Source organism: Nitratireductor aestuarii, assembly GCF_014641695.1.
Taxonomy (GTDB): Bacteria; Pseudomonadota; Alphaproteobacteria; order Rhizobiales; family Rhizobiaceae; genus Chelativorans; species Chelativorans aestuarii.
Genome location: NZ_BMIF01000004.1, coordinates 1 through 57447 on the forward strand (window position 1 = coordinate 1; position 57447 = coordinate 57447).

The 57447-nt window shown below is 60.6% G+C and carries 52 protein-coding genes (1 of these 52 only partly in view); 27 read left to right on the forward strand and 25 right to left on the reverse strand.

What is annotated here, in order from left to right:
- From IEX27_RS07845 to IEX27_RS07875, 7 genes are all read right to left on the reverse strand, one after another.
- Positions 1-1057: GumC family protein (locus tag IEX27_RS07845; RefSeq protein WP_244630281.1), on the reverse strand; the 1057-nt coding region annotated here is incomplete at its 3' end.
- A 23-nt stretch (positions 1058-1080) separates the two neighbouring features.
- Positions 1081-1848 carry a polysaccharide biosynthesis/export family protein gene (locus IEX27_RS07850; RefSeq protein ID WP_188720422.1) on the reverse strand — a complete coding sequence of 256 codons (768 nt, stop codon included), beginning with the start codon at positions 1846-1848 and terminating at the stop codon, positions 1081-1083.
- Positions 1841-2659, reverse strand: a complete 819-nt coding sequence (locus tag IEX27_RS07855; protein ID WP_188720424.1) for a tyrosine-protein phosphatase — start codon at positions 2657-2659, stop codon at positions 1841-1843. The genes IEX27_RS07850 and IEX27_RS07855 overlap by 8 nt, the downstream gene beginning before the upstream one ends.
- Before the next feature lie 172 nt (positions 2660-2831).
- Positions 2832-3362 (reverse strand): FecR family protein, encoded by a 531-nt coding sequence (locus IEX27_RS07860; protein WP_188720426.1) that lies wholly within the window; start codon positions 3360-3362, stop codon positions 2832-2834.
- 161 nt (positions 3363-3523) lie between these two features.
- Positions 3524-4879, reverse strand: coding sequence for a nucleotide sugar dehydrogenase (locus IEX27_RS07865; protein ID WP_244630282.1), 1356 nt, complete (start codon positions 4877-4879; stop codon positions 3524-3526).
- Positions 4880-5092: 213 nt separating this feature from the next.
- The gene (wecB, locus tag IEX27_RS07870; protein ID WP_188720428.1) at positions 5093-6205 is read right to left on the reverse strand and encodes a non-hydrolyzing UDP-N-acetylglucosamine 2-epimerase; all 1113 of its coding nucleotides are present in this window, start codon (positions 6203-6205) and stop codon (positions 5093-5095) included.
- A gap of 144 nt (positions 6206-6349) precedes the next feature.
- Positions 6350-6622, reverse strand: coding sequence for a hypothetical protein (locus tag IEX27_RS07875; protein ID WP_188720430.1), 273 nt, complete (start codon positions 6620-6622; stop codon positions 6350-6352).
- A 344-nt stretch (positions 6623-6966) separates the two neighbouring features.
- Here IEX27_RS07875 and IEX27_RS07880 point away from each other — a divergent pair, with 344 nt between their 5' ends.
- The gene (locus IEX27_RS07880) at positions 6967-7128 is read left to right on the forward strand and encodes a hypothetical protein (protein WP_188720431.1); all 162 of its coding nucleotides are present in this window, start codon (positions 6967-6969) and stop codon (positions 7126-7128) included.
- Positions 7129-7309: 181 nt separating this feature from the next.
- Here IEX27_RS07880 and IEX27_RS07885 read toward each other — a convergent pair whose 3' ends face one another.
- Together IEX27_RS07885 and IEX27_RS07890 are read right to left on the reverse strand one after the other, a co-directional pair.
- Entirely contained in the window at positions 7310-7780 is a 471-nt protein-coding gene (locus tag IEX27_RS07885) for a Ros/MucR family transcriptional regulator (RefSeq protein ID WP_188720433.1), read from the reverse strand.
- A gap of 158 nt (positions 7781-7938) precedes the next feature.
- Complete coding sequence (locus IEX27_RS07890) at positions 7939-8430, reverse strand: YaiI/YqxD family protein (RefSeq protein ID WP_188720435.1); 492 nt, start codon at positions 8428-8430, stop codon at positions 7939-7941.
- 192 nt (positions 8431-8622) lie between these two features.
- On the opposite strand from IEX27_RS07890, the gene msrP reads away from it, so the two are divergent.
- Positions 8623-9567, forward strand: coding sequence for a protein-methionine-sulfoxide reductase catalytic subunit MsrP (gene msrP / locus IEX27_RS07895; RefSeq protein ID WP_188720437.1), 945 nt, complete (start codon positions 8623-8625; stop codon positions 9565-9567).
- Complete coding sequence (gene msrQ, locus IEX27_RS07900; RefSeq protein ID WP_188720439.1) at positions 9567-10232, forward strand: protein-methionine-sulfoxide reductase heme-binding subunit MsrQ; 666 nt, start codon at positions 9567-9569, stop codon at positions 10230-10232. The genes msrP and msrQ overlap by 1 nt, the downstream gene beginning before the upstream one ends.
- 119 nt (positions 10233-10351) lie before the next feature.
- On the opposite strand, the gene IEX27_RS07905 is transcribed toward msrQ, so the two are convergent.
- Positions 10352-10957 carry an NADPH-dependent FMN reductase gene (locus tag IEX27_RS07905; protein ID WP_188720440.1) on the reverse strand — a complete coding sequence of 202 codons (606 nt, stop codon included), beginning with the start codon at positions 10955-10957 and terminating at the stop codon, positions 10352-10354.
- 103 nt (positions 10958-11060) lie between these two features.
- Between IEX27_RS07905 and IEX27_RS07910 the strand changes: the two genes are divergently transcribed.
- Both IEX27_RS07910 and IEX27_RS07915 read left to right on the forward strand, forming a co-directional pair.
- On the forward strand, positions 11061-11465 hold the full coding sequence (locus tag IEX27_RS07910; protein WP_188720443.1) for a winged helix-turn-helix transcriptional regulator: 405 nt from the start codon (positions 11061-11063) through the stop codon (positions 11463-11465).
- Positions 11466-11556: 91 nt separating this feature from the next.
- The gene (locus tag IEX27_RS07915; RefSeq protein ID WP_188720445.1) at positions 11557-13500 is read left to right on the forward strand and encodes a DUF4139 domain-containing protein; all 1944 of its coding nucleotides are present in this window, start codon (positions 11557-11559) and stop codon (positions 13498-13500) included.
- 141 nt (positions 13501-13641) lie between these two features.
- On the opposite strand, the gene IEX27_RS07920 is transcribed toward IEX27_RS07915, so the two are convergent.
- Positions 13642-14652: a LacI family DNA-binding transcriptional regulator gene (locus IEX27_RS07920; RefSeq protein ID WP_188720447.1), complete on the reverse strand. Its 1011-nt coding sequence runs from the start codon at positions 14650-14652 to the stop codon at positions 13642-13644.
- Between the two features lie 189 nt (positions 14653-14841).
- On the opposite strand from IEX27_RS07920, the gene IEX27_RS07925 reads away from it, so the two are divergent.
- From IEX27_RS07925 to IEX27_RS07945, 5 genes are read left to right on the forward strand one after another with little or no spacing between them, the layout of a single operon-like run.
- On the forward strand, positions 14842-15897 hold the full coding sequence (locus IEX27_RS07925; protein WP_188720449.1) for a sugar phosphate isomerase/epimerase family protein: 1056 nt from the start codon (positions 14842-14844) through the stop codon (positions 15895-15897).
- A 4-nt stretch (positions 15898-15901) separates the two neighbouring features.
- Complete coding sequence (locus IEX27_RS07930) at positions 15902-17071, forward strand: Gfo/Idh/MocA family protein (RefSeq protein ID WP_188720451.1); 1170 nt, start codon at positions 15902-15904, stop codon at positions 17069-17071.
- Positions 17068-18582: a sugar ABC transporter ATP-binding protein gene (locus IEX27_RS07935; RefSeq protein ID WP_188720452.1), complete on the forward strand. Its 1515-nt coding sequence runs from the start codon at positions 17068-17070 to the stop codon at positions 18580-18582. The genes IEX27_RS07930 and IEX27_RS07935 overlap by 4 nt, the downstream gene beginning before the upstream one ends.
- Positions 18579-19583, forward strand: a complete 1005-nt coding sequence (locus tag IEX27_RS07940) for an ABC transporter permease (RefSeq protein WP_188720454.1) — start codon at positions 18579-18581, stop codon at positions 19581-19583. The genes IEX27_RS07935 and IEX27_RS07940 overlap by 4 nt, the downstream gene beginning before the upstream one ends.
- A 38-nt stretch (positions 19584-19621) precedes the next feature.
- Complete coding sequence (locus tag IEX27_RS07945; RefSeq protein WP_188720456.1) at positions 19622-20569, forward strand: ABC transporter substrate-binding protein; 948 nt, start codon at positions 19622-19624, stop codon at positions 20567-20569.
- A 124-nt stretch (positions 20570-20693) separates the two neighbouring features.
- On the opposite strand, the gene IEX27_RS07950 is transcribed toward IEX27_RS07945, so the two are convergent.
- Positions 20694-21095: a PaaI family thioesterase gene (locus IEX27_RS07950; RefSeq protein ID WP_188720458.1), complete on the reverse strand. Its 402-nt coding sequence runs from the start codon at positions 21093-21095 to the stop codon at positions 20694-20696.
- Positions 21096-21241: 146 nt separating this feature from the next.
- Complete coding sequence (locus tag IEX27_RS07955; RefSeq protein WP_373869871.1) at positions 21242-23137, reverse strand: acetoacetate--CoA ligase; 1896 nt, start codon at positions 23135-23137, stop codon at positions 21242-21244.
- 279 nt (positions 23138-23416) lie between these two features.
- Between IEX27_RS07955 and IEX27_RS07960 the strand changes: the two genes are divergently transcribed.
- A complete protein-coding gene (locus tag IEX27_RS07960) occupies positions 23417-24256 on the forward strand; it encodes a glycosyltransferase family 2 protein (protein ID WP_188720462.1) in 840 nt (279 codons plus the stop codon).
- Positions 24257-24291: 35 nt separating this feature from the next.
- Here the strand turns inward: IEX27_RS07960 and IEX27_RS07965 are convergent, their stop codons facing one another.
- The 3 genes from IEX27_RS07965 to IEX27_RS07975 all read right to left on the reverse strand — a co-directional run bounded on the left by IEX27_RS07965 (position 24292) and on the right by IEX27_RS07975 (position 26723).
- Positions 24292-25038, reverse strand: coding sequence for an ABC transporter ATP-binding protein (locus IEX27_RS07965; protein WP_188720464.1), 747 nt, complete (start codon positions 25036-25038; stop codon positions 24292-24294).
- Positions 25039-25042: 4 nt separating this feature from the next.
- Complete coding sequence (locus tag IEX27_RS07970; RefSeq protein ID WP_244630283.1) at positions 25043-25897, reverse strand: ABC transporter permease; 855 nt, start codon at positions 25895-25897, stop codon at positions 25043-25045.
- Positions 25898-26276: 379 nt separating this feature from the next.
- On the reverse strand, positions 26277-26723 hold the full coding sequence (locus IEX27_RS07975; protein ID WP_188720466.1) for a universal stress protein: 447 nt from the start codon (positions 26721-26723) through the stop codon (positions 26277-26279).
- 237 nt (positions 26724-26960) lie between these two features.
- Here IEX27_RS07975 and IEX27_RS07980 point away from each other — a divergent pair, with 237 nt between their 5' ends.
- Both IEX27_RS07980 and IEX27_RS07985 read left to right on the forward strand, forming a co-directional pair.
- Positions 26961-28400, forward strand: coding sequence for an NAD-dependent succinate-semialdehyde dehydrogenase (locus IEX27_RS07980; RefSeq protein ID WP_188720467.1), 1440 nt, complete (start codon positions 26961-26963; stop codon positions 28398-28400).
- Between the two features lie 145 nt (positions 28401-28545).
- Positions 28546-28893: a RidA family protein gene (locus IEX27_RS07985; protein ID WP_188720469.1), complete on the forward strand. Its 348-nt coding sequence runs from the start codon at positions 28546-28548 to the stop codon at positions 28891-28893.
- A 75-nt stretch (positions 28894-28968) separates the two neighbouring features.
- Here the strand turns inward: IEX27_RS07985 and IEX27_RS07990 are convergent, their stop codons facing one another.
- Positions 28969-30234, reverse strand: coding sequence for a Glu/Leu/Phe/Val family dehydrogenase (locus tag IEX27_RS07990; RefSeq protein ID WP_188720470.1), 1266 nt, complete (start codon positions 30232-30234; stop codon positions 28969-28971).
- 976 nt (positions 30235-31210) lie between these two features.
- Between IEX27_RS07990 and IEX27_RS07995 the strand changes: the two genes are divergently transcribed.
- From IEX27_RS07995 to IEX27_RS08030, 8 genes are all read left to right on the forward strand, one after another.
- Complete coding sequence (locus IEX27_RS07995; RefSeq protein WP_210315511.1) at positions 31211-31951, forward strand: FadR/GntR family transcriptional regulator; 741 nt, start codon at positions 31211-31213, stop codon at positions 31949-31951.
- On the forward strand, positions 31951-32988 hold the full coding sequence (locus tag IEX27_RS08000) for an ABC transporter ATP-binding protein (RefSeq protein WP_188720472.1): 1038 nt from the start codon (positions 31951-31953) through the stop codon (positions 32986-32988). Before IEX27_RS07995 ends, IEX27_RS08000 begins: the two co-directional genes overlap by 1 nt.
- Positions 32985-34088 carry an ABC transporter ATP-binding protein gene (locus IEX27_RS08005; protein WP_188720474.1) on the forward strand — a complete coding sequence of 368 codons (1104 nt, stop codon included), beginning with the start codon at positions 32985-32987 and terminating at the stop codon, positions 34086-34088. The genes IEX27_RS08000 and IEX27_RS08005 overlap by 4 nt, the downstream gene beginning before the upstream one ends.
- 23 nt (positions 34089-34111) lie before the next feature.
- Positions 34112-35608, forward strand: coding sequence for an ABC transporter substrate-binding protein (locus IEX27_RS08010; protein ID WP_188720475.1), 1497 nt, complete (start codon positions 34112-34114; stop codon positions 35606-35608).
- A 63-nt stretch (positions 35609-35671) separates the two neighbouring features.
- The gene (locus IEX27_RS08015) at positions 35672-37165 is read left to right on the forward strand and encodes an ABC transporter substrate-binding protein (RefSeq protein WP_188720477.1); all 1494 of its coding nucleotides are present in this window, start codon (positions 35672-35674) and stop codon (positions 37163-37165) included.
- Between the two features lie 50 nt (positions 37166-37215).
- Complete coding sequence (locus tag IEX27_RS08020) at positions 37216-38163, forward strand: ABC transporter permease (protein ID WP_188720479.1); 948 nt, start codon at positions 37216-37218, stop codon at positions 38161-38163.
- The gene (locus IEX27_RS08025; protein ID WP_188720481.1) at positions 38160-39041 is read left to right on the forward strand and encodes an ABC transporter permease; all 882 of its coding nucleotides are present in this window, start codon (positions 38160-38162) and stop codon (positions 39039-39041) included. Before IEX27_RS08020 ends, IEX27_RS08025 begins: the two co-directional genes overlap by 4 nt.
- Before the next feature lie 104 nt (positions 39042-39145).
- Positions 39146-40945: a gamma-glutamyltransferase family protein gene (locus IEX27_RS08030; protein WP_188720483.1), complete on the forward strand. Its 1800-nt coding sequence runs from the start codon at positions 39146-39148 to the stop codon at positions 40943-40945.
- Between the two features lie 166 nt (positions 40946-41111).
- Here IEX27_RS08030 and IEX27_RS08035 read toward each other — a convergent pair whose 3' ends face one another.
- Both IEX27_RS08035 and IEX27_RS08040 read right to left on the reverse strand, forming a co-directional pair.
- The gene (locus tag IEX27_RS08035) at positions 41112-41615 is read right to left on the reverse strand and encodes a DUF2380 domain-containing protein (protein ID WP_188720485.1); all 504 of its coding nucleotides are present in this window, start codon (positions 41613-41615) and stop codon (positions 41112-41114) included.
- 70 nt (positions 41616-41685) lie between these two features.
- Complete coding sequence (locus IEX27_RS08040) at positions 41686-43146, reverse strand: patatin-like phospholipase family protein (protein WP_244630284.1); 1461 nt, start codon at positions 43144-43146, stop codon at positions 41686-41688.
- A 239-nt stretch (positions 43147-43385) separates the two neighbouring features.
- Between IEX27_RS08040 and IEX27_RS08045 the strand changes: the two genes are divergently transcribed.
- The 5 genes from IEX27_RS08045 to ehuA all read left to right on the forward strand — a co-directional run bounded on the left by IEX27_RS08045 (position 43386) and on the right by ehuA (position 48052).
- A complete protein-coding gene (locus IEX27_RS08045; protein WP_210315512.1) occupies positions 43386-44621 on the forward strand; it encodes an MFS transporter in 1236 nt (411 codons plus the stop codon).
- A 278-nt stretch (positions 44622-44899) separates the two neighbouring features.
- Positions 44900-45781: an ectoine/hydroxyectoine ABC transporter substrate-binding protein EhuB gene (ehuB, locus tag IEX27_RS08050; protein WP_244630285.1), complete on the forward strand. Its 882-nt coding sequence runs from the start codon at positions 44900-44902 to the stop codon at positions 45779-45781.
- Between the two features lie 59 nt (positions 45782-45840).
- Positions 45841-46569 carry an ectoine/hydroxyectoine ABC transporter permease subunit EhuC gene (gene ehuC, locus IEX27_RS08055; RefSeq protein ID WP_188720487.1) on the forward strand — a complete coding sequence of 243 codons (729 nt, stop codon included), beginning with the start codon at positions 45841-45843 and terminating at the stop codon, positions 46567-46569.
- Positions 46569-47231, forward strand: coding sequence for an ectoine/hydroxyectoine ABC transporter permease subunit EhuD (gene ehuD, locus IEX27_RS08060; RefSeq protein ID WP_188720489.1), 663 nt, complete (start codon positions 46569-46571; stop codon positions 47229-47231). The genes ehuC and ehuD overlap by 1 nt, the downstream gene beginning before the upstream one ends.
- Positions 47231-48052 (forward strand): ectoine/hydroxyectoine ABC transporter ATP-binding protein EhuA, encoded by an 822-nt coding sequence (ehuA, locus tag IEX27_RS08065; RefSeq protein WP_280516475.1) that lies wholly within the window; start codon positions 47231-47233, stop codon positions 48050-48052. The genes ehuD and ehuA overlap by 1 nt, the downstream gene beginning before the upstream one ends.
- A gap of 147 nt (positions 48053-48199) precedes the next feature.
- On the opposite strand, the gene IEX27_RS08070 is transcribed toward ehuA, so the two are convergent.
- The 5 genes from IEX27_RS08070 to IEX27_RS08090 all read right to left on the reverse strand — a co-directional run bounded on the left by IEX27_RS08070 (position 48200) and on the right by IEX27_RS08090 (position 53363).
- The gene (locus tag IEX27_RS08070) at positions 48200-48955 is read right to left on the reverse strand and encodes an ABC transporter ATP-binding protein (RefSeq protein ID WP_244630303.1); all 756 of its coding nucleotides are present in this window, start codon (positions 48953-48955) and stop codon (positions 48200-48202) included.
- Between the two features lie 5 nt (positions 48956-48960).
- On the reverse strand, positions 48961-49731 hold the full coding sequence (locus IEX27_RS08075) for an ABC transporter ATP-binding protein (protein WP_188720771.1): 771 nt from the start codon (positions 49729-49731) through the stop codon (positions 48961-48963).
- Positions 49732-49748: 17 nt separating this feature from the next.
- Positions 49749-50894: a branched-chain amino acid ABC transporter permease gene (locus IEX27_RS08080; RefSeq protein WP_188720494.1), complete on the reverse strand. Its 1146-nt coding sequence runs from the start codon at positions 50892-50894 to the stop codon at positions 49749-49751.
- Positions 50895-51926, reverse strand: a complete 1032-nt coding sequence (locus tag IEX27_RS08085; RefSeq protein ID WP_188720496.1) for a branched-chain amino acid ABC transporter permease — start codon at positions 51924-51926, stop codon at positions 50895-50897.
- Between the two features lie 87 nt (positions 51927-52013).
- On the reverse strand, positions 52014-53363 hold the full coding sequence (locus IEX27_RS08090) for a substrate-binding protein (RefSeq protein WP_188720498.1): 1350 nt from the start codon (positions 53361-53363) through the stop codon (positions 52014-52016).
- A 149-nt stretch (positions 53364-53512) separates the two neighbouring features.
- Here IEX27_RS08090 and IEX27_RS08095 point away from each other — a divergent pair, with 149 nt between their 5' ends.
- Complete coding sequence (locus IEX27_RS08095) at positions 53513-55066, forward strand: helix-turn-helix domain-containing protein (RefSeq protein WP_188720500.1); 1554 nt, start codon at positions 53513-53515, stop codon at positions 55064-55066.
- Here the strand turns inward: IEX27_RS08095 and IEX27_RS08100 are convergent.
- A protein-coding gene (locus tag IEX27_RS08100) for a sensor histidine kinase (protein WP_188720501.1) crosses the window boundary here: on the reverse strand, positions 55030-57447 show its 3' portion. 318 nt of this gene lie beyond the right edge of the window; only the last 2418 of its 2736 coding nucleotides appear in the window; the start codon falls outside the window, past its right edge; its stop codon occupies positions 55030-55032. The genes IEX27_RS08095 and IEX27_RS08100 overlap by 37 nt on opposite strands.

The following is a 57447-nucleotide window of genomic DNA, read 5'->3' on the forward strand; positions in this document are numbered from 1 at the left end:
GCAGCTGCTGCATCTCGGGGAAGCCCGGCTTGAAGGTGGAAAGCTTCTGCTGATACTCCGCCTGCAGCTCGACGATGCTGGCGCGGATCTTCTGCAGCGGCTCGCTGCCGATCACCTGCTCGATGCTGTCGCCGCGTCCGGCCTCGATCTGGCTGACAAGCACGTCGCTGTCGAGGCGGGCCTCGATCGCCTTGGAAAGTGCCGCGTTGAGGGATTCGATGTTGGAGGCAATGAGCGACTTTTCATCGCCGGAGACCGAGATGCCGGATTGGCGGGCGTAGTCCACCAGCGCCTTCTCGGATTCCTGCAGGCGTTCCTTGACCTGGATCACCTGCTCCTGGATGAACTGGCGGGCAAGTTCCGAGGTCTGGCCGGTCTGGTCGACACGCTGGTCGATATAGCTCTTTGCAATCTGGTTGCTGACGTCGCGGGCATATTCCGGCTTCTGGTCGCGGAACGAGATTGCGAGCAGGCTGGTGTTGGGCACCAGATTAACGGACATGCCACCCAGCACGCGCCGGATGGCGAGATTCTCGCGAGCTTCGGGGCTCGGATCGGTCAGTTCCTGGCCGAGGTTCAGGCCGAAGGCGCGGTTCAGGATGTTGACCGGCGAGAAGTTCGGCGCCGGATAGAGGAAGTCAGGCTTGTCGGCAAGGCCCAGTTCATAGACCACGCGCTGCGCCAGCGCCCGGCTCATGATCTTCTCACGCGCCGTCTGGAAGGCGCGGACGTCGGAGGATTCGCTTACCACCTCCAGGTCCTGGAAGACGCGGGCCGATGGCGTCATGATCTCCAGCCGGACCTGCGACTGGTAGACCGGCGTCATCATGAAGGTGACGATCGTGCCGACCACCACCGCACAGGCGAGCAGGAAGGCAATCAGCCAGCGGTACTGGATGAGCAGGAACAGCAGCTTCAGCGGATCAAACAGGCTCTCGCGCTCAGCCTCCGCATAGCCGTAAGGCTGGTAGTTGACCGGATCCACAAGTTGCCGGCTGCCCTCATACTGGGCGAGATATCTGTCGTTTGGCAGCGCGTCGCCGGGTCGATCCAACATTCAAACAGCCTTAAAGCATTCAATCACGGAACAGTGGCAAGCCGGGCGCCGGTCGAAGCGACGCCCAAGACTTCCTTCAGATTCTGCAGTGCGACGCGCGAACTCGACGCGAAGACAACGACCACGTCACCGCCATAGACCGAGGGGCTCGGCCGTGCGCCCCGACGAATGTCGTCCACGTTGTAGTTGGCGACATATTTGGTGTCGCCCACCTGGCGGAAGACATAGACCTTGGCAGGATCCGCAACGGGGCTGAAGCCGCCGGCCAGCGCAATGGCGTCCAGCAGCGACGAGGACGTCGGCAGCGGGAAGACGCCGGCGCGCTTCACCTCGCCGTCAACCGTCACGCGACGGGCAGCCGATTCCTTGACCAGCACCGAAACGCTCGGCGACTGGAGATAATTGCGGCCGTAGGCGGCCTGGATGTCGAGCTGCAGCGCCTGCACCGACTTTCCGGCTGCCGGAACCTGGCCGATCAGCGGCAGATTGATGTTGCCCGCATCATCGACCTGCACGGTGCGCGACAGGTCCGGCACCTGGAAGACCGAAACCTCGATGATGTCCGAGATGGAGACGGGCTGTGCCACGCCATTTGCCGCTGCAGGCGGAGGCGGAAGATCGGCCACGACGCGCAGCGTTGCATCCCCCGCACCCGGCGCAAGGTTCGCCATGCCGGACGACGTGCCGCCTTCCGGCGTCATGACGCTGCTTGTCGAGCAACCCGCCAGAACAGCAAGGACGCACGCCAGGACACCGGCAAACAGAACGTGGGATCTCAATAACTCACGCATTTTTTATCCACCCGACAAAGCGGCCAAGTCGTACCGATTTCGTGCGCGGCTTTCCAGCAACAGAAGCAGCACCCCCACCGTCACGAACAGCGACTTCCACAACCTCGTTCTTCAGAATTTGCGCGGGCTTGCGGATGACCAGCGTGTCGGCAAGCTGCGACCCATAACGTTCGGAGAGAAACTGGCGGGCCTTCGAGAGACCCGGCACGCGTCCATGATCGCCATGCGCATCGCTGGCGAGGATGTCAACCCGGCCCTCATCCAGCATGCGGAGCGCCAGTGTCTGCGCACGCGGACCAAACCCTCCCAGGACGGAGGAAGCGGTGATCTGCATCAGACAGCCAGCGCGGTTGACCCGGTCAATGATAGCGTAGTGCGAAGCTGCCCAGCTAAGGCGCTCCGGATGCGTCAGCACCGGCACGTAGCCTGCCTCGAGCAGGCGATGGACAAGCTTCTCGAAATTGGGGGGAACAACCTCATGCGGTGGTTCCAGCAGGAAGTATCTCGACCCATGCAAGGTCGGCACGACGCCGGCCTTGAGCTTCTCGACAAGATCCGGCGCGACGTGGACGTCAGCCCCCATGACGAGCTTCAGCCCGATTCCTTCTTCCGCCAGAGCCTTTTGGAAATCGTCAATCCGCTTCCTGATTCCCGACGCCTCATTGTTGTAGAGACCCGGCATGATGTGCGGCGTGCAGGCCATGATCCTCACCCCGTCGCGCACCGCAATACGGGCCATGGAGATGGCAGTACGAAGATCCTTGGCACCGTCATCACATCCAGGGAGGATGTGGGAATGTAGATCGATCATGCCTCTGGGACACACAGGTTGCGAAGCGCGCTCAACCTTCCACCCTCTCCCGCTCCGCCTCCTGGAGACAGGCTTACACTTCCGAAATTCCCGTCCAGATACTGGACCAGGCTGGCCTCGAATTGTCGATGCCAGCCTGTGTTATCTGACAAGTTCAGACGTCTTGAAAACCTCACGGACTGGCCGGAGCATCTTCCTTCTGCGTCGCGACCGAGATCACCGCTGAGGTGAGGCCTGTTCCCGCTGCAATACCCATGACAACGGGATTGTTCGGGCTGGCACCAGCAAGAGCCTCATTGCCGGGAGCCCCCGTCGGCGCGGTCTCATTTACCGCCACGCACAGGGACTGGTTCGCAGCCACCAGGTTTGCAGCAGCCTGAGCGCCCAGGCTAACGGAACAACCACCAACGGACAGGGAAGCAGAGCCACCTGCACCCGTTTCAATCTGCGACCCGAGGGAAAGAGGCGTACCAGCAGAAGCCGGGACCCAGCCGTTTGGACCGAGTACGTTTACCGAACCTGAAACAGCTGTGAGCTGCCCGATCACCTGACCCGCAGGCAGACTCGCCAGCGACACGGAGCAACCGCATTCCTGTGCGTAAGCCGCACCTGCGCCGCTGCCAGCAACAAGAAGGAAACCAATGGCCACACGCGCGCCAAGCGCACCTGCGATTTTCGGTACAGACCTGGAATAGATAGTCATCGAGCCCTTGTCCTGATCAGAGATTATCATGTTTCATATACAATCGAGACAGATGGTGCAACCGGTGTTTACTCGCAGCACAACTTGCGAATACAGCGGTTGCAAAAACGTCTCGTTTTAGAACATATAACCAGATTTCAAGGCTTAGCACGAAATATAGTTTACGCCTTAACTATCTTCTCCGAACGATATCCGCGCTTGCCGAATGCATTGCGCGTATCGACGATCAGACGGGCATTCTCATGGAGCGTTCCATAGTCGATATTGTCATGATCGGTCGCCAGAAGAATGGCGTCGTAGGAGCGGATCACCTCCGGCGTCAGCTCAACGGAACGACGTCCCGCCAGCTCAGCGTGCTCACGGGTACGCGGCACTTCTGCAACATAGGGATCATGGTAGTCCGTGTGCGTGCCACGCTTCTCAAGCAGTTCAAGCAGGACGAGCGACGGGCTTTCGCGGATGTCGGATACGTTCTTCTTGTAGGCGAGGCCGACGAGCAGGACCTTCGCGGAACCGAGCGACTTCGACAGCTGCTGGTCGAGCGCACGCTCGAGACCGGAGATCACATAGCGCGGCATGGCCACGTTGATCTCGCCTGCAAGTTCGATGAAGCGGGTCGTCAGGCCATACTCACGCGACTTCCAGGTCAGATAGAACGGGTCAATCGGGATGCAGTGGCCACCGAGGCCCGGACCGGGATAGAATGGCATGTAGCCGAAAGGCTTTGATGCCGCCGCATCGACCACTTCCCAGACGTCGATGCCCATCGCGTCGTAGATGACCTTCAACTCGTTCACCAGCGCGATGTTGACGGCGCGGAAGATGTTTTCCGTGATCTTCACCGCCTCTGCCGTTGCCGGAGATGAGACGACAACCACGCGCTCGATGACCGCGCTATAGAAGGCTTCCGCCAGCGCCGATGCGGCAGGTCCCTCGCCTGCCACGACCTTCGGGATCGTCGTCGTGACAAAACTGGCATTGCCCGGATCTTCGCGCTCCGGCGAGAATGCGAGGAAGAAATCGCGTCCGCTGCGCAGGCCAGTCGCTTCGAGGATCGGCTTCACGACTTCCTCGGTCGTGCCCGGGTAGGTCGTCGATTCAAGAACGATCAGCTGACCTTCGCGCAGGTGCTCGGCGATCATACGCGCAGTCGCCTCAACGTAGCTCAGGTCAGGCTCGCGCTGCTTCGACAGAGGCGTGGGAACGCAGATGATGATCACGTCGCACTTTGCCAGTTCCGAAGCATCGCAGGTGGCGCGGAATTTCTCCTGCGCGACCAATTCGGAAAGACGTTCAGACGGGACGGCTTCGATGTAGGAGGAACCTGCGTTCAACCGCTCGACCTTGGCCGGGTCGATGTCAAAACCGATGGTCTTGAAGCCGGCGCGACCGATCGCGGCTGCGAGTGGCAGGCCCACATAGCCAAGGCCGATGATGCCTCCAATGGCCTGCTGGGTCTCGATTTTCTGGGCCACCATTCCTTGAAGACTGGTCGTTCCCGAATCGATCTGGTTCATATGAGCCCCATTGTTTGAATGTGTGGTTTCAGATGTTTCAATGATCTGAAGCATCCGGTTGGGCAGATGCGTTCAGTCATATTTGATGGAAGCCCCGAGGCTGTTCTGGCCCAGGTCTGCGGCCATTTTGCGATCATGCTTCAATAAGGAGAGGTCATCCTTTAGGACGAACCTCAGCCGCGTCTGAGCCGATGCTTGAAGCCGTTCAGGGGGTTACTTGACGAGCAGGCCTTCCAGAGCTTCGACGATGCGCTCGCCGGTCCGGCCATCCCATTTCTCCGGGATGCTGCCTTTTTTCCAGCTGCCGGCAAAGAGCCGCTCCAGAGCTGGCGCAAGAGCTGCGGGATCCGTCCCCAGAAGCTCGTTGGTGCCAACTGTCACAGTCTCAGGACGCTCGGTGTTGTCGCGGAGCGTCATGCAGGGCACGCCCATCACGGTCGTCTCTTCGGTGATGCCGCCAGAATCCGTGATCACAGCCTTGGCATGGCGTACCAGGTAGTTGAACTCGAGATAGGGCTGCGGATCAACGAAATGGAAGCTGTCGGGCAAGCCGGGCAGTTCCTTCAGCGTCTTGGCCGTGCGCGGATGCACAGGGAACACGATCGGCAGGCCGCGTGCGCCCTCTCCGATGGAATGCAACAGGCCCTCGAACGATGCCACCGCATCCACGTTCGACGGCCGGTGCAGCGTAACCACGAAATAGCCGCCTGCGGTGAGACCCAGTTCATCCCAGAAGGACGGTGCGCGCAGCCGCTCCATGTTGGCGAGCAGCGTGTCGATCATCGTGTTGCCGACGAAGAAGATGCGTTCTTGCTCGACGCCGCTGCGCCGCAGGTTTTCGTTGGCCGTATCGCTGGTCGTGAAGAACCAGTTGGTGATGGAGTCCGTCACCATGCGGTTGATCTCTTCCGGCATGCCCCAGTCGCCTGAGCGAATACCGGCCTCCACATGCGCCACCGGGATTTTCAGCTTCTGGGCGGCAATCGAGCAGGCCATGGTGGACGTGACATCGCCAACCACGAGGCAGAGCTGGCCTGGTGCTTCCAGCAGAAGCTTTTCGTAGCGCACCATGATCGCCGCCGTCTGCTCGGCCTGGGTACCGGAGCCCGCTTCGAGATTGACGTCGGGTGCCGGAATGCCAAGCTGGTCGAAAAACTCGCCCGACATGCGCGCATCGTAGTGCTGGCCCGTGTGCACCAGCCGGTAGCGCAGACGCCCGCCCTCTGCCTTGCGCTTTTCCAGCGCGTGGATGATCGGCGCGATCTTCATGAAGTTCGGCCGCGCACCGGCGATGATGTCGATCAATGGCTCCGGCGTGGTCTTCATACGCTTGTACTCTCCGCGAACTTGCGTTGTTCGCCTCACTTCCAAAGGCTCATCCAATGGAATCGGCGCAGCCCCACCCTTCAGGACGACCTGCACGAAAGTTTCGGCACAATTATGCCGCTGGCGTTGTTTGCCACAGTAAGATCAGGGGCAATTGTTTCGCGTTGCAAGCTCTAAGGGTGGCTGAGCAGGGCGTAGTCGCCCGCGGCTGCTCAGCCAGATCATCGCCAAAGGCAGGAAGACCGTCACCGCGGTATCGAGAAGCGAAGACGGCAATATATCAAGAAAGGCCCTGCCCTTCACCAGATAGTCGTTCACTTCATTCACGAGCTGGATAGCAAGGACCGCTCCAAACGCTATCCAGGGCGAGCGTAGGATGAGCAGCCCCAGCACGTAGATCAGGAATCCGATGATCACGTGCAGCAGCGGTTCCCATACACCAGTGTGAGAGACGATGGCTGCCTTGATATCGTAGATTTCCTGAATGGGTCTATCTCGCCCGCAAAGGACGTCCTCTTGTTCGAAACGCTGCTGTGATTCGATACACGGTAGCAGAAGAATGCCACGCCCTTCCCTAGCGACGTGCGTATATTAAACGGAAGCGCGCGGCAACAAAGAGGCATACGTCAGGAGCATCGGCTCTGCTGGGGCGGCGCGCAATTCAGCAGCCTGGAGCGCTTCCTGGGCCGATCGGAGTTAAGGACGGAACCCTCTTCCGCAACAGGCATTCCCCACGGGAAGACCTTGCGTGGAGAGCAAAGATGATTGCGGATTACCTGTGGCTACTCACCCTGGTAGGTGGAGCTGTTCTTCTGGGGCTCTTGATGGTGCTTGGCATATCCCGCCAGCGCAGACTGAGCCGATCAGAAAAGGCTGCACAGGATGCCAAGGTGCGGCAGATGTACGACAGACAGGAGCCCTGAGGCGCCTGAGTATCTTCAGAATCGCATCCACCCAGCGTCGGCGGTCAGTTAGCTGACCAAGACGGGCATGGGTCCGCCCTGGTTCGCAGCGGACAGAGCGGTCGTTCCGTCAGTGACGTTCGACCTCTCCATCCATGGTTTCGTGCCGCCGCCAGATGTTCCCATCTGGCGGTGCAATGCCTTAGCTGGCAGACTTTTTTGGGCGGCCGCGACGGGCCGGCGCCGGTGCAGCCTCGTCCTGCGCAGCTGAGGCAGCAGGCTTGCGGCCAAGGCCCATCTGCTTGGCAAGATCCGAGCGCGACTGAGCGTAAGCAGGCGCAACCATCGGATAGTCTGCAGGAAGGTTCCACTTCTTGCGATACTCTTCCGGCGTCATGCCATGGCTGGTCAGGTGGCGCTTCAGCGACTTGAACTTCTTACCGTCTTCAAGGCAGATGATGTAGTCGTTGAAGACCGAGCGCTTTGGATTTACTGCCGGCTTCTGCGGTTCAACCTGTTCTGCAACTTCTGCTGTGCCCACATTGCTCAGCGAGTTGTGAACCAGACTGATCAGACCAGACAGCTCGGACAGGGGAACGGGATTGTTGGCAACATAAGCAGAAACAATATCTGCCGTTAGAACCACTATGTCGTCGTTGGTATTATTGGTCATGTATTACTCCGGGGCCCAATCACGGCATTGCAATTAGTCCAGCTTGACGCCGATTGCAAATGTGTAAAGTAGCAAATCATCTAATAGTTAAACAGATCTGTGAAATACTGCCCTCCAAAAGGGCTCCAAACACCTCGTTGAGATAATCTGTCGCATCTTCAGGGCTGAAAACCATCCCTTTTCAACCGAACCACAGCAAGATCAAGTGCTGATAGAAACGCAGACCTGTCCTTCTGCGAAAATGGAGCCGGTCCGCCTGTGATTTCTCCGGCAGAACGCAGGCTATCCATGAGGTTGCGAGTCGCCAACGTATTGCCGATATTACTTTGGGTATGGGTCTTTCCATTTGGTGCAATAGCGACTGCACCGGCAGCAATGGCGCGACTGGCCAGTGGAATATCTGCCGTAATCACAATACTTCCGGGCCTGGAATGTTCAGCTATCCAATCATCCGCAACATCGAGACCACTCGGCACGATGACCCGTTCGACCAGATCATTGTCCCTCGGGATGGCAATATAGCTGTTGGCAACGATCACGACCCTAATGCCGTAGCGTTCAGCAACGCGATAGATCTCTGGCTTTACCGGACAGGCGTCGGCATCGACGTAGATGACGATGGTTGGATTGATGTTGTTTTCTTCTGTCATGCCGCTTCTATTGCAAAGAGAGACTGGGGAATCCATTCCAAAATCGCGAAGGAGCACTCTCATTTATGGGGAGCGTCACTCAAATTTGATGCCCGGTGAATGTCAAAACGTGCAAACTAACAGAAAAGCCGGCCTGCGGAGAGCAACCGGGGCCACAATGCTCTGTGCAGCCGGGCACAGCGGAGATGCACCATGAGTCGAGACGTACCGCAAATCCCCTATTCCGAAGTAACGCCGAAGCATCTCTATCTGAGCCGACGTGAATTCATTGCCGGTGCAGGTGCTGCCGCCGTAGCATCTGGCATTCTGGGAGAGGCCTACGCGGCAGCGCTTCAGGCCAAGCCCAGCCAGTATCGCGTCGACGAGAAGCTGACGCCGAAGGATGCGGTGACGACCTACAACAATTTTTATGAGTTCGGCACGGAAAAGGGCGCGCCAGGCCTTGCTTCGCGGGACTTCAAGCCCCTGCCCTGGACAGTCAAGATCGACGGGCTGGTGGACAAGCCGCGCGAGTTCGACATGAGCGAGCTTATCGAGAAGATGCCGCTCGAAGAGCGCATCTACCGCATGCGCTGCGTGGAAGCCTGGTCGATGGTCATTCCATGGATCGGGTTCCCGCTGTCGGCGCTCCTCCAGCAGGTGGAGCCGCTCGGCTCAGCGAAATATGTCGCCTTCACCAGTGTTCTGCGACCGGAAGAGATGCCCGGCCAGCGCGGCATCTTCCAGGTGCTCGACTGGCCCTATGTGGAAGGCCTCCGGCTGGATGAGGCCATGCATCCGCTGACGATTCTCTCGGTCGGGCTCTATGGCGAGACGCTGCCCAACGCAAATGGTGCGCCGATCCGCCTTGTTGTGCCGTGGAAATACGGGTTCAAGGGCATCAAGTCGATCACCCGCATCAGCTTCATGGAAGAGCAGCCTCCGACCAGCTGGAACCTCATGGCGCCTGACGAGTACGGGTTCTATGCCAACGTCAATCCGGAAGTGGATCACCCGCGCTGGAGCCAGGCAACCGAACGTCGGATTGGCGAGGACAGTTTCTTTGGCTCGGGACGCCGCGACACCCTGATGTTCAATGGCTATGGCGAGCAGGTAGCATCGCTCTATTCCGGCATGAACCTGCACAGATTCTATTGATGCTTGATCGCACAGCACCTGCCGCCCGCACCGTTCGCAAGCCGGACCTGTGGAACCGCGTACCTGTCTGGCTTGTCTATGTGGTTGCCTTCATTCCGGCCATCTGGGGCTTTTACCAGGGCGCTACGGGCAGGCTTGGCGCTGACCCGGTCAAAACGTTCGAACACCTGCTCGGCATCTGGGCGCTCCGCTTCCTGATCCTGACGCTGATGGTCACGCCAATCCGCGACCTCACCGGCGTCAGCCTGCTCAGGTATCGGCGTGCACTCGGGCTGATGGCCTTCTACTACGGTCTCATGCACTTCAGCGCCTACATGATCCTGGATCAGGCACTGAATCTTCAAACCGTGGTGGAAGACATTGCCAAGCGACCGTTCATCACGATCGGCATGGCGGCACTCGTCCTGATGATCCCGCTGGCCCTTACGTCCAACCGGTGGTCGATCCGCAAGCTCGGTGCAAACTGGAACCGGCTGCACAAGCTCATCTATGTGATCGCGGCCGCTGGGGCGCTGCACTTCATCATCGGCGTGAAAGGCTGGCCCGCCGAGCCCGTGATCTATGCGGGGATCGTCGCCGTTCTGCTTGGCTGGAGAGCTGTGCGCAAGCCGTTCATCCGGCGCAGGAGATCTGCGCCGGCGAAGGCAGCTTCGGCGTCCCGATAAGAATAAGGGCGTCCCGTAAGACGCCCGCTCCTGGACGCTAGATCCAGATCCTGGGAGGATTGAACCGGCTCGAGGGAGGTCGTCCGGTTCAGAAACTGTGGTTCTTCTGGAGAAGAAGCTTACGCTGCTTCCTGTTTGCGGGCATCTGCCTCACGAGCCGTCTTGAGCGCATAGGCCCACCAGGAAAGCTCGTTCAGCATCGTATCGGCGGACTGGCCGAGATGCGGGAGATCCTCGAAGGTCTTTCCCTGCTGCCAGACGGCCATGAAATCAGCCCCACCGATATGAACGCCGCTGCGGGTCGGCGCCATCTGCAGTTCGACGTTGATCAGACGAAGCTGCTCGACGGCACGGGCACCACCAACGCCGCCGTAGCCGACATAAGCTGCAGGCTTGCGGTTGAATTCGTTGTAGGCATAGTCGAGCGCATTCTTCAGGACGCCGGAAGGCGAACGGTTGTACTCGGCCGTAACGAAGATGAAGCCATCGAGGCTATCGATCTTGGCAGCCCACTTCTGCGCGACTTCACTGGTCGGCGTAGCCCATGCCGGCGATGCGACTTCATCGAAGAACGGCATCGGATAATCGCGCAGGTCGACGAGCTCGAACTCCATGTCGCCGCGCTTCTGTGCGATTTCGTAGATCCAGCGCGCCGGCTTTTCACCAAAGCGGTTTTCGCGCGTCGTGGAAATGATTATACCTATCTTTGGCTTTGCTGTAGTCATGGTACTCCCCTTCGGAAATGTGGTAACTTTTGGTTACCTGCACTATATGAGTTAGTGGGGGAGTTTCGGCAAGAGCGTACATTTTCGTAACCGAGTTACTTCGATGAAACCTGACACAAATGGGCACCTGCCTTCGGATTGCCGCGCGATCAGCGAGATCCTGTCGCGCATCGGCGACAAATGGTCTGTGCTCATCGTCATGCGGCTGACGGATGGCCCTCTGCGCTTCAGCAAGCTCAGGGAAACGATTGGCGGCATATCGCACAAGATGCTGAGCACCACGCTGCGCGGTCTTGAGCGCGACGGCCTTGTGACGCGCACCGTGTACCCCACGATCCCGCCACAGGTGGAATACAGCCTCACCCAGCTTGGGCACGAGCTCCGCGAGCCGGTCAACGCGCTTGGCGAATGGGCGCTCCGCAACCAGGGCAAGATCCACGAAGCACGCCTGCGCTATGACGCAAGCGCGATAGACGCTGCCAAGAGGAACCTGCCAAAGACCGCCTGAGGGCGAACATGTGCATAGCGGGTGGTGGCTCACCCGCCGTCATTGCCTCTGACGCCCCCATGCGATTAGATGGGATTTTGTGGGAGGCGTGATGAAAATTTCCACCCTTTTCGCCAGGGCGTTTCTCGTCTCGGCAGCGGTTCCTGCCGTGGCGCTCGCGCAGGACAGCAACGGTCGCATCAAGACGATCACTCTGTCATCCGGCGGTCTCGCTGAGATCAGCCGTCAGGTTCAGGTGCGCGATGACGGCCGGATCACGGTGGACGTTCCTACCGATCAGGTGAACGACATCCTGAAAAGCCTCGTGGTGCGCGATGGAGCCGGCGCGATCAAGAACATGTCGCTCGCGGGCGCAGGCGGCATCAGCGAAACCTTCCGCAAGCTGCCCTTCTCACGCGAGGACTTTGCGTCCCTGCCGCGCCTGCTGTCATCACTTCAGGGTGCTGAGGTTGAGGCCAGCAGCAGCGGCAAGACTCTTTCCGGCCGGGTGCTGGGCGTACAGGAACGTGCGGCTGAAAACGGCGAAGTGGAACATGTGCTCTCGCTCCTCGGGGTCGACGGCATCAGTACCCTGGTGCTGGGCGGCGATACGAACATCCGCTTCCTCGATGAGACGATCGATCGGAAGCTCAAGGATGCGGCGGCGAAAGCCGGACGCAGCATGGCCGAAGGCTCGCGAAGCATTTCGGTCGCCATCGATGGTCAGGGCGAGCGCAACGTATCGCTCACCTATGTCGTCCCGGCTCCGGTCTGGAAGACTTCCTACCGCCTTGTGACGTCTGCCGATGGAACGGCCCGGCTGCAAGCCTGGGCGATCCTTGAGAACGCTACGGGTGAAGACTGGGACGACGTGAAGATCACGCTCACCTCCGGAAATCCTTCCACACTCCGGCAAGAGCTCTATGAGCCGCTGTGGCGGCAGCGTGAGGAGATCAATGTCGCCGTCACGCAGCAGCCGAAGTTCAGAGCCGATAGCGGCGCGATGGCCGCGCGGGCCGCGCCTGCGCCGCAGCAGAGCTTTGGCGGCCGCGCCCTTTTGGAAGCGGCACCCGAATTCGACATGGCGGGCATCGCCGAGGCAGCTGCCGTCACCGAGGGCGATATCGCCTCGACCTTCGAACTGCCCGGCCTGCATGACCTTGCGGATGGCGAAACCATCTCGATCCCTATCCTCGACACCAAGGTGCCAGCAGTCCAGCTTTCCACCTATCGCATGGAGGATGGCACCGAGCATCCGGTGGCGGCGATCGAGCTCAAGAACGAGACCGGCGTCAGCCTGCCCGGCGGAATCCTGACCGTCTATGACGAGCGGCAGGGTTATGCGGGAGATTCCGCGCTGACCGCCTTCCCGTCCGGTGAAAGCCGCTTCGCCCGCTTTGCGACGGACAGCAAGGTGCGCATCCAATATGATATGCAGCCGTCGCGCAGTGTGGTCGAAGTGAAGGTGGCCGATGGCGTGTTGAGTGCCACGGTCAAGCAGGTGGAAAAGACCGCCTACAGGATTGCTGGAGCGAGCGACGCGTCACGAACCATCCTGATCGAGCATTTCCGCAGGCCCGGATGGACATTCACCTCGGACAAGCTCGACACGGAGACGCAGAGCCACTACCGGCTGAAGGCGCAGGTTCCAGCAGGCGAAACCGTCACGGTCGAAGCGACGCAAGAGCGGGTGAATGCCGAACGCTATGCGCTGATCGATGCCAATCCGGAGTTGCTCATCGACTGGGCTTCTTCGGCCTCACCCGATACGCGCAAGAAGCTCGAAGAGCTGGCGGACGCCCGCCGCGAGCAGGAGGAAGCGAGGCGCGAACTCGACCGCATCACCAGCGCAATCGAGGAGATCACCGAGGAGCAGGCTCGCATCCGCGAGAACATCGGCGCGGTGCCGGATGGCAGCGATCTGCAGAAGCGTTATCTCCGCATGATGCAGCAGAGCGAGGACCAGGTGGCCGACCTCAGGGCAAGCCGGAGACGGGCGCAGGAGAAGGCTGACATCAAGGACGAGGACGTGCGCGGCATCATCCGCACGTTTTAGAGCGGTTCCAGGAAAAGTGGGAACCGGTTTTCCGTCCGGAACCGCGAGAAAGCAAAGACCTAGAGCAGTTCAGAGTTTCTGTGAAAGTCTGAACTGCTCTAGCACTATGGCAGGAGGTTCCGCCCACTGTTCGGGCGGGGCCTATCCCAGCCTTGCCGCGCTTTGACGCTTGATCAGTTCAACTTCAAGCACATGCGGCTGGCAGATCGCCTCGCCCTCTCCCTTCATCAGCGACAGAAGGCATGTTGCCGCCGTCTCGCCGATGCGCGTGCGCGGCTGGGCGATGGTCGTGAGCGCCGGAACGAAATGAGCTGAGATATCAATATTGTCGAAGCCGACTACGGAAACGTCATCCGGGACGCGGACGCCACGATGGTGAAGCTCGCCGATGAAGCCGCAGGCCATGGCATCGCTGGAGCAGAACATGGCAGTCGGACGGTCGTCCATGCAGAGCCAGCGGCGGGCAGCTTCTGCCCCTGAGGCAAGCGAAAAGTCGCCCTCCAGGAACCAGTCCGGCCGGAGCGTAAGCCCATGCTTCGCCAGCGCCCTGCGGGTTCCTTCGGCGCGGGTGATGGTCAGAACGTTGTCCGGCGGTCCCATTACATGACCGATTCTTTGATGACCGAGCTCGACCAGATGATCGATGGCCAGCCCTGCCCCATAGACATTGTCGATGACCACCTTCGGCCGCGTGTCGTTTTCCAGCCATTCACAGGCAAAGACAATCGGCGGGTGATGGCGCTCCGGCGCACCTGCCGAAAGCACATCCTCCGGCAAGTTGGCGTCCAGCACGATCAAGCCGTCAGCGCGGTTGTTGTGCAGATAATCGCGGATGTGCTCGCCCTGCCGGGTATCGGCAATCAGCACATTATACCCCGATGGCGCCATGGCCGAGGTGATGCCGGAGAGGATTGCCGAGAAAAACGGATTGGCCAGGTTCGGCACCAGCACGACGATGCCGCCGGTCTGCTGGCGGCGCAGGTTCCGCGCTGCGTGGTTGACACGATAGCCCGTCGCCTCGACGGCCTTCAGCACGATCGCACGCGTATCCTCGGAAACCAGATCCGGCGTTGAAAGCGCGCGGCTCACGGTCGCTGTTGATACGCCTGCTGCCTCTGCCACATCCCTGATGCGTGGGTAGTTCCTGTTCATGGCTTGCGCGGTATCCGCTCCTCAGCCGAATCGGATGCCATCGGCTGTTCAATAAACTCAGGGTCGGTCTTGTAATCCATTACATTCCGTGTTTTCATCTTATGCAATCGATTACATCGCTGCATCGCAACATTTTTTGTGGGCGCTGCGACAATCGATGAGCGTGGAGGCGCTCCCTGGAGGAACAGCATGAAGACAATCAAGGGCCCGGCCCTTTTCCTCGCGCAATTCGCGAGTGATGAAGCTCCGTTCAACTCGTGGGATTCCATCACGAAGTGGGCGGGTGACTGCGGCTATATCGGCGTGCAGGTCCCCAGCTGGGATGCGCGTCTGATCGATCTGGACAAGGCAGCCAGCTCGAGGGATTACTGCGACGAGTTCGCGGGCAAGGCCAAGGAGAACGGCGTTGTCGTTACCGAGCTTTCGACGCACCTTCAGGGCCAGCTAGTCGCCACCCACCCAGCCTATGACGTGGCCTATGACGGCTTCACGGTTCCCGAAATGCGAGGCAACCCCAAGGCGCGGCAGGAATGGGCCGTCGATCAGGTGAAGAAGGCGCTGTCAGCCTCGAAGAACCTCGGGCTCAATGCCATGGTGTCCTTCTCCGGCGCGCTTGCCTGGCCCTATGTTTATCCGTGGCCGCAGCGACCCGCCGGTCTCATCGAGACAGCATTCGACGAGCTTGCCCGCCGCTGGAAGCCCATCCTCAACCATGCGGAGGATTGCGGCGTCGACGTCTGCTACGAAATCCATCCGGGTGAGGATCTCTTCGACGGCACGACCTTCGAGATGTTCCTGGAGCGCGTCGGCAACCACAAGCGCGCGAACATGCTCTACGATCCGTCGCACTTCGTATTGCAGTGCCTCGACTACCTCGATCACATCGACATCTATGCCGACCGCATCCGCATGTTCCATGTGAAGGATGCCGAGTTCAACCCGACCGGACGTCAGGGCGTCTATTCCGGCTATGCACCGTGGGTGAACCGCGCTGGCCGTTTCCGGTCGCCGGGTGACGGTCAGGTGGATTTCGGCGCCGTGTTCTCCAAGCTGACCGCCAATAACTTCGACGGCTGGGCCGTGGTCGAATGGGAATGCTGCCTAAAGCATCCGGAAGACGGCGCACGTGAGGGCGCGGAGTTCGTGAAGCATCACATCATCCGCGTCACCGAGAAGGCGTTCGACGACTTTGCCGACGCCGGCACCGATGAGGCGGCGAACCGGCGCATGCTTGGACTGGAGTAAGCTGATGACGATTTCCGGATCTACCGAAGTTCACAGCGGCCCCATCAGGCTCGGCATGGTGGGCGGCGGAAAGGATGCGTTCATCGGTGCCGTGCACCGGATCGCAGCGAGGCTCGACAATGAGTACCAGCTGGTGGCGGGCGCCCTCTCCTCGACACCGGAACGCTCGATCGAGTCAGGGCTGGCGCTCGGGCTCGACCGTGACCGCATCTATGGCTCGTTCGAGGAAATGGCCGAGAAGGAAGCTGCACGCCCCGACGGTATCGAGGCGGTGGCCATCGTGACGCCCAATCACATGCACTATCCAGCGGCCGAAGCGTTCCTCAGGCGCGGCATCCATGTCATCTGCGACAAGCCGATGACATCAACGCTCGAAGATGCCGAGAAGCTCGCTGCGCTTGCCCGCGAAAGTGATGCGCTTTTCGTACTGACCCACAACTACACGGGCTATCCGATGATCCGCCAGGCCCGCGAGATGGTCGCGAATGGCGAACTCGGCACGATCCGTGTGGTTCATGCGGAATATGTGCAGGACTGGCTCACGGTTGCAGCCGAAGAGTCGGGCTCCAAGCAGGCTGAGTGGCGCACCGACCCAGCCCGCTCCGGCGCTGGCGGCGCGATCGGCGACATCGGCACCCATGCATTCAACCTGCTGAGCTTCGTCACAGGTCTGCAAACGGAAGAGCTTGCGGCGGATCTGCACCGCTTCGTTCCAGGCAGGCGCGTCGATGACAATGCGCATATCATGCTGCGGCTTGAAGGCGGTGCGAAGGGCATGCTGTGGGCAAGCCAGGTGGCCCCGGGCAATGAAAACGGCCTGAAGCTGCGCGTCTATGGCGACAAGGGCGGGCTGGAGTGGCTGCAGGAAGACCCTAACAAGCTCTGGTTCACGCCATTCGGCGAGCCCAAGCGGCTGATCACGCGCAATGGTGCGGGTGCTGGTCCGGCTGCAGCCCGGATGAGCCGTATCCCCTCCGGCCACCCGGAAGGCTATCTCGAAGGCTTTGCCAATATCTACTCGGAAGCGGCTCGCGCAATCCGCGCAAAGCAGGCCGGCGAACAGCTGCCAGCCGAGGTAGTGTTCCCAACGGTTGAGGACGGCGTTGCGGGCCTCAAGTTCATTGACGCCTGCGTCCGCTCATCCGAGAAGAACGGGAGCTTCGTGACGTTGTGAGCGCCCTGCCCGACAAGCCCGCAGCTCTGGAAGTGAAGGACGTCCGCCGGTCGTTCGGACCGGTGGAGGTGCTGCATGGCGTCGATCTCGCTCTTCATTCGGGCGAAGTGCATGCGCTGATCGGCGAGAACGGCGCGGGCAAGTCAACCATCATGAAGATCATGGCGGGCTACCTCACGCCAACCTCAGGTGAAGTGCTGCTCAATGGTAAGCCTGTTACCTTTGCCTCCAGCGAGGAGGCCGAGAACAAGGGTGTCATCCTGATCCATCAGGAGTTCAACCTCGCCGAACAGCTGACGGTGGAGGAAAACATCTTCCTCGGGCGCGAGCTGAAGCGCGGGTTTTTCCTCGACAAGAAGGCGATGCGCGCGGAAGCAGCGCGGCTGCTCAACGAACTTGAAACGCGCGTCAGTCCGGACGCTCGCGTGTCCGATATTTCCGTCTCCGACAAGCAGATGGTGGAGATTGCCAAGGCACTGTCGCGTAACGCGCGCGTGTTGATCATGGACGAGCCCACGGCCGTGCTTACTACGCGCGAGGCCGAGGTGCTGTTCCGTCAGATCGAGCGACTGAAGGCAAAAGGCACGGCCATTCTCTATACATCGCACAAGCTCGATGAAGTGGCGCGGATCGCCGACCGGATCACTGTCTTCCGCGACGGCAGCCGGGTGGTCGTGGCGAACACCGGCGAAATGACGGAAGACCAGATGGCGCAGGCCATGGTCGGCCGCGAGCTCTCCAACCTGTTCCCGCCGAAGGTGATCCCCGCCAATGCCGAAACCGTGCTTTCGGTCAAGGATTTCAGCGTCGGCTCCATCGTCACGAATGCAAGCTTCGATCTCAAACGCGGTGAGATCCTGGGTTTCGCGGGGCTGGTGGGCGCTGGGCGTACGGAACTGATGGAAGGGCTTATCGGCGTCCGCCAGAGTGCGGGGCAAGTGGAGATCAACGGCAATCCCGTGAGTATTTCCACCGTCAGCGACGCGCGGCGCGCGGGCGTCGTCTATCTCACCGAGGACCGTAAAGGTCGTGGGCTGCTGCTTCGGAAAAGCATGCGCGAGAACCTGACGCTGCTGGCGCTCAATCGCTTCGGCCGCCTCGCGATTGACAGCAAGGGCGAGGACAAGGCGCTGGGCAAGGCGATTTCCGAGTTCGACATTCGAGCTCCAAACCGCGCGGTTCTGGTCGGCAATCTTTCAGGCGGCAACCAGCAGAAGCTGCTGCTCGCCAAGACCATGCTGGCGGAACCGGAGATCGTCATCATCGATGAGCCGACGCGCGGCATCGACATCGGCACCAAGCAGCAGATCTACAATTTCATCCAGAATCTCGCCGCCTCGGGCAAGAGCATCATCATGATCTCTTCCGAGATGGCGGAGGTAATCGGCCTCTCGCACCGTGTCGTCGTCATGCGCTCAGGCCGCGTGACCGGCGTGCTGTCGGGGGACGAAATCAATGAAGACCTTATCGTGCGTCATGCAATGGGGCTCGAAGGCAAGGTGGCAGCATGACCGTTGACAGCGCAACCTCAACCGCCCCGCGGCAGGGTTTCAGGATCGACTTCCACATCTGGGGACCAGTGGTGGCACTGCTGGCGCTCATTGCGCTGGGGGCATTCCTCAACTCCAACTTCCTCAGCTACGGCAATGTCACCAACGTGCTCGCCCGCTCAGCCTTCATCGGCATCATCGCGGTGGGCATGACCTTCGTCATAACCTCCGGCGGGCTCGACCTGTCGGTTGGTTCGATGGCCGCGTTCATCGCCGGCGTGATGATCATGATCATGAACGGACTGGTTCCAAGCATGGGCGTAGGCTGGGGCGTGATCCTCGTCGGCATGCTGGTGGCCATTGTCGTCGGTTTCGCTGCCGGCCTGGTGAACGGGCTCCTCATCACGCAGGCGCGGATTGAAGCCTTCATCGTGACGCTCGGCACGATGGGCATCTTCCGCTCGCTCATCACGTGGCTTGCCAATGGCGGTACGCTGTCGCTCGACTACGGCGTGCGCGAGGTCTACCGCCCCGTCTATTACGACGGCCTACTGGGCGTGGCGTGGCCGATCATCGTATTCGCCGCGGTGGCCATCCTTGGCGAAATCATCATGCGCAAGACGCCCTTCGGGCGGCACTGCGCGGCGATCGGTTCCAATGAGCAGGTAGCCCTCTATTCGGCCGTGCACGTCAATCGCGTGCGGCTCATGACCTATATCCTGCTCGGCATTCTCGTAGGCATCGCCACGATCATGTACGTGCCGCGCCTGGGTTCCGCCTCCAGCTCAACCGGCGTGCTGTGGGAACTCGAGGCGATCGCTGCCGTGATCATCGGCGGCACGGTGCTCAAAGGCGGCTTCGGGCGCGTCTGGGGTACGGTCGTAGGCGTGCTGATCCTCAGCCTCATCGGCAACATTCTTAATCTCGCGAACCTGGTCAGCCCCTATCTCAATGGCGCGATCCAGGGCGTGATCATCATTCTGGCCGTGGTTCTGCAACGGCAGAAGAAAATGGAGCGGTGACGGGAGCCCGCTTCACAATTTCAACAGGGGAGAGAGACATGAAACTATCAGCATTGGCCGGTGCACTCGCGCTCGGCATAGCATTCGCCGGAAGCGCGCTCGCGCAGGACACGAAGGTGATCGGCGTTTCCATACCCGCCGCCACGCATGGATGGGCCGGTGGCATGAACTTCCACGCCCAGCAGACCATCAAGGCGCTGGAGGAGCGCTACGAGAACCTGGACTTTGTGCTTTCCACGGCAAGCGACCCGGGCCAGCAGGTCTCCGACATCGAAGACATGATGGCCACGCGCAACATCGACGCGTTGGTCGTGCTGCCGTTTGAATCCGAGCCGCTGACGGGTCCCGTCCAGCGCGTCAAGGAAGCCGGCAAGTTTGTGACGGTCGTGGACCGTGGTCTCAGCCAGGAGAACATCGAAGACCTCTACGTTGCCGGTGACAACACCGCATTCGGCCGCGTCTCGGGTGAGTTCTTCAAGCAGCAGATGCCCAACGGCGGCAAGATCGTCGTGCTGCGCGGTATCCCGACCACCATCGACAACGAGCGCGTCGAAGCCTTCCAGCAGGCCATCGAAGGCTCGGGCATCGAGATCATCGACATGGAGCACGGCAACTGGAACCGCGACGACGCCTTCGAGGTAATGCAGGACTTCCTGTCGAAGCATGCCGAAATCAACGCCGTCTGGGCGTCGGATGACGACATGGCCGTAGGTGTTCTCGAAGCGATCAACCAGGCCAACCGTCAGGACCAGATGTGGGTGCTGGGCGGCGCCGGCATGAAGGAAATGATCAAGCGCGTCATGGACGGCGACAAGATCATTCCAGCCGACGTTACCTATCCGCCTGCGATGATCGGCACGGCGATCGAGCTCACGGCACTGCGCTTCACGTCGAGCATGCCAATGTCGGGCCGATTCATCATCAGTTCCGAGCTGATCACGAAGGATAACGCCGAAAAATTCTACTATCCGGATTCGCCGTTCTAAGCGCGATCAGCAAACAGTCTTCTCCGGGTAGGCATCCGCTTTGCCCGGAGTTGCCCTGGGCGGGTGGGCAAAAAGGGTGGTTCCGACAGGAGCCACGCTTTCCTTTTGAACGCGATGGGCCGGCTTACTCAGCGGGTTTGCCGGGAAAGACCTTGAAGGTTGCGACGGCCTTCGCCACCACTTCATCCTTGTCATCGAGAACTTCTGCCTCGACAAACCGGATCGAGCGGCCTCTGCGCACGCAGCGGGCGAAGCAGCGCAGGTCGCCCTTCGCCGCATTCAGGTAGTTCACAGTGATGCTTAGCGTTGAGGCGGCGGCGCTGGTACCCAAGTCGGCATACGAAGCAGCACCAAGCGACATGTCGATCAAGCTGGCGATAGCGCCACCGTGCACGTCGCCCTTGCGGTTCTGCAGCTCAGGCTTGAACGGAAGGTGCGCTTCTACTCCGTCTACCTCCCTGCGCACGATATCGATCCCGAGAAATTCTGCGTAGGGCGGATTGGTCTCAAAACGCACAAGTGACATGAAACAGACTGCTCCCAAGGATAACTATTCTCGTGAACGCCCTCTTACGGAGCGTCACAGGGAAATGGCAAGCGTCTGCTGCTTCAACAGTCAGAGAAAGGCAAAATTCCCATCCCTGAATGTCTCAGGGATGGGAGACTCGGGAATTAGTCCTGCAGCTGGGGTAATCCGGCAAAAAGCTCCAGCGCCTCGGGGTTGGCGAGCGCTTCCTTGTTCTTCACCGGGCGACCGTGGACGACTTCGCGCACAGCGAGCTCAACGATCTTGCCGGACTTGGTGCGCGGGATATCCGCCACCTGGATGATCTTTGCCGGAACGTGACGCGGCGAAGCGCCGGTGCGGATCTTCGTCCTGATCTTATGCTCGAGGGCAGCGTCCAGCGTCACGTTCTCCGCGAGGCGGACGAAAAGAACGACGCGAACGTCATCATCCCACTGCTGGCCGATGCAAAGGGCCTCCAACACTTCTTCCAGTTGCTCAACCTGGTTGTAGATTTCAGCCGTGCCGATGCGGACGCCGCCCGGATTCAACGTCGCGTCTGACCGGCCATGGATGACCATGCCGCCATGTTCGGTCCACTCGGCGAAGTCGCCGTGGCACCAGATATTGTCGAAGCGCTCGAAGTAGGCAGCGCGGTACTTGGCGCCATCCGGGTCGTTCCAAAAGCCGACCGGCATTGAGGGGAACGGCTTTGTACAGACGAGTTCGCCCTTTTCGCCGACGACCGGCTTGCCGTCGTCGTCCCATACGTCAACGGCCATGCCGAGACCCGGCCCCTGGATCTCGCCTGTCCAAACCGGCTTCACCGGAATACCGCAAACGAAGCACGCGCAGAGATCAGTGCCACCCGACATGGAAGCCAGATGAATGCCCGGCTTTATGCCTTCATAGACAAAGACAAAGCCTTCCGGCGAGAGCGGCGATCCGGTCGACGTGACCAGGCGAAGGCTTGAAAGATCATGCGTTTCGCGGGGTTTCAGGCCGCTCTTGCGCACAGCGTCGATGTACTTCGCGGACGTTCCGAAGACGGCAAACTTCTCCTCTGCAGCATAGTCCCACAGCACCTTGCCTTCGGGAGCGAAGGGCGAGCCGTCGAACAGGCACAACGTTGCGCCACTGGCGAGACCAGTGACCAGCCAGTTCCACATCATCCAGCCGCAGGTGGTAAAGTAGAAGAACTTCTCACCTTCGCGCAAACCGCAGTGGAAGCGGTGTTCCTTCAGGTGCTGGAGCAGAACGCCGCCCGCCGAATGAACAATGCATTTCGGGACGCCGGTCGTGCCGGAGGAGTACAAGATATAAAGCGGGTGCGAGAACGGGAGCCGGACGAATTCAACCGGACCGGCCGTGTGCGCCTGTGTGACCTCGCCATAGGTGCGGCCATCGGGAAGCGATGCGGCCAGAGCATCCGCATCGCCGGCGTAGTGGACCACGAGGACCGGACACTCGAGCTTGGCTGAAACCTTGCGAACCTTTTCGGCAACGTCCTGGAACTTGCCGTTGTACCAATAGCCGTCGCAGGCAACGAACAGCTTCGGACCTATCTGGCCGAAACGGTCAAGCACGCCCTGCTCACCGAAATCAGGGGAACAGGATGACCAGATTGCACCGAGGGAGGTTGCCGCAAGCATGCAGGCGATGGTCTCGGGCATGTTGGGCATCATTGCCGCGACGCGGTCGCCCTCGCCTATTCCGAGCGCACGGAACGCCTGCTGAAGTTTGGAGACTTCTTCATGAAGCCTGTCCCAGCTCCAGCGGTAACTAACCTTGTCCTCGCCACGGAAGATCAAAGCATCGTCAGAGCCCGTGCGACGGAGAAGGTTTTCCGCGAAGTTGAGCTTGGCATCGGGAAAGAAACGCGCATCGATCATCCGGTCACCATTGACCAGCACCCGCTCGCCACGCTCACCAATTACGCCGCCGAGTTCCCAAATGGCACTCCAGAACGCATTGGGATGGTCTACGGACCAAGCCTGGAGAGCGTCATGGTCCGGGAGGTTCACCTGAAAGGTATCTGCGCACCATTGCCGAAGATGCTCGATTGGGGCGGATGCAATCTGTTCCTGCGTGGGTGACCAAAGTGGCAAGTTATCCTGCACAAATTCCTCCCTTTGCGCATGCGTCTCACATTGCCCCATCCTCAAAGGGCCGGATTCTTATGCCGCATCCGGGTTGCGAACGAAAGCACGTTCCGCGCTCGATTGGGGATCCCCCAAAGTGATGTGGTGAAACTTTATATTTCCATAACAATTTGCTGCCACTGCAATGTCTAAATTGGTGTGCAACTGCGCATCAGCAAATTTGCGTTCCAGAACCGGGCCATGACAACTGAAGATCTGATACGTACGGGCTACAGGGCAAGGGTGGCGAACACCCCTGACGGCAGAACAATGGCCGAAGCCCTGGTGACCGTGATCATGCCCGCCAGGAATGCGGCAGGGACCATCGGCAAGTCGATTCAGTCGGTTCGTAGCCAGAGCTTCAAGGACTGGGAGCTGATCGTTATCGACGATGCTTCAGAGGATCGTACGGCTGAAATCGTCAAGTGGTTTATCGCGAAGGACAAAAGGATCCGTCTGCTGCGGTTGCCCAAGTGGCGCGGCGTGGCTGCCGCCCGCAACCGCGGTCTTGACCTCGCACGTACGCGCTTTATCGCCTTCCTGGACAGCGACGATGCGTGGGAGCCGCAGAAGCTCGAACGCCAGATCGCGTTCATGATGGAGAGCGGCACAGCGATTACGTTCGGTGCCTACCGTCGCGTGGATGTCGAGGGAAACACCCTCGGTGTCGTCGTGCCACCGACCAAGGTTTCTCGGCGGATGATGCTACGGTCCAATTTCATCGGCAACCTGACGGCTGTCTTCGACCGCCAGCGGCTGCCGGACCTGCGGTTCAAACCAGTGGGTAACGAGGACTACGTGTTCTGGGTGAACGCGCTGGAGCAACTGCGGGAACCAGTGCTTGCCACGCCCGGCGCCACACCCATCGCCCGCTATCGCGTCGCTGGGGACTCGCTCTCCGGCAACAAGATCAACTCCCTGCGCTGGCAATGGGAGAATTATCGGCGAAACCTGGGCTTTGGGCTGGTGAGAAGCTCCTTCTACCTCACCAGCTATGCCCTTCATGGCCTTATCAAGAGGCGTCCGTCAAAGGACGCGTAAAGGCAGAGAAACTCGGGTTCCATGCGTGCCGCATGCTACGCGCTGCCGAAATAGGCAGGAAGAACCTCCTCCGGTGAACTGTCCATCCTCACCTTACCATGATCGAGCCAGATGACGCGATTGCAGTTATTGGTCAGCAGGTTACGCTCATAGCTCGCCAGGACCAGGATCTTGGTCGAGTCCACCAATTCAGTCATGCGCTGGTTTGCGCGCTCCCTGAAGTCCTCGTCACCCGTGGAGAGCCACTCGTCCATGATGAGGATCTCCGGGCGGACTGCCGTTGAGGTGGCGAACGCCAACCGCAGTTGCATGCCCGATGAGTAGATGCGGAACGGCATATCGAGGAAGTCCCCCAGGCCCGTGAACTCGGCGATCTCCTCAAGCTTTGCAGAAATCTCCCTGGGCGACATGCCCATCATCGCTGCCCGCAGACGGATGTTCTCGTAGCCGGTGACATCGGGATCGATGCCCAGGCTGATATTTATCAACGAGGTGCACGTGCCGTTGATGATCGCCTCGCCTCGCGTCGGGGAGTAGATTCCCGACAGGACCTGCAGCAGTGTCGTCTTACCTGACCCATTGTGGCCGACCAGACCCACGCGGTCACCTTCGCGGAGGGTGAGTGAGACGTCATCCAGGCTGCTCACGATCACAAGCCGATCAGACTTGCGTTCGATCTTTCCTCCCGTCGCAATGCTGAGCACGCGATTCTTCAGCGACCGGCTGGGCGGGTTGAAGACTGGAAATTCTACACTGACGTTCTGAAGCTGTATGAATGTCATTGTTTCAGATCCAATATGCCACGCGCCAGCGATACTTCCCGAAGAAGACCAATGCCCAAGCCCATCCTGCTACTGCGGTACCGAGCGCCACGATCCAGCTCAGGGCATCCGGATTCTGACCGAGCAGTGGAGCCCGGATCAATTGGATCAGGTGGTACAAGGGGTTGAGCTGGTACATCAGGCTCGAAACGTGGTCCGGCAAGGTCTTTGTCATCCACATCACGGGCGTGAAATAGAACATGACCTGTAGAAGATTGGCCACCACCTGTGTCATGTCCCTGAACCGCGTACAAATCAGCGCGAATCCCAGGCTCATCCAGCTCAAATTCAGGCAAAGCAGAACCAGGCCAGGAACGGCCAGGATTGCAGTCCACTCGATCGAGCCACCCACCACCAGAACAACCAGAGGAAAGATGATAATGTTGTGCGCAAGTATAATCATGTTGCGCCACATCATTCTTATAACGTGCATAAACAATGGCATACGCACTTGAAGGATAATTCCCTGCGACCCCACGAATGTGTTGCATCCTTCATTCAGGGTTGTCGAAAGAAAATTCCAAGTGATGATGCTGGCGCACAGATAAGGCAAAAATTCTGCCATGGACGCGCGGAAAAGCGCGCCAAATACCGATCCTATGGCGCCAATGAACACCAACATGCTTAGTGTGAGCCAAAAGGCGCCAAGACGCGAACGCCTATAGCGCTGGGCGATGTCCTGCCATCCGAAGATAAACGCCACACGCCATTTGCTAAAAGATTCAATTATATCTGCCAGCGCGACACGCACGCCCGATTTGTTCATCGCACGGATCGTCTCTGAACGAGGGGGATTTAGAGAGATGGCTTCACTGGTCACAGAATGCCTCCGCATAAAGTCCGCAAGCGGCGTGCAAAGTGCCCTACTAGAATTCACAGGGACGCCTTAATTACCAAACTAATACAGTTACGAATTATAATGAATAAACTTTGGATTTTTGATACATGTCTTATCGAACATGCCGATAAGCATTCTCTTATCTTCCTCAATTCGATAAGACAACAATATATTGTCAAGCTCCAGGCAAGACTTGTGGGTAGCTTCAATGTGCATACATACAAACACCGACAGCTGCACATTCAGCGTCGGGGCAAGGTCGGCGGAAACGTTGATGGCCCGTTGCTTCCAGAAAAAACAGGGCGTGCCCTACCCCAAGGAGCACACCCTGCAGCTGCATCGCTATTGAGGCGACAGCAAATTACCTGACAACGAGTACCGGGATTTTGGAGTGGGAAACCACTTCCGCCGCCTGGCTGCCAAGTAGCAGGCGACCGATTCCCCGACGCCCGTGGGAGGCCATGACGATCAGGTCGCAACCATTGTCCTCGGCTGCCTGAAGGATACCTTCAGCGGGATGGCTGTCCTTGACGTGAACAGTATTGGGATCGACGCCGGCGGCTTCAACCACCCGGACTGCAGCATCAAGGATCCTGTCCGCGCTCTCGTCGGTCGCCTTTTCGAACTCCTGGATGATGTTGTGGTGGCCGCGCTGAGCGTGAGACGCCATTTCCATTGCCGACCAGGATTCCGTTACGGTAACCACGGTCACTTGAGCGCCGACGCTCTTTGCCAGCTGGCTGCCGTGCGCAAGCCCCTTTGCGGCCAACTCGGATCCATCGGTTGCGATCAGGATGTGCTTATACATTCAAGGCGCCTTTCTTCAGTCGTATTGCGGCAGCGATCGTACCCTCGGGCTCACCACTGGCAATTGTGACAACTACTTAGAACTTTCCTGAATCATCTCAGCTTCTTATTTCCGGCTCTTTCCCTGGCTAAGTAATGCTCACTTCAGCAAACGGTTTCCAACCATTGTGAAAATGCACTATGTCAGTCTGGACGCGGCATGGCCGCACCATGACAGTATGCGGAGGCGACAGGTACTATGACCCATTCCTATCCGGACGTTCAACTTCTCATCAATGGCAACTGGCAGAAGGCCCGCTCGGGCAAGACCATCCCCGTACTCGACCCGGCCACGGATGAGCAGATTGGAACCGTTGCCTGGGCAGGCAAGGAGGATCTCGATCTGGCACTCGAGGCCGCGGCTGAAGCGTTCAAGTCCTGGAGCCGCGTATCAGCCTATGAGCGCTGCAAGATCATGCGCAAGGCCGCCGATCTCCTGCGCGAGCGTGCCGACAGCATCGGCTGGATGATGACCCGCGAACAGGGCAAGCCACTGGCACAGGCGAAAATGGAAGTTATGGGCGCGGCTGACACGATCGACTGGTTCGCCGAAGAAGGTCGGCGGGCCTACGGTCAGGTGATCCCGCCGCGCACGCCGGACGTCATCCAGATGACGATGAAGGTGCCAGTTGGTGTCGTCGCGGCCTTCACGCCCTGGAACTTCCCGATCAACCAGGTGGTGCGCAAGCTGTCGGCGGCGCTCACGACGGGATGCACGATCATCGTCAAGGCGCCGGAAGAAACGCCTGCGTCGCCAGCCGAACTGATCCGCTGCTTCGTGGAAGCCGGCGTGCCGGCAGGTGTGGTGAACCTCGTCTATGGCGTTCCCGCCGAAATTTCGGAATACCTGATCCCGCATCCGATCGTCCGCAAGGTTACCTTTACCGGCTCCACCCCCGTCGGCAAGCAGCTTGCCGCACTCGCCGGCCAGCACATGAAGCGCGCGACGATGGAGCTCGGCGGCCATGCGCCGGTGATCATTACGGGCGACGCCGATATCAAGAAGGCCGTTTCGGTGATGTCGGCAAGCAAGTTCCGCAACGCTGGGCAGGTGTGTGTGTCGCCAACCCGCTTCCTCGTGGAGCAGAACGTGGCTGACGAATTTTTGGACGGTTTCACCACCGCAGCAAAGGCGATCCGTGTCGGCAACGGCCTTGATCCCGAAACCGAGATGGGTCCGCTGGCGAACGAGCGCCGCATTCCTGCTCTCGAGGCGCTTATCGCGGACGCAACGGAACGTGGCGGCAGGCTGACGACTGGCGGCAACCGCATCGGCAACCAGGGCAATTTCTTCGAGCCAACCGTTCTTTCGGATGTGCCGACCAGCGCCCGCATCATGAACGAAGAGCCTTTCGGGCCGGTGGCCGTCATCAACCGCTTCAGCGAGCTTGATGAGGCGATCGCCGAGGCAAACCGCCTCCCCTTCGGCCTTGCAGCCTATGCCTTCACGGGCTCCGACAAGACTGCCACGCGTCTTGGGCTCGAAATCGAAAGCGGCATGCTCACCATCAACCATCTGGGTCTCGCCCTGCCGGAAGTGCCGTTCGGCGGTATCAAGGATTCGGGCTACGGCACGGAAGGCGGCTCGGAAGCCATCGAGGCCTATCTCGAGACGCGCTTCGTCACCCGTACGGCCTAAGGAATATCGGGTGACTGGCCGAGCCTCTTGGCCGTCACCCATTCAAAAGTTTTGCACAGCGCCTGCGGAAGCTTGTGGTGACGGCGACAATCGTATTCATTCCCGCGCGCCGGCGATGGCCGTTATGACGTAAGGAGACCCTGCAGTGACTATCAATCGTTTCGAGACCAACCAGCGCATGAGCGAACTGGTGGTACACAATGGCACCGCCTACCTGGCCGGCCAGATCCCAGACGACTCCTCCGCCGACATCGGCACCCAGACCGAGCAGGTACTGGCGAACATCGACCGCCTGCTGGCGCTTGCCGGTACGGACAAGACCAAGATCCTTTCGGCGACCATCTACCTTGCTGACATGCGCTACTTCCCGGCCATGAACGCAAAGTGGGACGCCTGGATTCCGCAGGGTGCAGGCCCGGCCCGCGCCACGGTTCATGCCGCACTGGCCGACCCGGACATCAAGATCGAGATCTCCGTCATCGCGGCCGTCTGATCAGCCAGCATCTTGAACGAAAAAGGCCGGATCATCGGGCGATGATCCGGCCTTTCTTATATGTGTCGCAGAAGCTTAGCTTACGAAGAAGCTCTGGGTGCCGTGGGCCTCGATGGCCTCGGCCAGACGCGACAGCGCATGGACATAGGCTGCAGTGCGCACGGTGATACCCTTCTCCTGGGAGATGTTCCAGATCGCGCGGCCCTCACGCTCCATGATGGTCTTGAGGCGTGCGTGGATCTCCTCGACATCCCAGTAGTAGCCCTGCTTGTTCTGGACCCACTCGAAGTAGGAAACCGTCACGCCACCGGCATTCGCCAGGATGTCCGGCAGAACGACGACGTTCTTCTTTGCAAGGATGCGATCGCCTTCCGGCGTTACCGGGCCGTTGGCGAGCTCAAGCACGACCTTGGCTTTGACGAGCTCGGCGTTGCCCTGATGGATCATGTCTTCAAGCGCAGCCGGGACAAGCAGGTCGCACTCAACGCCGATGAGGGCATCTGCGGAAAGTGCCTCATGGCCGCTCTGGCCGACGGTGGAAACGACCGACTTGCCGGCGGCCTTGGCTTCCATCAGAAGCGAGAGGTTGAGGCCAAACTCGCAGTAGACGCCACCCTCGGAGTCGGAAACTGCAACGATCTTGTGGCCGTCGCCTGCGAGAAGACGGGCGATGTGCTGACCGGCGTTGCCGAAGCCCTGGATCGCAACCTTCATCGATCCATCGCAGCCGAGTTCTCCTGCCAGGTGGCGGACGAGGTAGTAGCCGCCGCGCGCGGTCGCGTCGTCACGGCCCTTCGAGCCGCCAAGCGCGATCGGCTTGCCGGTGATGACGGCAGGCTCGTAGCGGTCGACGATCTGGCTGTACTCGTCAGCCATCCAGCCCATGATCATCGAGTTGGTGTAGACGTCCGGAGCCGGGATGTCGCGATCCGGGCCGATGATGCGCGAGAAGGCCTGGATATAGGAACGCGAAAGGCGCTCGATCTCGGCCTTGGAAAGCTTGCGCGGGTCAACCTGGACAGCGCCCTTGCCGCCGCCGTAGGGCAGGTTCATGACGGCGCACTTGAAGGTCATCCAGAATGCGAGCGTCTCGACTTCCTCGGCGTTGGAATTCGGATGGAAGCGAATGCCGCCCTTGGTTGGACCGCGGGTGTCGTCGTAGCGGCAGCGCCAGGAAAGGAAGGACTTGCGGGAGCCATCGTCCATGCGGATCATCAGACGCGCCTGCGTGGTCTCACGCGGGAACTTCAGCTTCTCGATGACATCCGGGTCGATGTTCAGGTACTGGGCTGCGTCATCCAGACGTACCAGTGCCTGCTCAAGCTGGCTAGGTTCGCTCATGATAATCCTTTCGGGTAGTGGTCTGTTTGCTTCGGAAGGGCACGTGCGTTTCCGCTTTTCTGGCGCGCGGGCGTACCTGTGCGATGGATGTGGAGACCATGGTCTCCCGTTTTTCGGCGGTCAGATCGAACCGCGCGAACTCATGCAGATCGGAGGTCGCTCGCTCCGTCTGAAACACGACAGCGGACGAGTTTCGCGCACTGCCCGGAACCAGGCACAAGCGGCTACGGGGGCCACGAGCACGCCAAAGGTGCTGACCCCATGTTCACGACCGGTTCTGAGACAACCCGAGGCTGTCATGAAGCGACGTTACTCCCGCCTATGGACGATGCGGCACAACCTCAGTGGGGCTGTTGCCCATCTGGACACGCGGAGCCGGAGACTAAAGGAGCCTCGCGCTCGATCCGCGCCTTGATGGGAGACGCCCTATCAGGAAATGCCCTTGGCATGCAATAATCTTGCACGAAAATTGAGCTTTAGTGATCAAAAATTATGCGCAATGATGGCCCGGCTAACCATCGATCGGAAACGATTGCACGCATCTTGTGCAGGCTTGCTTTTTCAGTGACTTCCAAGTCGTTCTGAACAAAGCTGATCAACCCGGCTGCCGTTTGTTTGCCCGAAAAGCTGCGAAACAATATCGCAGTGCAGAGAGGTAATCCTTGTGGCTACCTTACCGCTCATCCTCACACATACAGGAAGGAACTTCTCGTCTCCTTCTGCCAGTTGGCGCGCCCAAAAGGTAACCAGTGAACATAATGGTCGCCGTCAATAGTTGCGATTGGGCCATGTTCTGACCGCTCCAACATCGTCAAAAGACAAAGCAAAGCACCCCTCCCACAGCTTGAACACACAACACTCAATCGGTTGAAAAATTATGATTCCATAACCTACGCGGGTTGACAGTTGGGCCAGAAGAGAAACAACTATGGAAGGGAACCATTGGGACCAAAGGTATCACTCAGGACAAGCCATCTTGAAGCCGGGCAAGGAACGCCTCAACTCGTCAATCGCGCTGGAAAAGCTGCGGGAGCGGGTGGAGACACAGAGCGTGAGTGCTGATCCGAAGCTGCCGCCCGAGCGGGAGCTGGCCGCGTCCATGGGACTCGGACGGAGAGCCATCCGCCGGGCCATGGAAGTCCTGGAGGCCGAAGGTCTCATATGGCGACACCAGGGCAAGGGCACCTTTGTAGGCCGTAGACCAACTGTTCACCCCTACCTGATAGGTGAGATCTCGGAGAGAACGAACCCGCTCGAGGTCATGGAAGCCCGTCTGCAGATCGAACCGCCGCTTGCGCGTATCGCGGCACTGCGGGCCAGCGCGGAAGACATTTCATCCCTTGAGAAGCTCGCCAACAAAGTTGTGACGGCTCTGGATGATGATGGTTGGGAATTGTGGGATAGTGCTTTTCACCGCAGAATTGCAGAATGCGCAGGCAACGGATTGATGCTGGCGCTGTTCGACGTGGTGCAACGCATCAGGCACGAACCCTATTGGCGCTATCTGCGCGGGCGTGCCCGCACGCCGGAGAGCCGGGAGAATTCCCACAGGGATCATGCGGAGATCGTTGCAATGATAGGATCCCGGGACGGTGCTGGCGCCGAGCGCGCCATGCGCAGGCACCTCGCCGCCGTCAACGCGAACTTGCAGGCAATTGTAGCCGGAGAGGATGGCGGCGCTGATTTTCCATCCATTGAAAGAAGGACAGGCTCTTGATGAACCAATCCGCATTGGCCGAGGCATCGCGAACTGTCGAGAGCAGCTCCGAAACGGTGTTGAGTGTTGAAGATTTTACCCTCAGCTTTTCAGAGTCGGCCAAAACGAACCTGATCGAAGGCGTCTCCTTCCACGTGGAACGCGGCAAGACGCTCTGCATCGTGGGCGAATCGGGCTGCGGCAAGAGCGTCACCTCGCTCGCGCTGATGGGCCTCCTCGCCTCCCCGCCCGCGCGCATCCGCCGCGGCACAGCGATGTTCGGCGGCAAGGACCTCTTCGCGCTTTCGGAGCGCGAGAAGGCCGACCTGCGCGGTAACGACATCGCGATGATCTTCCAGGAGCCGATGACGTCGCTCAACCCGGCATTCACGGTCGGTCACCAGATCGCCGAGGGCATCATGCGCCACCGGCACATGTCCAAGGCGGAAGCGCGCGCCGAGACGCTGAAGATGCTGCAGATGGTGCGCATCCCGGCGCCCGAAAGCCGGCTCGATGCCTATCCGCACCAGCTGTCGGGCGGCATGCGCCAACGCGTCATGATCGCCATGGCGCTCGCCAACCGGCCGAAGCTCCTGATTGCAGACGAGCCGACCACAGCGCTTGACGTGACGATCCAGGCGCAGATCCTGAAGCTTATCCGCCAGATCCAGGAAGAGACCGGCACCGCGATGATCCTGATCACGCACGACCTCGGCGTCGTGGCGGAAGTCGCCGACCATGTGGCCGTCATGTACGCCGGTCACATCGTCGAGCAGGGTCCGGTCGACGAGATCTTCAACGACCCGCAGCATCCCTACACCATCGGTCTGTTCGGCTCGATCCCGACGCTCGGCCGCCGGCAGGGCAAGCTCGCCACCATCAAGGGCGCGGTGCCGCCGCTCGAACTGATGCCCAAGGGATGCCGGTTCTCGCCGCGCTGCCCCTTCGCCGACCAGCGCTGCCGCGACGAGGTACCGCCCTCGCCCCAGCTCGGACCAGATCATACCGCGGCGTGCTGGTACGCGCCGCTTGAGCAGAAACTTGGAGCCCGCCAATGAGCGAGACCGTTCAGCACACCACGCCCATTATCGAGGGGCGGAACCTCGCAAAACGATTCGGCGGCAAGAAGGGCCTGTTCCACTCGTCGCCGACGGTCTACGCGGTAAATGACGTCTCGATCGCGGTGTGGCCGGGAGAGACATTCGCCATCGTGGGCGAGTCGGGTTGCGGCAAGTCCACGCTTGCACGCCTTCTGCTGCGGCTCATCGAGCCAAGCGACGGCGACGTGCTCTACCAGGGCAAGGACATCACGAAGCTGTCTGCGTCCGACATGCGGTCGCTGCGCAGCGAGATGCAGATCATCTTCCAGGATCCGTTCGCCTCGCTCAATCCGCGCATGACGGTCGGCAGCATCATAGCCGAGCCGATCCGCCTGCACGGGCTGGCCAAGGGCAAGGCGGTCGATGACCGCGTGGCGGAGCTGCTGCGCATCGTGGGCCTTCGGCCGGAATATGCCGACCGCTATCCGCACGAGTTCTCCGGCGGTCAGCGCCAGCGCATCGGTGTAGCGCGCGCGCTTGCGGGCCAACCGAAGCTCATCATCGGTGACGAGCCTGTTTCCGCGCTCGACGTGTCGATCCAGGCACAGGTCATCAACCTGCTCGAAGACCTCAAGGAACAGTTCGGCCTGACGCTGATCATCGTCGCGCATGACCTCGCCGTCATCCGTCACATGAGTGACCGCGTCGCCGTCATGTATCTTGGCGAGGTCGTCGAGCTTTCGCCGGTCGATCCGCTCTACGAAAAGCCGCTGCACCCCTATACGCAGACGCTGCTCGACGCGATCCCCGTGCCTGTGCCGGGCCATCGCGAGAAGCGTTCGCTGGCGCGCGGCGACGTGCCGAGCCCAACCAATCCGCCTCCGGGATGCCGTTTCCACACCCGCTGCCCCTTCGCACTGCAGAAGTGCCGGGAGGTTCATCCTCCGCTCGAGGACGTGGGCGGCGGACGGTTCGTCGCCTGCCACCTGTGGCGGGAGATCCAGGAGCAGGACCACCCGTCTGCCCCGCTGGACGGAACCAGCCCCAAGCTTGCGGAACGGCTGGAGATCTACCGGTCCTATCAGTCAGCCAAGGAAAAGAATTCGCCGGTGGGGTAACCGGCGTCTTAAGGGAGAGTTAAATGAAGTCATTGCGTATGCTCACAATAGGTGCTGCCCTACTGGCAAGCAGCACCGTCATGGCAGCAGACCTCCGGGTCGCGCTGCAGGACGATCCGGATGTGCTTGATCCGCATCTGGCGCGCACCTTCGTGGGCCGTATCGTGTTCACGTCGCTCTGCGACAAGCTTGTCGACATCAATGACAAGCTTGAGGTCGTTCCGCAGATCGCTACCGAATGGACGTGGAACGACGACAACACCGTGCTTACCATGAAGCTGCGCGAAGGCGCTGTCTTCCACGACGGTGCAGTCATCGACGCGGAAGCCGTGAAGGCGAACCTCGACCGCGCTCGCAGCAATGACGAGAGCCTGCGCAAGAGCGAACTTGCCTCGATCTCCGACGTCAAGGTCGTCGATGCCAATACGCTCGAGATCACGCTGAAGGCTGCCGACGCAGGCTTCCTGGCACAGCTGACCGACCGCGCCGGCATGCTGATGTCGCCCGCTTCGTTCGACAAGAACCCGGGCCAGAACCCCGTCTGCTCGGGCCCATACAAGCTGGTCGACCGCGTTCAGAACGACCGCATCGTGCTTGAAAAGTTCGCCGACCACTGGAACGCGGACAACTACCACTTCGACAAGGTCACCTTCACTCCGATCCCGGATGCGACCGTGCGCCTCGCGAACCTCCGTTCGGGCGACGTGGATATCATCGAGCGCGTGGCTCCGTCCGACCTGCCGACCGTTGAAAGCGACGCCAACATCAAGCTTTCCTCGGTGACCGGCCTCGGTTACCAGGCAATCGAAGTCAACATGGCAAATGGCGCGAAGGCTGACCATCCGCTCGGCAAGGACGCACGTCTGCGTCAGGCGCTGAACCTTTCTATCGACCGCGACGTGATCAACGAGGTTGTGGGCGCGGGCACCTACACCCCTGCCCTGCAGGCCTTCCCGCCCGCGAGCTTCGCCTTCAACGAAGAGTTCGGCAACCAGAAGCGTGACGTTGAGAAGGCCAAGGCTCTCATCAAGGAAGCCGGTTTCGACCGCGTTCCGGTCGAGATTTCCTACGGCAACAACACCATCATGCAGCAGGTCTTCGAGCTGGTGCAGGCGATGGGCGCCGAGGCTGGTTTCGACATCACGCTGCGTCCGACTGAATTCGCCGCGCTTCAGTCTGCCCTCAAGGCCGGTGACTTCTACGTCGGTCAGTCGGGCTGGTCCGGCCGCGTCGACCCGGATGGCAACATCCACCAGTACGTCAGCTGCGGTGGTGGCCTCAATGACATGAAGTACTGCAACGAGGAGGTTGACCGCCTGCTCAACGCAGCCCGCACCACCAGCGACACTGCAGAGCGCAAGAAGCTCTACGATGAAGCCCAGGTGATCCTGCAGCAAGACATGCCGGTGATCTACCTCTTCTACCTGCCGTGGCCGTTCGCTCACAAGGCATCGCTGGAAGGCTTCATTCCGGTTCCTGACGGCATGATCCGTCTGGAGAACGTCAAGCTCGCTCAATAAGCGGCTGATCTGACGGGCGGCGCCTGCAACGGGTGCCGCCGTTTAAAATCGAAGGGGAACGACATGAAAAAGCTCATAATTTCGCTACTTGCGGGTGTGGCATTTTCCTCCGCTGCTTCCGCTACAGACTTCCGCATAGGCCTGCAGGAGGATCCCGACGTCCTCGATCCGCACAAGGCCCGTACCTTTGTCGGCCGCATCGTCTTCACGTCGCTCTGCGACAAGCTGGTCGATGTGAATTCAAAGCTGGAATTCGTACCTCAGCTCGCCACGGAGTGGAGCTGGAGCAACGAGAACAAGACGTTGACCTTCAAACTTCGCGATGATGCGCTGTTCCACGACGGAACGCCCTTCAACGCCGAAGCCGCCAAAGCCAATCTCGACCGTGCCCGCACGGAGCCGGACAGCCTGCGCAAGAGCGAGCTGGCCTCCGTCGACAGCGTCGAGGTTGTCGACGAATATACCGTCGCGCTGAACCTCAAGCAGGCAGACGCCACGCTTCTCGCCCAATTGTCTGACCGCGCGGGCATGATGCTTTCACCCGCCACCTTCTCCGGCGAAGTAGCTACCAATCCAGTCTGCTCGGGTCCCTACAAGTTCGCGAGCCGCGTTCAGAACGACCGCATTACGCTTGAAAAGTTCGCTGAGTACCGCGACGCAGACGACTATCATTTCGATCGGCTGGTCTTCCGGCCCATCCCGGACTCCACCGTCCGTCTCGCCAACCTGCGGTCGGGCGACATCGACATGCTGGAGCGCCTCAATCCTTCGGATGCCGAAAGCGTCCGCGGCGATACCAACCTGCAGTTCATGCCTGTGGCCGGGCTTGGCTATCAGGGCCTGACCATCAATGTGGGCGAAAATCCGCGCGCTTCCGGTCCGCTCAACAAGGACAAGCGCGTTCGCCAGGCGTTGCAGCTCGCCATTGGCCGCGACATCATCAATGAAGTCGTCGGTCACGGCCTGTTCGAGCCTGCGCAGCAGCCCTTCCCTCCGGCCAGCCCCTTCAACAGCGAGAAGTTCCCGCTGGTTGAACGCGATGTCGAGAAGGCGAAGGCTCTGCTGAAGGAAGCCGGACACGAAAGCGTTGCCTTCGAGCTCACCTTCGGCAACAACACGACGTCGTCGGCCACCAACGAGCTGATCCAGGCCATGGCCAAGGAAGCAGGCTTCGAGATCAGCCTCAAGCCGATGGAATTTGCGGCCATGCAGCAGGAGATGCAGGCGGCGAACCATGAGGCCACGCAGATCGGCTGGTCCGGCCGCGTCGATCCCGATGGCAACATCCATCAGTTCGTGACCTGCAAGGGTGCGCTCAACGACTCGAAGTACTGCAACGAGGAAGTCGACAAGCTGCTCAATGCAGCGCGCGCTACCCCGGACGTGGAAGAACGCAAGCAGCTCTACGATCAGGCGCAGGCCATCCTGATGGATGAACTACCCATCATTTACATCTATCATCAGCCCTGGCCTTTCGTCGCTTCGAACAAGGTTAGCGGCTTTGAACCGTCTCCGGACGGAATGGTGCGCCTCAAGGGCGTCAAACTGGAAAACTGAGAAACCGAGGCCGGTGGGCTCGTCCCGCCGGCCCCTTGGGGCAAATTGACATGCTACAAATCATTGCCAGAAGGGTCCTGGTGGCGATACCGACACTATTCCTTGTGTCGCTTATCGTCTTCGGCCTTCAGAAACTGCTGCCAGGCGATCCGCTATTGACCATGGCGGGCGAGGAGCGAGATCCCGCGGTCATCGAATTCCTGCGTGAGAAGTATCGCCTGAATGATCCATTCTACATGCAGTATCTGTACTGGGTGCGGGACGTTCTGACCGGAGATTTCGGCAATTCGCTGCGCACGGGCGTGCCCGTCTCCACGCTGATTGCCCAGAAGCTGCCGGTGACGATCCAGCTCGCCGTGATGGCAATGATCTTCGCGCTGCTGATCGGCATTCCGACCGGCATCATGTCGGCGGTCAAGAAGGGCAAGGCTCCGGACTACGCGGCCAATGCGATTGCGCTCTCCGGCGTCTCCATCCCGAACTTCTGGCTCGGCATCATCCTGATCATGGTCGTGTCGGTGCAGTGGCGTCTGCTGCCTGCCTCCGGCTATGTGCCGCTGACGGAAGATCCGATCCAGTCGCTGCGCACGATGCTGATGCCCTCCTTCGTTCTTGCCACCGCGCTCGGCGCCTATCTGATGCGCCACACGCGCTCGGCAATGCTCGGCGTGCTGTCGTCCGACTATATCCGCACCGCCAAGGCCAAGGGCCTGATGCCGCGTGTGGTGGTGCTGAAGCATGCGCTGCGCAACGCGCTGATGCCGATCGTGACGCTCACGACGCTGCTCTTCGGCGAATTGCTGGCAGGCGCCGTGCTGACCGAGCAGGTCTTCACCATTCCGGGCTTCGGCAAGCTGATCGTGGACGCCGTCTTCACGCGTGACTACGCCGTGGTTCAGGGCGTGGTGCTCTGCACCGCTGTCGGCTTCATCTTCATGAACCTGCTGGCCGACATTCTTTACATTCTCATCAATCCGCGGCTGAGGCACCCCCAATGACCGCACAGGTAACAACAGCGTCCGCCGAAGCAATCGCCCCAAAGCGTAAGCTCGGGCGGGCAATGACCAAATTCCTCAAGAACCGCAGCGCGGTCTTTGGCGGCGCGCTCGTGCTGCTCTTCGTGCTCCTGGCAATCTTCGCCCCACTGATTGCCACGCATGATCCGTTCCAGACGAGCTTCACCACCATCCGCAAGCCGCCTTCTGCCGCCTTCTGGCTCGGCACTGACGAACTCGGCCGCGATATTTTCACGCGCATGCTCTATGGCTCCCGCGCCTCGCTGATGGCTGGCGTCATCTCGGTCACGATCGCTGTCATCGTGGGCGTGCCGCTCGGCCTGATCGCCGGCTACTACGGTGGCTGGACCGATGCGGTCATCTCGCGCATCACCGAAGCGCTGCTGGCGATCCCGTTCCTGATCCTCGCCATCGCGCTTGCCGCCTTCCTCGGACCAAGCCTGACGAATGCCATGATCGCCATCGGTCTTTCCGCCGTGCCGATCTTCATCCGCCTCACCCGCGGACAGGCACTGGCGGTGAAGACGGAAGACTATGTGGAGGGTGCGCGTGCCATCGGCCTGCCGAACCCGCTGATCATGGCCCGCTACATCTTCCCGAACGTGTTGCCCCCGATCATGGTGCAGGCAACGATCACCGTCGCTACCGCGATCATCGCAGAAGCTAGCCTGTCGTTCCTGGGACTTGGCCAGCAGCCGCCAAACCCGTCATGGGGCTCGATGCTGAACACGGCCAAGAACTTCATGACGCAGGCGCCCTGGATGTCGATCTTCCCCGGCGGAGCGATCTTCCTGGTGGTGCTCGGCTTCAACCTTCTCGGCGACGGTCTGCGCGACGCGCTCGACCCCCGCGACAACTGATGTCTTGCCGCGCCCGAGGGCGCGGCCGTTCTAGTTTTACGCAATTCCGGACGGGAAACCGGTCTCCAGTTTCCTTGGAATCGCTTAGTTTTGGGAGCTTTCTCATGATCACGACACGCCCCGAGATCCTCGGTACTTTTGGCGTCATCACCACCACCCACTGGCTCGCATCAGCATCGGGCATGTCCATACTGGAAAAGGGCGGCAATGCCTTTGACGCTGCTGTCGCTTCCGCGTTTGTGCTGCAGGTCGTGGAGCCGCATCTGGTTGGCCCCGGCGGCGAAGTGCCGATCATCTTCCACTCGGCGCGCACCGGGAAGACGCAGGTTCTCTGCGGCCAGGGCTCCGCTCCCGCAGCAGCAACGCTTGAGCGTTACAAGAGCGAAGGCCTTGAGCTGATCCCCGGCAATGGCATGCTGTCCACTGTGATCCCGGGTTCGTTCGACGCCTGGATGCAGCTGCTGCGCGACTATGGTTCGCTGCCGCTGGCCGATGTTCTCGCACCGGCGATCTTCTACGCCGAGAAGGGTCATCCGCTGCTGCCGCGCGTGTCTAACACGATCGCGGGGCTCAAGGATTTCTTTGAGCGTGAATGGCCGACCTCGGCTGCCTTCTTTACGCCGGGCGGACGTGTTCCGGCTCCGCGCGAAATCTTCCGTAACGAGGCGCTCGCCAATACCTGGAAGCGCATCATCCGCGAGAGCGAGTCCGTCAAGGGCAACCGCGAAGCGCAGATCGAGAAGGCACGCGACGCGTTCTATCGCGGCTTTGTGGCTGAAGAGATCGACCGCTTCGTGCGCGAGACGGAAGTGATGGACGAGAGCGGCTCGCGCCACAAGGGCGTGATCACCGCCGACGACATGGCGAAGTGGCAGGCGACCTACGAAGAGCCGCTCACCTACGATTACCACAACTACAAGGTCCACAAGATCGGCCCGTGGGGTCAGGGTCCGGTGTTCCTTCAGACGCTGGCGCTGCTAAAGGGCTTTGACCTTGCCAAGATGGATCCGAAGGGACCGGAGTTCATCCACACGGTCACCGAGGCCATGAAGCTCGCCTTCGCCGATCGCGAGTACTACTACAGCGACCCGAAGTTCGTTGACGTGCCGATAGATGTACTGCTGTCCGACGCCTATAACGACGAGCGGCGCAAGCTGATCGGCGAGAAGGCTTCGCTCGACCTGATCCCGGGCGTTGTGCCGGGCTATGAGGCGCAGGTGGAGCGCATGCATGAGGCGCTGAGCCGTCTGTCACGCGTATCGGCACCCGATGCCGTCAACAACGAGCCCACCATGGCCGACATGCGCGCCTCCGCTCGCAAGGGCGACACGGTGCATCTCGATGCCATCGACGCCGAGGGCAACATGGTCGCCGCGATGCCTTCCGGCGGCTGGTTCCAGTCGTCGCCATACATCCCGTCGCTGGGCTTCATGCTCAACAGCCGCGCGCAGATGTTCTGGCTCGAGGACGGGCTGCCGGCGACGCTGGCTCCCGGCAAGCGCCCGCGCACGACGCTCACCCCTTCCCTCGCCCACAAGGGTGGCAAGCCGTACCTCGCCTTCGGCACCCCCGGTGGCGACCAGCAGGAGCAGTGGCAGCTGCTGTTCTTCCTGCGCCATGCCCATCATGGCCTGAACCTGCAGGAAGCGATCGACATGCCGATGTCGCACACGGCGCATTTCCCGGGCTCCTTCTACCCGCGCGAGCGCAAGCCCGGAAACCTCGCTGTAGAGGAAAGCTTCGGCAAGGAGACGCTGGAGGCACTGGCCGCCCGCGGACACCAGCTGGAAACCGCGCCAGCCTTCACCATCGGCCGCATGGTTGCGGCTGCCCGCGAGGAAAACGGCCTGCTCAAGGCCGGCGCCACCTCGCGCCTGATGCAGGCATACGCGATCGGCCGCTAGAGCAATTCCAGGAAAAGTGGGAACCGGTTTTCCGTCCGGAATTGCGTTAAAACAATGGGTTAGATCATTACAGCGTTTCTGTGAAACACTGAAATGATCTGACCGCGAACGGAGGCAGGCATTCGAGCCCCTCGATGGCCATCGCTGTCGAGGGGTTTTCTCTGGCTTAATTCTCAGAACTCTGCGGCAGACAGTTCCTGGCGATGTCGCGGACGATCATGCGGGACGCCCTGAACCAGGCTTCATCCGTATCGCCCCTGTAGGTGAGGAAGCGGTCGCAAGCCGGATCGTTGGTCTCAAGATCAAAGACCGCGAATTTCACCCAGCCGACGAGCGTGCTCATCTTGTGGAAGTAGCCGAGGAGCATGTACTGCGCGCCTTTTTCGCGAGCCTGGTCCATGAGTTCGACGAGCCCCGGAGCGCAGTTCCCGCAATCGAGCAGTGAAGGCTCGACCAGCTTCGTCTTGGCAAGTTCGCTGACTGCAGTCTGCATCGCATCGTGCAGCCGCCGTTCGTGATCCGCCGTCTGGTCGCGCACTTCGCCGGACGTATCGCGAAACTGGAAGGGAACGATCACGAGACCGGGCCCGGCCTCCTCTGCGCCAGCGATTGGTGGCGCGAGCACAAGCAACAGAAATGCGATTGCGGCAATGACACGGGCACCGGGCATTGTTCCTCCTCCCCAATGGAGTCCTGGCGGATACTACCGGAGCAACGGCAACGTGTCAGTCAGAGGTGCCCTATCTGACCGGACCGGCAGCCGACGAGAGCTGCATCGGCTCCCGAACACCTGCCCCTCTCCGCGTGTCCGCAACGACCTTCATGATCGACTCGTGAGCATAAACAGTACGACGACCGGAATCGACAAGTAGCGCGATGTCTTCCTTCGGCAAGGCAAGGCGGGTCGGCACCTGGTTCAGCCTGTCTTCGGTCTCCTGGTCGAGATCGGCGAAGGCCAGGTGCTCCACCACCACATTCACGTCTCGGCAGTTCCAGCCGCTGGTGGTACCACGGATGCGGCGGACCGTCTCCAGCGGCAGGGAGCAGCGATATTCGATCAGCTGTCGCTTCCAGTCGTCCATCGCAAGCACGAGCGCATCGATGCCTTCGCGCAGAGCGGCAACCATGTTGGTGTCGATGGCTGCTTGCAGAAGCGGCGCAATGCCGGGGCCATGCATGGCCTCACCCCATTTCGCGGTCTGTCCGCGACCTGCATCCGCCACGAGGAAAAGCATGTTACGAACCTTGACCCCATCCTCCGCCGAGAGCGGTCCGTAGGGTGTGCGGGCAGACGCGCGGGCCAGCACAAGGCCGGTGATGCCCAGATTGTCGGTCAAACCGCCGTCAAGCAGCCTCACATATTTCAGGCTGGGGTTCTGTCGGTAGGAAGCAAGCGCGTCGGCATAGGCATGGAGACGCAGTGATGTGTTGGGATCGTCCAGTGCACGTGTCATCCAGGCCGGCTGCTGGTAGGGGCAATCGGCGCTCGGCGCCTGAAGCACCATCGGCGCAAAGACGACCGGGAAGGATGCGGAGGCGGCTACGGCGTCAGCGATCTTGAGCGCTTCAAGGTCACTGCAGAGGGCCGCAAACGTGTCCTCGTTGAAGAGGAAGGGCGTGCGGTTATAGACGTCCGATGCTGTGACCCAGAGGGCGGGAGCGTTCTTGTGCCGGAGGTTGGCAAAGGTCGCGCCTTCATAGAGGTTTTCGTCCAGCCACCTGCCGAAGGAGCTGCGGTCGTTGGCGCCGCCGTGCAGAACGCGCACGAGATTGGCCGGGTTCAGCCCCATCCGCATCGCGCTTTCCGGGTTCTGATGCAGGAACCGCTGGTCGAAATCCTGAAAGCCGTCGCTGCCCTTCAGGGCAAAGTAGCTGGCCATCACCGCGCCGCCGGAAACGCCCGCGACGACCCGCACATTGTCCGCCATGGAACGGCGGTAAGGGACCTCATCGATGATGAGTTCGTCCAGCGCCGTCAGAACGCCGTAGGAGAAGGCGGAAGCCCGCATGCCACCGCCTGAGAAGGCAAGGCCAATGACGGTGGAGCCATCGTCTCCCACGTCCGGAATATATTCTGGCGAACCGGGCCGGGATTCGGAGGTCAGCGTGTTGATCGGCCCGATGTCCTTGATCGAACAGCCTGCAAGGATCACCAGCGCCGACAGCGCCAAGCCGCGAATTGCCCCCAAGATATGCCGCAAAAGTCCACTCCAGCCAAAACAGTTATTGGTTATACCCAACACCTCCTTTGCTTACAATAAAAGGCACTCCCAACGGTCCAGGGATTGAAACTAGGGTAAACCGGCTTCGGGAATCCACCGTATTTCGGGTTGCAGACCCAATGTTGCCTTCTAGGTGATTGAAGAGTGTCCTACACTTAGCCGGCCATCAGGAGCGGCGACCAGGACCGCATAGCCGTGTCGTTCAGAAGGGGCTTCCCGTGATCATCGGACCGATCATCCCAATCCTTACCAGCGTTGCGCTGATGATCCTCGGCAGCGGCGCCCTTTCCACGGTGATCGGCATCCGGCTGGACGCGAACGGCTACAGCCCCATTGCCGTCGGTATCGTCACGGCGGCTTATTACACCGGACTGACGCTTGGATCGCTGCAGAGTACCCGCCTGATCAGTCGCGTGGGGCATATCCGGGCGTTCGCCGCCTTTGCCTCGATCTTCTCGGCAGCAACCCTCGGACATGCCCTCCTGCCCGGCATTGTTGCCTGGTGCGGCCTCAGGTTCGTCATCGGCATCTGCGTCGCCGGTATCTACATGTGTGTGGAGAGCTGGCTCAACGACCACGCGACGAACGAGACCCGCGGCAAGATCCTGTCGCAATACATGATCACGCTCTACGCAGCGATGGCAGCGGGGCAGCAGCTCATCAACTTCGACAAGCCGGGCGCAGCATTCCTGTTCATGATCATCGCCATCCTGCTGTCGTTGTCGCTCGTGCCGATCGCGCTCACGCGCGCCACGGCCCCTGCCCTCCCCAACACAGCCACCGTGGGGCTGAAGAAGCTCTACCTCGCCTCGCCGCTCGGCGTGGCGGGCGCATTCCTCAGCGGTGGGCTCGCCGGCGCACTCTACGGTCTTGGCCCCGTCTATGGTGCGCAGTCGGGTTTCAGCATCTCGGGCACCGCTACCTTCATGACCGTGCTCATCGCCGGCGGCGTCTCGCTGCAATGGCCGCTCGGCTTCCTGTCGGACGTCTTCGACAGACGGCGGGTCATCAACGCCATCTCGATTGCGATGACGTTCGTCTCGATACTGCTGGTGATGCTGCCCAGCGACGAAGGCTGGCTTTTCTCCGGACTGGCCTTCCTGTTCGGCGGCCTGCTCTTCAGCCTCTATCCACTTTCGATGGGTCACACCAACGACCACGTGAGCAAGGAAGAGATGATCGGCACCAGCGGCGCGCTCATCCTGCTCAATTCCTTCGGCGCCATCCTCGGACCGCTCGTCGCCTCATGGGCGATGTCGCTCATCGGCCCGGAGGGCCTGTTCCTGTTCATGGCGATCGGCGCGGCAGGCCTTGGCGCGTTCGGCATCTGGCGAACCTTCGTCCGCGAGTCTCCATCGGCGGAAGACCAGATGGCATTCCAGCCGATTCCGCAGACCTCACCGGCCGTGGTGCCGCTGCATCCGGAGGCGGAGGAAGACGTTGCGGCCCAGTGAGAAAATCTTTCTTCCTGGTGCGCACCAAATCCGGCCGAAAATGCTCGGAAAAGGAATCGTTCAGACTAGAAATAGCCGCATCGTGAACAGCTGCAGATAAAAGATTTGGCCTTTGATATCAGCAGCTAAGATAATCCGCTCGGAAAAATTTTTCACGTGGCGGTTGTCATCGATCATCATATCTTTATTTTGCCATATTCGCACCCGGAACCGTTAGCCGGGATAAATCTTCAAGGAGGTGCAAGGATCTCGTTCCGAAGATCCAATGGAGGTAACCTTTGAACACCATCAATACATCTGACGCGGAAGGTCTTTTGTCCAAAGGCCTGAAAGTTCTTGCAGCAGCCAGTGCCATCACTTTGGGACTCGTCGCAGGAGCTCACGCGCAATCCACCCTGGAAAAGGCGAAAAACGAGGGCGTTATCCGCATTGGCTTTGCCAATGAAGCTCCCTACGGCTACGCCACCCCTAGCGGCGAACTCACCGGTGAAGCACCGGCCGTCGCCAAGGAAATCTTCTCCCGTCTCGGCATCGAAAGTGTGGAGGGGGTGCTGACCGAATTCGGTTCGCTGATCCCGGGCCTGCGCGCCGGGCGGTTCGATGTCATCGCAGCCGGCATGTTCATCACGCCCGAACGCTGCGCTCAGATCCAGTTTTCCGAGCCGTCCTATGGCATCGGCCAGGCCTTCCTGGTTCCTGAAGGCAACCCCAACAATCTGACTGACTACAGCTCTGTTGCCGAAAATGCAGACATGAAGCTTGCGGTGCTCGCCGGCGGCGTGGAACCGGGCTATGCGGAACAGGCCGGTGTCAGCCAGTCGCAGCTCATGATCCTTCCGGATCAGGCGAGCCTGGTAAATGCGGTCCGTTCGGGGCGCGCTCAGGCGGCAGCGCTGACCGCGCTATCGATCAAGCAAATGGCCGATGCCAATGACGGCGTGGAATCCACCGAGCCGTTCGGTGAAGTTGCAGGCCAGTCCGTGGTAGGTCATGGCGGCTTTGGTTTCCGCCCCGACGATACCGAGCTCTATGAAGCGTTCAACGAAGAACTGAAGAAATTCGTAGGCACGCAGGAGCATATCGAGCTCGTGACCGAGTTTGGTTTTGGCGAAGGCTTCATGCCCACCAAGACTACGGCTGAACTCTGCGCCGGCGAATAAAGGAACGTTCTTGATGAAGTGGAGTTTCCGCTAGCGCAAGCTGGCGGAAACATAGCTCTATGCCTTTGAAATCAATAGTTGTCACTGCGATCATTGCCTTTGCCGCGGGTCTCGTCTTTGCGAGCTTCGCGGGCTATGAACTATTCATTCCCGGCCTGCTGGAAGGCACGTGGATCACCATAAAGATAACTTTGGGGGGCGCCCTGCTGGCTGTCGTCGCAGCTTTCATTGCGGCGCTTGCGAAGATGTATGGCCCAGCGCCCATTCGCTGGCTCGCGACCTGCTACATCGAGGTTTTCCGCGGCACGTCTGCCCTCGTCCAGCTGTTCTGGCTCTTCTTCGTGCTCCCCCAGCTCGGGGTGACGCTGAGCCCCATGATGTCTGCCATCCTTGCGCTTGGCCTCAACATCGGCGCCTATGGCGCGGAAGTGGTGCGCGGCGGCATCAACGGCGTCTCGCGCGATCAATGGGAAGCGACCATCGCGCTCAACATGAGCCGCCCGCTGGCGCTGCGCAGGATCATCCTGCCGCAAGCCTTCATTGCCATGATCCCGCCGTGGGGGAACCTTTTCATCGAACTTCTGAAGTCGACCTCGCTCGTCTCGCTGATCACCATCTCGGACCTGACATTCCGGGCGCAGCAGATGAACCAGGCGACGTTCCGCACCCTCGAGATCTTCACGCTGGTGCTCCTCATCTACCTGGGTATTTCACTGCTGATCACCTTCGGCATGAGGGCGCTTGAGCGGATCGCCACCGGTGGCATTGTCAGAGGCAGGGCGAGCTGATGTTCTGGGATTGGGAATATGCCTTCGAAGTTCTGCCGGTGCTGGCCGGCGCTTCGATCATCACCATTCAGGCAACCGTGCTGGGTTTCATCCTCGCACTCGTGCTCGGTCTGATCTTCGCCATCATGCGCATGTCGCGCAACAGGGCCATCAGTGGCGCCACGACGGCGGTGGTCGAGTTCATCCGCTCAACGCCGCTGCTGATCCAGATCTTCTTCATCTACTTCGTGCTTCCGGAATTCGGCATCGTGCTGGATGCCTTCCTAGCTGGAACGCTGGCACTCGGCATTCACTATGCGACCTACTGCTCGGAAGTTTATCGCGCAGGCATCGAAGCCATACCGCGCGGCCAGTGGGAGGCTGCCACAGCACTCAACCTGAGCCCTACGACAACCTTCCGGGACATCATCATCCCGCAGGCGATCCCGCCTGTAGTGCCGGCGCTCGGCAATTATCTGGTGGCGCTTTTCAAGGAAACGCCCCTGCTCTCGGCGATTGCCGTTCTGGAGCTGATGCAGACAGCCAAGATCCTCGGCTCGCAGAACTTCCGCTACATCGAACCCATCACGCTGGTGGGCGGATTCTTCCTCATCTTCAGCCTGATCGCGTCGGCGGCAAACCGCTACGCCGAGCGCAGGCTCTCAACCATCGGTAAGCGATAATGAACGACCAAACGTCCAGTCCCCCCTCGCCAGCCGCCGCAAGTACGCAGGAACCCATGGTGCGCTTTTCGGGTGTCACCAAGCGGTATGGCGATCTGACCGTTCTCGACAACCTCGACCTCGACGTGGCGCCACAGGAAAAGGTGGCCATCATCGGCCCGTCCGGCTCGGGCAAGACCACCGTGCTGCGCATGCTCATGACGCTGGAGCGGATCGACGATGGCGTCATCTATGTGGATGGCAGGCCGCTGACGCATATGGAAAGCAACGGCGGCCTCGTTCGAGCCAACGAGAAATACCTGCGCAGCGTGCGCGGCGACATCGGCATGGTGTTCCAGCACTTCAACCTGTTCCCGCACATGACCGTGCTGCGCAACTGCACGGAAGCGCCGATCAATGTGCTTGGCTTGCCGAAGGCGCAAGCCGAGGAACGTGCTGTAGAGCTTCTGGAGCTGGTCGGGCTTGGCGACAAGCTCGGCGAATACCCGCAGCGGCTGTCGGGCGGGCAGAAGCAGCGCGTGGCCATTGCGCGTGCGCTTGCCATGCGGCCGAAGGTGATGCTGTTCGACGAGGTGACGTCAGCGCTCGACCCGGAGCTTGTCGGCGAAGTGCTGAACGCAATCCGGATGCTCGGCAAACAGTTCCAGCTGACGATGCTGATGGTTACCCACCAGATGGGCTTCGCCAAGGAATTCGCCGACCGCGTCTGCTTCTTCTACGAGGGCAAGATCCACGAGGAAGGCCCGCCGGAGCAGATCTTCAACGCGCCTGAACGCGAGCGTACCCAGCAGTTCCTGAGCGCCGTGCTGGAAGCGGGTTAGAGCTCTTTGTTTGCTCGCGGTTCCGGACGGAAAACCGGTTTCCACTTTTTTCTGGAACCGCTCTCGCATGAAAAAAGTTCAGGAAGCAGCCGGAACTGCTTCCTGAGTCTGACGTGTAGGCTCCTGAGCCCCAGATCGCCCCAGACGTCAGATTGCCAGATACTCCTTGCGGAGAGATTCATTTTCCAGAAGATCCCTGGCGCTTCCAGCGAAGACAAGCTCGCCGGTGTCCAGGATCACCGCGCGGTCGGCCATGCGAAGAGCGGCCACAGCGTTCTGCTCCACGATGATGGTCGTGATGCCCCGCTCCTTGATGCTGTGCACGATGCCCTCGATCTCCTTCACGATGACCGGGGCCAGACCTTCGTACGGCTCATCCAGAAGCAAAAGCTTCACCTCGCGGGCGAGCGCTCTGGCGACGGCCAGCATCTGCTGCTCGCCGCCTGAAAGCGTGACACCCTCCTGCTTGCGGCGGTCGGCCAGACGGGGGAAGTGGGCGTAGATCTCATCAAGCGACCACCCGTGTCCCGGAGCCACCTGCGACAGGGTCAGGTTCTCCTCCACCGTCAGACCCGCGATGATGCGCCGATCTTCGGGCACCAGCTGGATACCGGCGCGCGAGGCCTGCCAGGCCTTCATCGTGTGGATCGGCTTTCCTTCAAGCCAGATCTCTCCCTGGCGCAGCTCCGGATCGTCCAGGCGGGCGATGGTGCGGAGCGTAGAGGTCTTGCCCGCGCCGTTACGGCCCAGAAGTGCCACGATCTCGCCCTGCTGCACATCCAGCGACACGCCCTGCACGATGTAGCTCTCGCCGTAATAGGCGTGTGCGTTGCGCATGGCGAAGAACGCCTTGGACGGATCCGTTTCGGTAACGGCGGCAATTGCTTCGCGCTTCACACTCATGAAGTTCATACCTCCGCTCCTCCAAGATAAGCTTCCTGGACCCTTGGATCTTCCTTGATCTCCTGCGGCAGGCCACTCGCGATGATGCGCCCCTGGGCCAGCACGGAGATCTTGTCTGCAAGCGAGAACACCACGTGCATGTCGTGCTCGATGATGACCTTGGTCATGCCGCGCGACTTGATCTTCTTGAGAAGCTCGATGGTTGTGTTGGTGTCGTGGCGGCTCATGCCGGCCGTCGGCTCGTCGAGCAGGAGCAGGCGTGGCTTCTGGATCAGGCACATGCCGAGTTCCAGCCGCCGCTTGTCGCCGCGCGACAGTGCACCGGCATGCGCCTCGCGCAGGTGGATAAGCCCGACGTCCTCCAGCATATGCTCGGCTTCCTCGCGGATGCCCTTCTCGCTCTCGACCGAGCGCAGCATGTTGATCTTGAAGGCGCCGTCGCGACGGGCAAAGGCGGGCGTCATCACGTTCTGGAGCACCGAGAGATCGGCGAAGATTTCCGGCGTCTGGAACACGCGCGAGATGCCAAGCTGGTTGATCTCGTGCGGAGCCTTGCCGGTCAGAATGGTGCCGTCGAAGATGACCGCGCCGCTCGACGGGGGGATGCGGCCGATGATGACGTTGAGCAGCGTCGACTTGCCGGCGCCGTTGGGGCCGATGATCGCGTGCGTCTTGCCCTCCTCGACCTGAAGGTCGACGTCGGACAAGGCGCGCAGGCCGCCGAAGTTCTTCTGGACGTCAGCGACGTGGAGAACGACATTTTCCCTGGTCTGCATTTCCATCATGCGTTCTCCTATTCCGCCGGCTGGGCGCGGGCCTCGCTGGCGCGCTTCGAACCGTTCCCCATCCGGCCGAACCACGCTGCGATACGGCGCGCGCCTTCCATGATCCCGCCGGGCAGGAACACGACGATCAGCACGAAGACGAGACCGAGCGACAGGTGCCAGCCCTCGCCCACAAATTTCGAGCTAATGGTAACCGCGACCTCGCGGACGCCGTCAGGCAGGAAGCTGTAGAAACTGTTGAGGACATTGGCGTTGAACGACGAGAAGATGTTCTCGAAGTACTTGATGATCCAGGCGCCGAGCACCGGCCCGACGAGCGTACCGACGCCGCCGAGGATGGTCATCAGCACCACCTCGCCCGAGGCAGTCCAGCGCATACGCTCCGCACCGGCCAGAGGGTCGGTCACCACGAGGAGGGCACCGGCGAGTCCGGCCAGCATGCCGGAGATGACGAAGGCGCTGAGCGTATAGGGCCGCGTGTTGAAGCCGGTGTAGTTCATCCGGTTCTGGTTCGACTTGATGCCCTTGAGCATCAGGCCGAAGGGCGAGTTGGAGATCCTCATCGCCAAGAAGAAGGTCGCCAGCAGGAAAAAGGCGGAGAAGTAGAAGCCGTTCCACCCGCCCAGCGACATGCCGAACAGGCTCGGCACCGGCATTCCCGGCGCAGCGTCAAAGAACATGCGGTCGAGATAGCGCGGATCGGACATGGCCATGCGCAGGCCGGTCTCGCCGTTGGTGATCGGGGTGAGCACCGAATAGGCGAGGTTGTAGCACATCTGCGCGAAGGCGAGCGTCAGGATCGAGAAATAGATGCCCGAACGACGCAGCGAGACGTACCCGATGGCAAGCGCGAAGATACCCGAGACGATCAGCGCGAAGAGAAGCGCCGGCACCGCGTTGAGGCTCAACAGCTTGAACGACCACATCGCAGCATAGGAGCCGACGCCGAAGAAGGCGGCGTGACCAAACGAAAGGTAGCCGGTAAGGCCAAACAGGATGTTGAAGCCGATGGCGAAGATACCAAAGATCATGAAACGCTGCAGCAGGTCCGGATAGGCCGCCCCGAACGGGGTGGCCAGGATCGGCAGCAGCAGCACTACAGCAGCGAAACCGGCAAAGAGGATGATGTCGTTGCGTGACATGGAGCTGGTCATTTAGGCCTCCATCACGCCGCGGCGGCCCATCAGTCCGCGAGGACGCACGAGCAAGATGACGACGGCGACGAGGTAGATGATGATCTGGTCGATGCCGGGGAAGATGGCCTTCACCTGAGTCATCGAGGCGAAGGACTGCAGGATGCCCAGCAGGAAGCCGGCAGTGACGGCGCCGGGCAGAGAGCCCATGCCGCCCACCACGACCACGACGAAGGATATGACGAGGAAGTCCATGCCGAGCGTGTAGTTCGGCGGCAGGAGCGGCGTGTACATCACGCCAGCCATGCCGGCGACGACGGCGGCGATGCCGAACATGATGGTGAAGCGGCGGTCGATGTCGATGCCGAGGATGCCAACAGTCTCGCGGTCGGCCATGCCGGCGCGGACCACCATGCCGAAGGTGGTGAACTGCAGGAAGGCGAATACCGCACCGATGATGCTCACCGCAAACAGGAAGTAGATCAGGCGCCACAGAGGATAGGTGATGACACCGGCCCGCATGCCGAGCCAGGCGCCGATATCGGCGGCGCCGCGCAGGTCTGTCGGCATCGGCTGGGGATGCGGATTGGGGCCGAAGAACGCCTTGACGAGCTCGCCGATGACGATGGCAAGTCCGAAGGTGACGAGGATCTGCTCCGCATGCGGACGCTTGTAGAAGAACTTGATGAGCCCGCGCTCCATGGCCACGCCGACGAGCAGCATGACCGGCACGGTGAGCAGCAGCGATAGCGGCACCGAATAGTTGACGAGAATCGCGCCGAAATCACCGAACCAGGCTTGCACCAGCGGCTCGCGGACCTGGAGCGGCTGCCCCCACGGCGACAGCTTTTCAGGATCGATCGTGACCGTCTCCAGCGTCAGGAGCCGCCGGAAGGCCACGGCGCAGAAGCAGCCCAGCATGAACAAGGCGCCATGGGCGAAGTTGACGACGCCGAGCGTGCCGAAAACGATGGTCAGTCCGAGCGCGATCAGCGCATAGGCGCTGCCCTTGTCGAGACCATTCAGAAACTGCAGGAAAATGACTTCAAACATGGCCGGCCTCCCGGACCGTCTTCAGCATGTTGAGCGAATCCCGCCCCGCCGCACAGAGGCGGCGAGGCGGAGGTTTCGGTCAGAAGGTTACGTGCACTGCGGGACCGGCTCTGCGGATCCGAGCTCGCCGCCGAAGATGGACGGATCGTAGGTCGTGGTCTCGCGAGAAACCTCCTGGACCACGTCGAGCACGTCGAACTGGCTGGTCGGGTTCTCGTTGCCACGAACCACCAGCACCGACTTCATGCACTGATGGTCTTCGGCGCGGTAGAGCGTGGGGCCGTTGCCCATGCCGTCGAACTCGAAGCCCTCGAGCGCCTTGATGACTTCCGGCGGATAGAAGGTGCCGGCACGTTCCACGGCGTCCGCATAGAGCAGCGCCTGGACATAGGCCGTATGTGCGGCCTGCGAGGGCGGCGAACCGTAGGCAGCGCCGAAGGACTTGGTGAAGGCCTGCGAGCCCTCGTCCTCAAGCGCCCAGTGCCAGTTCGAGGTACCGAAGATGCCCTTGATGTTCTCGCCCGCACCCTTGGCCATCAGTTCCGAGAACAGTGGCACGACGATCTCGAACTGCTTGCCGTTGGCCTGGCGGTCGCGCATGCCGAACTGCACGGCCTGGGTCAGCGAGTTGACCATGTCGTTGCCGTAGTGGTTCAGGATCAGCACGTCGGCGCCTGAATTGAGGACCGGCGTGAGGAACTGCGAGTAATCGCCGGCTCCGAGCGGCGTGCGGACGGCAGCGACGGTCTCCCAGCCGAGCGCTTCGGTCGCGGCCTTGATCGATTCTTCCTGCGTCCAGCCCCAGGTATAGTCGGCGGTCAGGTGATAGGCGCGGCGATCATTGCCGTAGGCCTCGCCGATGACCGGCGCAATCGCGATGCCCGACTGGTAGGCGTTGAAGAAGTGGCGGAAGCCGTAGCGGCGCTTGTCCTTGCCGGTGGTGTCGTTGGAATGGGTCAGGCCCGCCATGAAGATGATGCCCATCTCCTGACACAGGCTCTGCACGGCGATCGCCTCGCCTGACGACGAGCCGCCGGTGATCATGATGGCGTTGTCACGCTCGATCATGCGGGTTGCACCAGCGCGCGCCACGTCGGAAAGCGTCTGGCTGTCGGACGTGACGAACTCCACCTTCTTGCCGAGGATGCCATTGCCCTTGAGCGCCGAAGGCTTGAGTACGTTCAGAAGGCCACCGTCGCCCTCGCCGTTCAGGTGTTTGATGGCCAGCTCGTAGGCCTTGAGCTCGTCAGCACCTTCCTCCGCGTAGGTGCCGGTGAGCGGCAGGTTGAGGCCGAACGTCACCGTGCCGCCGGTCGGGTTGTTGCAGAAGTCCTGTGCCCAGGCTCCCTTGGTAAAAAAGTGCGGTGTTGCAAGTGTCACTAGACCAGCGCCAGCACCCTTCAGGATGCCACGCCTGTTCATATGAAACTTTGTCATGCGATCTCCTCCACAGAACAAGTTCTCCGAGGAGGAGACAGGTAAAGTAAAATCAAGACAATAGATTCTTGTGATTGTTGATGTTTGTTGTAAATTGCCAAACTGGAATTCAGATAATTTTGTAAACACTTGTACGGCGGGCCATACGGATGCGCGCACCCATAGGCATCAGGATCAGGCGGAAAAGGCTGGAGCTGGGCTTTTCCCAGGCGGCACTTGCGCGCGAGGTCGGGATCTCCTCGACCTATCTCAACCTGATCGAAAACAACAAACGAGCGATTGGCGGGAAGCTGCTGCTGCGTATCAGCGAGCGGCTGGATCTCGATCTCGAGGCGCTGTCAGGATCGAATGAGGCGCGGTCGATCCAGGTCATTGAGGAGCTGCTGGCTGATCCAGTGATGCGCGGCATTCGGATCGAGCCCAATGCGATTCGCGATATCGTCGCACATTTTCCAGAGGCGGGCGTTGCTATCACCCGGCTCTACCGGGCCTACATGGACGCGATGGCGAGCATCGACGTTTATATGCACCGCCTGCGGTCTGATCCGCTTCTGTCGGAAACGCTGCATCTGGTGCTGAACCGTGTCGCCGCCATCCGTTCGGGCGCTGAAATCCTCGCCGGGGTCCCGGATCTCACCAAGGAGGAACGGGACCGCTTCATCGAGACGATCAACAACGAAAGTATCGACCTCACGCCGATCGTGCGCAACCTCGTCGGCTATTTCGAGCGGACCGTCGCACAGCAGAAGGCCATCTCGCCGCTGGCGGAACTGGACGAAGCGATCATCGCGCACCAGAACCACTTTCCGCGGCTCGAAGACCTTGCCGACCAGTTGCGTGCCGAAACGACCTCCGGTGATCGGTGGAGCGAAACGACCCTGGCCCGAGCTTTGCAGGAGCGATGTGGCATCGAATGCCAGCGCGTCACCCATGTGGCGGGGATTACGGCGCAACACCGCTACGATGCGGCCAGCCGGAGGTTTTTGATCCGGACCTCTGCGACAGCGGCCACCCGCCAGTTCCAGATGGCGCGGCTCTACACGCTGCAGTCCGCTCAAGACGCACTGGCTCAGACGGTAGACACACTTGGTCTCACGTCTGACGACGCGCGCAGCCTCGCGATCAATGCCATGGCCTCCTATGTCGCGGGGGCGATGATGATGCCCTATGAGGCATTCCGGAACGACGCGGAGCGCTGGCGGTATGACATCGACCTTCTCGCCCAGCTCTACAATTCCAGCTTCGAGCAGGTCGCGCACCGGCTGGTGACGCTCCGGCGGAAGGATGCGGAAGGCCTTGCCTTCGGCTTCCTGCGGGCCGACCGCGCCGGTCGCCTTACCAAGCGCTTTCCGATCAGCGGGCTTTCGCTGCCGCTTTCCGGCTATGGCTGTGTGCTGTGGCCGATCTACCAGGCGTTCGGCTCGCAGGGCTTCGTGCGGCAGGTCGCGGTGTTCCCCAGCGGCGGGCGGTTCCTGCTGATCGCGAAAGCGGTCGCCAAGCGGGCGTCGAGCTATCAGGAACAGCCGCTCGTCTATTCGATCATGCTCGCAGTTGACCTGGTGCATGCCGACCGCACAGTCTACGGGCAGGGGCTGGATCTCTCGCACGAAGCCGTGCCCGTCGGTCCATCCTGCCTGCTCTGTCCCCGGCAGGACTGCAGCCACCGTCAGGAAGCCTTTGCCTCTGCTTTCGCGATCGTCTGATCAAGTGGCAGGCTGACGCGGAAGCATGCGCCCGGCAGGTGCCCCCTCACCAGTTCCAGCGAACCTTCGAGCTTCGCCACGATCGTATGGCTGATGTTGAGGCCGAGCCCGAGGCCAACATAGCCACCTTCCATGTCTGACCGCCCTGCCCGCACGAACTTGTCGAAGATCGTGTAGCGATAGGGCTCCGGGATACCTTTGCCGTTATCGGAAATCTCGACAACGTAGCGATCACCCTCCAGCCTCGACGTTACGTGCACGCGGGGTCGCGGTGCCTCGTTGTGCAGCATTGCATTGGCGATGATGTTGATGAAGACCTGGCTCAGACGCCCGGCGTTCGCGAAAAGTGGCGCATAGCCTGCACGCTGACCCATCTCGATGGTGACGGACTGCTTGCGCGCCAGCGCCTCGCACACGCCAATCGCCTCGTCCAGCACATCCTCGCCATTGATGGACCGGTTGACCCATTCCTTTTCGCCATGCTCCAGAACGCTCAGGTCGAGAATTTCCTCGATCAGCTTCGTGAGGCGCACGCTCTCGTTATGAATGGTCGAAATGAAGCGGTTGGCCTGATCATCCGGCAGGTCCGGTTCCGAAAGCAGGATTTCCGAGAACGACCGTATTGAGGTCATCGGCGTTCGTATCTCGTGGCTGACGTGGGCGAGAAAGTCGTCCTTCTGACGATGTAGCTCCTGCAGCATGGCGTTGGCATCCTGCAGCTGCTGCGCTGTCGTTCGCAGTTCCTGGGACGTGAGCTCCAGCTGATGGGAATATTCGATTGCCTGCTGCGTCTCGTCGGCAATGCGCATGGCCTCTTCAAGGGGGATCGCGTCACCCGCCACAACACTCGTCAACAGGATGTGGGCCGAGGCTGACCCGATCGAACCGGCAAGTTCCTTTTCCAGTTCGGCGATGAATTCGGGCGGAACATCAAGCTTGGCGGCCGACCCAGCGCGCGACACGCCCGCCGCATGGAACAGGTCGTTCGCCCGTTTCCATCCAAGAACCCGCTCGGCCACGAAAAAGAGCTCACTTGTCGTGGCCGACCCGCGGATGGTGTGCGGCTGGAACGAGGAGCTGCGGCGCAGGATGTCGACAAAGAGCGTGGACTGGAGACGCTCCAGCGCTCCCTGTGCGCTGAAGACAGAAACGAGCGCCAGGATGGAGCAGTTCAGAAGAAGGCTCCAGAACACCGCATGGACGAGCGGGTCGATGTCACTCATGCCGAACAGTGCCTCGGGTCGAAGCCAGGAGATGCCCCAGGGGCCCACTTGCATGACGGACGCGACCCAGGGGCTCGACGCCTGAAAGCTCGGCAGGAACATGGTCCATGCCCAGACGATGAAGCCCACCAGCGTTCCCGAGAATGCGCCCTTCAGGTTTGCTGTGCGCCAGTACAGCGCGGCCAGCACCGCAGGCAGGAACTGCGCCACACCGGCAAAGGAAATGAGGCCGATCGGCGCCAGCGCGTCCGACCCTTGCGTGAGCCAGAAATAGATGAAGCCCAGCGCCACCAGCCCGGCGATGGAAATGCGCCGGCTGCGCAGGATGAGGCGGGCGATATCGCGGTCGCTTCCCTCCTCCGAGACTCGCGACCCTCGCAGCGCCAGCGGCAGCACGATGTGGTTCGACACCATAATGGAAAGCGCAATCGAGGCCACGATGATCATGGACGTGGCGCTTGAGAAGCCACCGATGAAAGCGAAAAGCGCAAGGCTGTCGTAGCCGGCTTCCATCGGCAGGGTCAGCACGTACATGTCCGGGTTGGAACCTGCCGGCATGGTGGTGAGGCCATAGAAAGCGATAGGCGCGGTGAAGACGCTCATCAGCAGCAGATAGGTCGGGAAGGCCCAGCCCGCCGTGCGCAGAAAGTTCTCGTCGGAATTCTCGACAACCGTGATCTGGAACTGGCGGGGCAGGCAGATCACGGCAGAAGCCGACAGCACGAGCAGCGCCACCCAGCGGCTGCCGAGCGGAGATTGTTCGTAGATGTCGAAGCCGGCGGCGGCTGCGTTTTCGTAGATCTGGCCCATGCCACCGCCGAGGCCATAGACGACGAAAATGCCAACAGCGAGCAGTGCGAACAGCTTCACCACTGCCTCGAACGCGATCGCTGCCACGACGCCCAGGTGCTGCTCACGCGCATCGACATTGCGTGTGCCGAACAGGATCGTGAAGAGCGCCATGCAGACTGCGACGCCCAGCGCCAGCGTCAGTTCATCGAAGGCTGCAAGGTGATCGGCATTGCCCGTGCCAACGACGGCCTGAATGGACGACGTGATCGCCTTCAACTGCAGGGCGATGTAGGGCGTCACGCTGATCACCGCGATGAGCGTCACGAGAACGGCGAGCTGGCTCGACTTGCCGAAGCGGGACGAGAG

Excerpts from the sequence above, each read along its gene's own strand:
- IEX27_RS07850 (WP_188720422.1), bottom strand. The coding sequence starts at position 1,848 with ATGCGTGAGTTATTGAGATCCCACGTTCTGTTTGCCGGTGTCCTGGCG.
- IEX27_RS07855 (WP_188720424.1), bottom strand. The coding sequence starts at position 2,659 with ATGATCGATCTACATTCCCACATCCTCCCTGGATGTGATGACGGTGCC.
- IEX27_RS07860 (WP_188720426.1), bottom strand. The coding sequence starts at position 3,362 with ATGACTATCTATTCCAGGTCTGTACCGAAAATCGCAGGTGCGCTTGGC.
- IEX27_RS07865 (WP_244630282.1), bottom strand. The coding sequence starts at position 4,879 with ATGAACCAGATCGATTCGGGAACGACCAGTCTTCAAGGAATGGTGGCC.
- wecB (WP_188720428.1), bottom strand. The coding sequence starts at position 6,205 with ATGAAGACCACGCCGGAGCCATTGATCGACATCATCGCCGGTGCGCGG.
- IEX27_RS07880 (WP_188720431.1), top strand. The coding sequence starts at position 6,967 with ATGATTGCGGATTACCTGTGGCTACTCACCCTGGTAGGTGGAGCTGTT.
- IEX27_RS07885 (WP_188720433.1), bottom strand. The coding sequence starts at position 7,780 with ATGACCAATAATACCAACGACGACATAGTGGTTCTAACGGCAGATATT.
- IEX27_RS07890 (WP_188720435.1), bottom strand. The coding sequence starts at position 8,430 with ATGACAGAAGAAAACAACATCAATCCAACCATCGTCATCTACGTCGAT.
- msrP (WP_188720437.1), top strand. The coding sequence starts at position 8,623 with ATGAGTCGAGACGTACCGCAAATCCCCTATTCCGAAGTAACGCCGAAG.
- msrQ (WP_188720439.1), top strand. The coding sequence starts at position 9,567 with ATGCTTGATCGCACAGCACCTGCCGCCCGCACCGTTCGCAAGCCGGAC.
- IEX27_RS07905 (WP_188720440.1), bottom strand. The coding sequence starts at position 10,957 with ATGACTACAGCAAAGCCAAAGATAGGTATAATCATTTCCACGACGCGC.
- IEX27_RS07910 (WP_188720443.1), top strand. The coding sequence starts at position 11,061 with ATGAAACCTGACACAAATGGGCACCTGCCTTCGGATTGCCGCGCGATC.
- IEX27_RS07915 (WP_188720445.1), top strand. The coding sequence starts at position 11,557 with ATGAAAATTTCCACCCTTTTCGCCAGGGCGTTTCTCGTCTCGGCAGCG.
- IEX27_RS07920 (WP_188720447.1), bottom strand. The coding sequence starts at position 14,652 with ATGAACAGGAACTACCCACGCATCAGGGATGTGGCAGAGGCAGCAGGC.
- IEX27_RS07925 (WP_188720449.1), top strand. The coding sequence starts at position 14,842 with ATGAAGACAATCAAGGGCCCGGCCCTTTTCCTCGCGCAATTCGCGAGT.
- IEX27_RS07930 (WP_188720451.1), top strand. The coding sequence starts at position 15,902 with ATGACGATTTCCGGATCTACCGAAGTTCACAGCGGCCCCATCAGGCTC.
- IEX27_RS07940 (WP_188720454.1), top strand. The coding sequence starts at position 18,579 with ATGACCGTTGACAGCGCAACCTCAACCGCCCCGCGGCAGGGTTTCAGG.
- IEX27_RS07945 (WP_188720456.1), top strand. The coding sequence starts at position 19,622 with ATGAAACTATCAGCATTGGCCGGTGCACTCGCGCTCGGCATAGCATTC.
- IEX27_RS07950 (WP_188720458.1), bottom strand. The coding sequence starts at position 21,095 with ATGTCACTTGTGCGTTTTGAGACCAATCCGCCCTACGCAGAATTTCTC.
- IEX27_RS07960 (WP_188720462.1), top strand. The coding sequence starts at position 23,417 with ATGACAACTGAAGATCTGATACGTACGGGCTACAGGGCAAGGGTGGCG.
- IEX27_RS07965 (WP_188720464.1), bottom strand. The coding sequence starts at position 25,038 with ATGACATTCATACAGCTTCAGAACGTCAGTGTAGAATTTCCAGTCTTC.
- IEX27_RS07975 (WP_188720466.1), bottom strand. The coding sequence starts at position 26,723 with ATGTATAAGCACATCCTGATCGCAACCGATGGATCCGAGTTGGCCGCA.
- IEX27_RS07980 (WP_188720467.1), top strand. The coding sequence starts at position 26,961 with ATGACCCATTCCTATCCGGACGTTCAACTTCTCATCAATGGCAACTGG.
- IEX27_RS07990 (WP_188720470.1), bottom strand. The coding sequence starts at position 30,234 with ATGAGCGAACCTAGCCAGCTTGAGCAGGCACTGGTACGTCTGGATGAC.
- IEX27_RS08000 (WP_188720472.1), top strand. The coding sequence starts at position 31,951 with ATGAACCAATCCGCATTGGCCGAGGCATCGCGAACTGTCGAGAGCAGC.
- IEX27_RS08005 (WP_188720474.1), top strand. The coding sequence starts at position 32,985 with ATGAGCGAGACCGTTCAGCACACCACGCCCATTATCGAGGGGCGGAAC.
- IEX27_RS08010 (WP_188720475.1), top strand. The coding sequence starts at position 34,112 with ATGAAGTCATTGCGTATGCTCACAATAGGTGCTGCCCTACTGGCAAGC.
- IEX27_RS08015 (WP_188720477.1), top strand. The coding sequence starts at position 35,672 with ATGAAAAAGCTCATAATTTCGCTACTTGCGGGTGTGGCATTTTCCTCC.
- IEX27_RS08020 (WP_188720479.1), top strand. The coding sequence starts at position 37,216 with ATGCTACAAATCATTGCCAGAAGGGTCCTGGTGGCGATACCGACACTA.
- IEX27_RS08025 (WP_188720481.1), top strand. The coding sequence starts at position 38,160 with ATGACCGCACAGGTAACAACAGCGTCCGCCGAAGCAATCGCCCCAAAG.
- IEX27_RS08030 (WP_188720483.1), top strand. The coding sequence starts at position 39,146 with ATGATCACGACACGCCCCGAGATCCTCGGTACTTTTGGCGTCATCACC.
- IEX27_RS08035 (WP_188720485.1), bottom strand. The coding sequence starts at position 41,615 with ATGCCCGGTGCCCGTGTCATTGCCGCAATCGCATTTCTGTTGCTTGTG.
- ehuC (WP_188720487.1), top strand. The coding sequence starts at position 45,841 with ATGCCTTTGAAATCAATAGTTGTCACTGCGATCATTGCCTTTGCCGCG.
- ehuD (WP_188720489.1), top strand. The coding sequence starts at position 46,569 with ATGTTCTGGGATTGGGAATATGCCTTCGAAGTTCTGCCGGTGCTGGCC.
- ehuA (WP_280516475.1), top strand. The coding sequence starts at position 47,231 with ATGAACGACCAAACGTCCAGTCCCCCCTCGCCAGCCGCCGCAAGTACG.
- IEX27_RS08070 (WP_244630303.1), bottom strand. The coding sequence starts at position 48,955 with ATGAGTGTGAAGCGCGAAGCAATTGCCGCCGTTACCGAAACGGATCCG.
- IEX27_RS08075 (WP_188720771.1), bottom strand. The coding sequence starts at position 49,731 with ATGCAGACCAGGGAAAATGTCGTTCTCCACGTCGCTGACGTCCAGAAG.
- IEX27_RS08080 (WP_188720494.1), bottom strand. The coding sequence starts at position 50,894 with ATGACCAGCTCCATGTCACGCAACGACATCATCCTCTTTGCCGGTTTC.
- IEX27_RS08085 (WP_188720496.1), bottom strand. The coding sequence starts at position 51,926 with ATGTTTGAAGTCATTTTCCTGCAGTTTCTGAATGGTCTCGACAAGGGC.
- IEX27_RS08090 (WP_188720498.1), bottom strand. The coding sequence starts at position 53,363 with ATGACAAAGTTTCATATGAACAGGCGTGGCATCCTGAAGGGTGCTGGC.
- IEX27_RS08095 (WP_188720500.1), top strand. The coding sequence starts at position 53,513 with ATGCGCGCACCCATAGGCATCAGGATCAGGCGGAAAAGGCTGGAGCTG.